General features: G+C 34.5%; 53 protein-coding genes and 1 other RNA gene (1 of these 54 running past the window's edge). 28 read left to right on the forward strand and 26 right to left on the reverse strand.

Translation table 11 applies throughout. From position 1 onward, the window contains the following. A partial coding sequence (locus Q8S25_RS09575) for a hypothetical protein (protein ID WP_305537148.1) occupies positions 1–1,505 on the forward strand: 1,505 nt, incomplete at its 5' end. Here the strand turns inward: Q8S25_RS09575 and Q8S25_RS09580 are convergent. Together Q8S25_RS09580 and Q8S25_RS09585 are read right to left on the reverse strand one after the other, a co-directional pair. Beyond that, positions 1,502–2,179: a DNA alkylation repair protein gene (locus Q8S25_RS09580; protein ID WP_305537150.1), complete on the reverse strand. Its 678-nt coding sequence runs from the start codon at positions 2,177–2,179 to the stop codon at positions 1,502–1,504. The genes Q8S25_RS09575 and Q8S25_RS09580 overlap by 4 nt on opposite strands. 16 nt (positions 2,180–2,195) lie before the next feature. Continuing rightward, entirely contained in the window at positions 2,196–4,967 is a 2,772-nt protein-coding gene (locus tag Q8S25_RS09585; protein ID WP_305537152.1) for a S9 family peptidase, read from the reverse strand. 88 nt (positions 4,968–5,055) lie between these two features. On the opposite strand from Q8S25_RS09585, the gene Q8S25_RS09590 reads away from it, so the two are divergent. From Q8S25_RS09590 to Q8S25_RS09600, 3 genes are read left to right on the forward strand one after another with little or no spacing between them, the layout of a single operon-like run. Continuing rightward, positions 5,056–6,219, forward strand: a complete 1,164-nt coding sequence (locus Q8S25_RS09590; protein WP_305537154.1) for a nitrate/nitrite transporter — start codon at positions 5,056–5,058, stop codon at positions 6,217–6,219. 19 nt (positions 6,220–6,238) lie between these two features. Continuing rightward, a complete protein-coding gene (locus Q8S25_RS09595) occupies positions 6,239–6,865 on the forward strand; it encodes an NAD(P)H-dependent oxidoreductase (RefSeq protein WP_305537156.1) in 627 nt (208 codons plus the stop codon). Next, positions 6,835–8,700, forward strand: coding sequence for a monovalent cation:proton antiporter-2 (CPA2) family protein (locus Q8S25_RS09600; protein ID WP_305537158.1), 1,866 nt, complete (start codon positions 6,835–6,837; stop codon positions 8,698–8,700). The genes Q8S25_RS09595 and Q8S25_RS09600 overlap by 31 nt, the downstream gene beginning before the upstream one ends. Here Q8S25_RS09600 and Q8S25_RS09605 read toward each other — a convergent pair. Then, a complete protein-coding gene (locus Q8S25_RS09605) occupies positions 8,697–9,767 on the reverse strand; it encodes a Gfo/Idh/MocA family oxidoreductase (RefSeq protein WP_305537160.1) in 1,071 nt (356 codons plus the stop codon). The genes Q8S25_RS09600 and Q8S25_RS09605 overlap by 4 nt on opposite strands. Then, complete coding sequence (locus tag Q8S25_RS09610; protein ID WP_305537162.1) at positions 9,754–10,473, reverse strand: hypothetical protein; 720 nt, start codon at positions 10,471–10,473, stop codon at positions 9,754–9,756. The genes Q8S25_RS09605 and Q8S25_RS09610 overlap by 14 nt, the downstream gene beginning before the upstream one ends. Before the next feature lie 194 nt (positions 10,474–10,667). Here Q8S25_RS09610 and Q8S25_RS09615 point away from each other — a divergent pair, with 194 nt between their 5' ends. The 3 genes from Q8S25_RS09615 to Q8S25_RS09625 are packed head-to-tail and all read left to right on the forward strand — an operon-like array spanning position 10,668 to position 16,156. After that, a complete protein-coding gene (locus Q8S25_RS09615) occupies positions 10,668–11,630 on the forward strand; it encodes a DUF3667 domain-containing protein (RefSeq protein ID WP_305537164.1) in 963 nt (320 codons plus the stop codon). A 4-nt stretch (positions 11,631–11,634) separates the two neighbouring features. Then, positions 11,635–12,408: a nucleoside triphosphate pyrophosphohydrolase gene (gene mazG, locus Q8S25_RS09620; RefSeq protein ID WP_305537166.1), complete on the forward strand. Its 774-nt coding sequence runs from the start codon at positions 11,635–11,637 to the stop codon at positions 12,406–12,408. A gap of 4 nt (positions 12,409–12,412) precedes the next feature. Beyond that, positions 12,413–16,156: a HAMP domain-containing sensor histidine kinase gene (locus tag Q8S25_RS09625; RefSeq protein WP_305537168.1), complete on the forward strand. Its 3,744-nt coding sequence runs from the start codon at positions 12,413–12,415 to the stop codon at positions 16,154–16,156. Here the strand turns inward: Q8S25_RS09625 and Q8S25_RS09630 are convergent. From Q8S25_RS09630 to rplU, 4 genes are all read right to left on the reverse strand, one after another. Next, positions 16,153–17,829, reverse strand: coding sequence for a DNA polymerase/3'-5' exonuclease PolX (locus tag Q8S25_RS09630; protein ID WP_305537170.1), 1,677 nt, complete (start codon positions 17,827–17,829; stop codon positions 16,153–16,155). The genes Q8S25_RS09625 and Q8S25_RS09630 overlap by 4 nt on opposite strands. Positions 17,830–17,931: 102 nt before the next feature. After that, positions 17,932–18,084, reverse strand: coding sequence for a hypothetical protein (locus Q8S25_RS09635; protein ID WP_305537172.1), 153 nt, complete (start codon positions 18,082–18,084; stop codon positions 17,932–17,934). 74 nt (positions 18,085–18,158) lie between these two features. Then, a complete protein-coding gene (gene rpmA, locus Q8S25_RS09640) occupies positions 18,159–18,425 on the reverse strand; it encodes a 50S ribosomal protein L27 (RefSeq protein ID WP_295189468.1) in 267 nt (88 codons plus the stop codon). A 48-nt stretch (positions 18,426–18,473) separates the two neighbouring features. Further along, a complete protein-coding gene (rplU, locus tag Q8S25_RS09645; RefSeq protein WP_295189465.1) occupies positions 18,474–18,779 on the reverse strand; it encodes a 50S ribosomal protein L21 in 306 nt (101 codons plus the stop codon). A 149-nt stretch (positions 18,780–18,928) separates the two neighbouring features. Between rplU and Q8S25_RS09650 the strand changes: the two genes are divergently transcribed. From Q8S25_RS09650 to Q8S25_RS09670, 5 genes are all read left to right on the forward strand, one after another. Further along, positions 18,929–20,434 (forward strand): GH3 auxin-responsive promoter family protein, encoded by a 1,506-nt coding sequence (locus tag Q8S25_RS09650; RefSeq protein ID WP_305537175.1) that lies wholly within the window; start codon positions 18,929–18,931, stop codon positions 20,432–20,434. A 56-nt stretch (positions 20,435–20,490) separates the two neighbouring features. Further along, on the forward strand, positions 20,491–21,648 hold the full coding sequence (locus tag Q8S25_RS09655; protein WP_305537177.1) for a 1-deoxy-D-xylulose-5-phosphate reductoisomerase: 1,158 nt from the start codon (positions 20,491–20,493) through the stop codon (positions 21,646–21,648). A gap of 32 nt (positions 21,649–21,680) precedes the next feature. Then, a complete protein-coding gene (rseP, locus tag Q8S25_RS09660) occupies positions 21,681–23,030 on the forward strand; it encodes an RIP metalloprotease RseP (RefSeq protein ID WP_305537179.1) in 1,350 nt (449 codons plus the stop codon). Positions 23,031–23,036: 6 nt separating this feature from the next. Then, positions 23,037–23,408: a transfer-messenger RNA gene (ssrA, locus tag Q8S25_RS09665) on the forward strand. A gap of 184 nt (positions 23,409–23,592) precedes the next feature. After that, positions 23,593–24,075, forward strand: a complete 483-nt coding sequence (locus Q8S25_RS09670) for a DUF2147 domain-containing protein (RefSeq protein WP_305537181.1) — start codon at positions 23,593–23,595, stop codon at positions 24,073–24,075. Positions 24,076–24,077: 2 nt separating this feature from the next. Here the strand turns inward: Q8S25_RS09670 and Q8S25_RS09675 are convergent, their stop codons facing one another. Beyond that, positions 24,078–25,097: a DUF6268 family outer membrane beta-barrel protein gene (locus Q8S25_RS09675; protein ID WP_305537182.1), complete on the reverse strand. Its 1,020-nt coding sequence runs from the start codon at positions 25,095–25,097 to the stop codon at positions 24,078–24,080. Between the two features lie 126 nt (positions 25,098–25,223). Next, positions 25,224–26,591: an ammonium transporter gene (locus Q8S25_RS09680; protein WP_305537183.1), complete on the reverse strand. Its 1,368-nt coding sequence runs from the start codon at positions 26,589–26,591 to the stop codon at positions 25,224–25,226. 135 nt (positions 26,592–26,726) lie between these two features. Here Q8S25_RS09680 and Q8S25_RS09685 point away from each other — a divergent pair, with 135 nt between their 5' ends. Then, entirely contained in the window at positions 26,727–27,227 is a 501-nt protein-coding gene (locus tag Q8S25_RS09685) for a cupin domain-containing protein (RefSeq protein ID WP_305537184.1), read from the forward strand. Positions 27,228–27,244: 17 nt separating this feature from the next. Here Q8S25_RS09685 and Q8S25_RS09690 read toward each other — a convergent pair whose 3' ends face one another. Next, a complete protein-coding gene (locus Q8S25_RS09690; RefSeq protein ID WP_305537186.1) occupies positions 27,245–27,595 on the reverse strand; it encodes a hypothetical protein in 351 nt (116 codons plus the stop codon). Further along, on the reverse strand, positions 27,595–28,158 hold the full coding sequence (locus Q8S25_RS09695) for an RNA polymerase sigma factor (RefSeq protein WP_305537188.1): 564 nt from the start codon (positions 28,156–28,158) through the stop codon (positions 27,595–27,597). Before Q8S25_RS09695 ends, Q8S25_RS09690 begins: the two co-directional genes overlap by 1 nt. Positions 28,159–28,229: 71 nt before the next feature. Here Q8S25_RS09695 and Q8S25_RS09700 point away from each other — a divergent pair, with 71 nt between their 5' ends. Next, positions 28,230–29,012, forward strand: a complete 783-nt coding sequence (locus Q8S25_RS09700) for a C40 family peptidase (RefSeq protein WP_305537190.1) — start codon at positions 28,230–28,232, stop codon at positions 29,010–29,012. Positions 29,013–29,019: 7 nt separating this feature from the next. Here Q8S25_RS09700 and Q8S25_RS09705 read toward each other — a convergent pair whose 3' ends face one another. From Q8S25_RS09705 to Q8S25_RS09730, 6 genes are read right to left on the reverse strand one after another with little or no spacing between them, the layout of a single operon-like run. Further along, positions 29,020–29,172: a hypothetical protein gene (locus tag Q8S25_RS09705; RefSeq protein WP_295189427.1), complete on the reverse strand. Its 153-nt coding sequence runs from the start codon at positions 29,170–29,172 to the stop codon at positions 29,020–29,022. A 47-nt stretch (positions 29,173–29,219) separates the two neighbouring features. Continuing rightward, a complete protein-coding gene (locus Q8S25_RS09710) occupies positions 29,220–29,645 on the reverse strand; it encodes a sulfite exporter TauE/SafE family protein (protein WP_305537192.1) in 426 nt (141 codons plus the stop codon). Position 29,646: 1 nt separating this feature from the next. After that, positions 29,647–30,198: an inorganic diphosphatase gene (locus tag Q8S25_RS09715; protein ID WP_305537194.1), complete on the reverse strand. Its 552-nt coding sequence runs from the start codon at positions 30,196–30,198 to the stop codon at positions 29,647–29,649. A gap of 15 nt (positions 30,199–30,213) precedes the next feature. Beyond that, on the reverse strand, positions 30,214–30,606 hold the full coding sequence (locus Q8S25_RS09720) for a hypothetical protein (RefSeq protein ID WP_305537196.1): 393 nt from the start codon (positions 30,604–30,606) through the stop codon (positions 30,214–30,216). 47 nt (positions 30,607–30,653) lie between these two features. Then, a complete protein-coding gene (locus Q8S25_RS09725; protein ID WP_305537198.1) occupies positions 30,654–31,373 on the reverse strand; it encodes a tRNA1(Val) (adenine(37)-N6)-methyltransferase in 720 nt (239 codons plus the stop codon). 18 nt (positions 31,374–31,391) lie between these two features. Beyond that, positions 31,392–33,542: a S9 family peptidase gene (locus Q8S25_RS09730; RefSeq protein ID WP_305537200.1), complete on the reverse strand. Its 2,151-nt coding sequence runs from the start codon at positions 33,540–33,542 to the stop codon at positions 31,392–31,394. Between the two features lie 94 nt (positions 33,543–33,636). Here Q8S25_RS09730 and Q8S25_RS09735 point away from each other — a divergent pair, with 94 nt between their 5' ends. After that, entirely contained in the window at positions 33,637–34,446 is an 810-nt protein-coding gene (locus Q8S25_RS09735; protein WP_305537202.1) for a hypothetical protein, read from the forward strand. A 95-nt stretch (positions 34,447–34,541) separates the two neighbouring features. On the opposite strand, the gene Q8S25_RS09740 is transcribed toward Q8S25_RS09735, so the two are convergent. From Q8S25_RS09740 to Q8S25_RS09750, 3 genes are read right to left on the reverse strand one after another with little or no spacing between them, the layout of a single operon-like run. Continuing rightward, complete coding sequence (locus tag Q8S25_RS09740) at positions 34,542–35,306, reverse strand: succinate dehydrogenase/fumarate reductase iron-sulfur subunit (protein ID WP_305537204.1); 765 nt, start codon at positions 35,304–35,306, stop codon at positions 34,542–34,544. Positions 35,307–35,349: 43 nt separating this feature from the next. Further along, a complete protein-coding gene (locus tag Q8S25_RS09745; RefSeq protein ID WP_305537206.1) occupies positions 35,350–37,323 on the reverse strand; it encodes a fumarate reductase/succinate dehydrogenase flavoprotein subunit in 1,974 nt (657 codons plus the stop codon). 53 nt (positions 37,324–37,376) lie between these two features. Then, positions 37,377–38,078: a succinate dehydrogenase cytochrome b subunit gene (locus tag Q8S25_RS09750; protein WP_305537208.1), complete on the reverse strand. Its 702-nt coding sequence runs from the start codon at positions 38,076–38,078 to the stop codon at positions 37,377–37,379. Between the two features lie 203 nt (positions 38,079–38,281). Here Q8S25_RS09750 and Q8S25_RS09755 point away from each other — a divergent pair, with 203 nt between their 5' ends. The 6 genes from Q8S25_RS09755 (at position 38,282) to Q8S25_RS09780 (ending at position 47,549) form a co-directional block, all read left to right on the forward strand. Beyond that, positions 38,282–39,529: an ABC transporter permease gene (locus Q8S25_RS09755; RefSeq protein ID WP_305537210.1), complete on the forward strand. Its 1,248-nt coding sequence runs from the start codon at positions 38,282–38,284 to the stop codon at positions 39,527–39,529. Between the two features lie 12 nt (positions 39,530–39,541). Then, positions 39,542–40,537, forward strand: a complete 996-nt coding sequence (gene tsaD / locus Q8S25_RS09760) for a tRNA (adenosine(37)-N6)-threonylcarbamoyltransferase complex transferase subunit TsaD (protein WP_305537212.1) — start codon at positions 39,542–39,544, stop codon at positions 40,535–40,537. A 101-nt stretch (positions 40,538–40,638) separates the two neighbouring features. Next, entirely contained in the window at positions 40,639–42,264 is a 1,626-nt protein-coding gene (locus Q8S25_RS09765; protein WP_305537214.1) for an ABC-F family ATP-binding cassette domain-containing protein, read from the forward strand. A gap of 43 nt (positions 42,265–42,307) precedes the next feature. Continuing rightward, positions 42,308–44,860 carry a M14 family metallopeptidase gene (locus Q8S25_RS09770; RefSeq protein ID WP_305537216.1) on the forward strand — a complete coding sequence of 851 codons (2,553 nt, stop codon included), beginning with the start codon at positions 42,308–42,310 and terminating at the stop codon, positions 44,858–44,860. Positions 44,861–44,866: 6 nt separating this feature from the next. Further along, positions 44,867–45,619 carry a murein L,D-transpeptidase family protein gene (locus Q8S25_RS09775; RefSeq protein ID WP_305537218.1) on the forward strand — a complete coding sequence of 251 codons (753 nt, stop codon included), beginning with the start codon at positions 44,867–44,869 and terminating at the stop codon, positions 45,617–45,619. A 91-nt stretch (positions 45,620–45,710) separates the two neighbouring features. After that, positions 45,711–47,549 (forward strand): ATP-binding protein, encoded by a 1,839-nt coding sequence (locus Q8S25_RS09780; protein ID WP_305537220.1) that lies wholly within the window; start codon positions 45,711–45,713, stop codon positions 47,547–47,549. Positions 47,550–47,555: 6 nt separating this feature from the next. Here the strand turns inward: Q8S25_RS09780 and Q8S25_RS09785 are convergent, their stop codons facing one another. Then, a complete protein-coding gene (locus Q8S25_RS09785) occupies positions 47,556–48,818 on the reverse strand; it encodes an aspartate kinase (protein ID WP_305537222.1) in 1,263 nt (420 codons plus the stop codon). A gap of 91 nt (positions 48,819–48,909) precedes the next feature. Here Q8S25_RS09785 and fbp point away from each other — a divergent pair, with 91 nt between their 5' ends. The 6 genes from fbp to Q8S25_RS09815 are packed head-to-tail and all read left to right on the forward strand — an operon-like array spanning position 48,910 to position 52,835. Further along, positions 48,910–49,923, forward strand: a complete 1,014-nt coding sequence (gene fbp / locus Q8S25_RS09790) for a class 1 fructose-bisphosphatase (protein WP_305537224.1) — start codon at positions 48,910–48,912, stop codon at positions 49,921–49,923. Positions 49,924–49,928: 5 nt separating this feature from the next. Next, positions 49,929–50,414 carry a hypothetical protein gene (locus Q8S25_RS09795; protein WP_305537226.1) on the forward strand — a complete coding sequence of 162 codons (486 nt, stop codon included), beginning with the start codon at positions 49,929–49,931 and terminating at the stop codon, positions 50,412–50,414. 2 nt (positions 50,415–50,416) lie between these two features. Then, positions 50,417–51,181 (forward strand): ABC transporter ATP-binding protein, encoded by a 765-nt coding sequence (locus tag Q8S25_RS09800; RefSeq protein WP_305537228.1) that lies wholly within the window; start codon positions 50,417–50,419, stop codon positions 51,179–51,181. A 4-nt stretch (positions 51,182–51,185) separates the two neighbouring features. After that, positions 51,186–51,710 (forward strand): YfiT family bacillithiol transferase, encoded by a 525-nt coding sequence (locus Q8S25_RS09805; protein ID WP_305537230.1) that lies wholly within the window; start codon positions 51,186–51,188, stop codon positions 51,708–51,710. Continuing rightward, on the forward strand, positions 51,710–52,273 hold the full coding sequence (locus Q8S25_RS09810) for an NUDIX hydrolase (protein WP_305537232.1): 564 nt from the start codon (positions 51,710–51,712) through the stop codon (positions 52,271–52,273). Before Q8S25_RS09805 ends, Q8S25_RS09810 begins: the two co-directional genes overlap by 1 nt. Position 52,274: 1 nt before the next feature. Then, positions 52,275–52,835, forward strand: coding sequence for an NUDIX hydrolase (locus Q8S25_RS09815; protein ID WP_305537234.1), 561 nt, complete (start codon positions 52,275–52,277; stop codon positions 52,833–52,835). A 1-nt stretch (position 52,836) separates the two neighbouring features. On the opposite strand, the gene Q8S25_RS09820 is transcribed toward Q8S25_RS09815, so the two are convergent. Together Q8S25_RS09820 and Q8S25_RS09825 are read right to left on the reverse strand one after the other, a co-directional pair. Then, a complete protein-coding gene (locus tag Q8S25_RS09820) occupies positions 52,837–54,129 on the reverse strand; it encodes a folylpolyglutamate synthase/dihydrofolate synthase family protein (RefSeq protein ID WP_305537236.1) in 1,293 nt (430 codons plus the stop codon). A gap of 23 nt (positions 54,130–54,152) precedes the next feature. Beyond that, positions 54,153–54,989 carry a hypothetical protein gene (locus tag Q8S25_RS09825; RefSeq protein WP_305537238.1) on the reverse strand — a complete coding sequence of 279 codons (837 nt, stop codon included), beginning with the start codon at positions 54,987–54,989 and terminating at the stop codon, positions 54,153–54,155. 84 nt (positions 54,990–55,073) lie between these two features. Here Q8S25_RS09825 and Q8S25_RS09830 point away from each other — a divergent pair, with 84 nt between their 5' ends. Further along, complete coding sequence (locus tag Q8S25_RS09830) at positions 55,074–56,294, forward strand: SUMF1/EgtB/PvdO family nonheme iron enzyme (RefSeq protein WP_305537240.1); 1,221 nt, start codon at positions 55,074–55,076, stop codon at positions 56,292–56,294. Here Q8S25_RS09830 and Q8S25_RS09835 read toward each other — a convergent pair. Both Q8S25_RS09835 and Q8S25_RS09840 read right to left on the reverse strand, forming a co-directional pair. Then, positions 56,291–57,061, reverse strand: a complete 771-nt coding sequence (locus Q8S25_RS09835; protein WP_305537242.1) for a TSUP family transporter — start codon at positions 57,059–57,061, stop codon at positions 56,291–56,293. The two genes, Q8S25_RS09830 and Q8S25_RS09835, sit on opposite strands and share 4 nt — an antisense overlap. Positions 57,062–57,068: 7 nt before the next feature. Then, positions 57,069–57,671 carry the 3' portion of a DMT family transporter gene (locus tag Q8S25_RS09840; RefSeq protein ID WP_305537244.1) on the reverse strand. It continues 312 nt past the right edge of the window, so 603 of the gene's 915 nt are visible here — the last part of the coding sequence; the start codon falls outside the window, past its right edge; it ends in the stop codon at positions 57,069–57,071.

Genomic DNA, 57,671 nt, shown 5'->3' on the forward strand with positions numbered 1-57,671 from the left:
GTTTAACAGGAACGGGCTTTAATGGTTCAACGGATATAGCAGATTGGAAAGTGGATACTTCAGCTATTAGCACCAAGGCGAATGTTGCTGGATTATTGACAGGATATGCAACTACAGGATCTGCAGCAGGTAAATTAAACATTAGTGACACTGCTAATTTGGTATTGAACTATCGCAGAACGACAACGAAGATTGAGAACAGTGATTTAGCGAAGAGTACGATAAGTGGGGTATTACTGGGCGATAACTTAAAGAGTTTGAGTACTTCATATGGTTTAATAGGAACGGGCTTTAATGGTTCAACGGATATAGCAGATTGGAAAGTGGATACTTCAGCTATTAGCACCAAGGCGAATGTTGCGGGATTATTGGTAGGTTATGCTACAATAGGTTCTGTTGGAAGTTTAGATAAATTAACAGATGTAAAGTCTGGGGGTGAAAATTTTTCTAATAGCATTATTGTTGGCCATAAACAGACAGGTACTCTAAATAATGCTTCACAAAATACTGTACTTGGTTTAGAAGCATTTAAATCGGTAACAAGTGCTAATAATAATACTGTTGTAGGTTTTAATTCTATGAGAAGTAATCTGAGCGGCAATAACAATGTGGCATTGGGTTCCCATGCTTTATTGTCAAATACTACTGGGTCAGATAATATTTCTGTTGGTTATAATGCTATGCTGAGTAATGTTTCTGCTATAGGAAATGTTGCGATTGGAAGTTATTCTTTGAATTCAGGAACTACTGGAAATTATAATGTTGCAATTGGTCATCAATCAATGGTAAGTAATACAACCGGTGATGTGAATACAGCTTTAGGTTATACTTCATTGTACGGTAATACAACTGGAAGATACAATGTTGCGCTAGGTGTACAAGCTTTGGAAAGTAATACAACAGGGAATAATAATACTGCAATAGGAGTGGGAACATTAGATCGTAATACTACAGGGGGTGAAAACACTATTCTGGGGGCTTTCGCTGGCAGGTATATTGCTGATGGAGCAACCTTTAATACTTCAACATCAAATTCAGTACTAATTGGAGCTAATATTCGTGTAAATGGAGTAGAGCAGAATAATCAAATAGTTATTGGACACAATGCAATAGGGAATGGAACTAATACTGTACAATTAGGGAATACTAGTATCACAAATGTTAAAACAAGTGGAACCATTACTGCGGGAGCAGTTACTTATCCCAAAGTTGATGGAAATAATGGTGATTTATTAACAACAAATGGTTCAGGAACTATTTCATTTGTAGCACCTACATTAATTAGAGAAGTTGCTGATGAATTTGCTGCAACTGCAAATCAAACAAGTTTTACTTTAACTCAAACCAAATCTTCTAATAGTAAGGTCAAAATGTTCATTAATGGAATAAGAATTAGTAACACTGCATATAGTGTTGTGGGAACAACACTTACATATATTCCTTCAAATAATGGTAATACCAATTTGGTTTTAAATGATAGAATTCAATTTGATTATTATTATTAATTGTTGAGGTGTTTAATAGCTTCTCTTTTACTAAGAGGAGCTATTTTGTTTTCTGCAATAAAATTTAAGACCCATTCCGGATTTGTTTTTCCATACTCTCTTAATGCCCAACCAATTGCTTTTTGGATAAAAAATTGCTTGGATGATTGGTGTTGCAGAATGTATTCAGCAAGCAATTGGGTATGGGTATTTTTTTTATAAGATCGTTGAAACAATATGCTGCTTCTTTGAAGCCAAATATTATTCGACTGATTCCATCTTTGTGTGATTGGAATTTGTTTATTTGGAAATAACGAAAAGTATTTAGGTAGCCAATCACTCCCAATGCCATCTACCGTATCCCACCAACTTTTATGGGTTAAACAAAATTGAATCAATTGTGATGCACTTGTTTTCCATAAAAGCTGGTGTGAATTAAAAACATCTATAGCGGCATATTGCCATTCTCTTTCTTTTTGCTGCCACATCCATTGCACTACCTTATTTAAAGCTGAATAATCATGAAGCCGATTTGTTTTTAAAAACAATTTGACTATGGCGTCTCGCTCGGGCGTTTTTATTCCATAAAACTCAAATTGGTTCAGCATATAAGCTTTCATGCCAATAGCATTCTGCTTGTTTGCAGCGTTTTTAAAAGCCTTTTTTAAAGGAGTCAAATAAAGTGTAGTTTCCAAAGAATGTATATATCAGTTAATTTTTTGGTGCTTCCTTTTCTTTTTCCTTTTCCTTCATTCGTTCTACATAACTCACCCCATCTGTAATCCACTTTTCTGCAGGCTTGCCCAATAGATAATGATCAAACCACTCTCTCTGTCTTTTTTGATAATCAATTTGATTTTCTTTTTTAGTGAAATTGTGGTTCTCATCGGCGTATACCAACATTACAAATGGTTTCTCCATTCTACGCATTGTGCCATACATCTCTATTCCTTGATGCCAATCAACAGCACCATCTTTATCTCCAAATGTGACCAACAATGGTGCTTTTATTTTACTGGCGTTAAACATTGGAGAGTTGCGAATATGGGCTTCAGTTCTTTCATACCAAGGTCCATCGAATCGGCCTTGACTGGTTTCAAAAATTTTCTGATCTGGTGTGCCACTATTCCAGTATATAGAGAGTGACATACTTATTAAATCGGTTAATGGGGCACCAGCAATGGCTGCTTTAAAAATATCTGTTTGAGTAATTAAGAAAGAAGTTTGGTAAGCTCCCCAGCTATGGCCCATAATCCCTACTTTGCTCGCATCAATCATGCCTGATTTCATGACTTCTTTAACTCCAGGTACAATACAATTTACTGCACTCATTCCAGGGTCATTGGTTTCATAAACGATATCTGGCTGAAAAACAAAATAGCCATTGGTGGTATAGTTGGTTGTGTTATATGCTCTTCTAATACTTGGGGCTACATAATTGTGCACATTATTAGATAGAATTTCATACATGTATACAATCATTGGATATTGCTTGCCAGGTTCGTAGTTTGCAGGATAATACAAAGCCCCTTGCATTTTTTTACCCAATTTATTGGTGAAAGAAACCAATTTACTCTTGCCCCAATAATAGTTTTGTTGTTGTGGATTAGTAGTAGCTGCTTTTTGCTCTTTGGTAAAATTTTCAGAAATGTACAACTCTGGAGAGAGGTCATAATCTTGTTTTATATAACTAAACACATTGGCATCTATTGCTTTTACTAAGCGATTTACTTGTAAGTCTTCAAATATGAGTTTAGTGGTTTTACCGTTTTCATATTGGTAATATCCAAACTTTTTTGTTTTATCACCATAAGCAGAAAAATAAATTGGCTTTGAATCATCCAAATAAGTCTCCTCAAACTCTACTCTTGAAACACGGAATGCAATTTCTTCTTTGTCACCTTCTGCAATTTTACGTGCAGATGATCCTTCAGGACTTACTGCCCAAATATTGTATTCATCATACAAAAGCACTTCTTTATCGCCCTTTATCCAGCCTCCCATACCAAATGGAGGTTTTGTTGCAGGATGATCGTCTCTGGTATTCCAAAAATTACTTTTAATTGTTCCTGTGATATTGATGTTTTGATCAGTAGCAATATTATAGATAAACCAATTTTTATCTTTAAAATACATTAGGTACTTCCCATCTGGAGATGATTGCGGTGCTGAATAATATCCTGCTTGTAATCGAGTATACAATAATTTACTTATCCCTGTTTGGGTATTTACTATACTGTAATCGGCATAGTCTTCTTTAAAAGCTGGTTTATACTTTTTGTCTGTTGAAATTACTGCCATTTTTTGATTGCCATTTAGTGTGGCATTAGGAAAGGCTTCATTTGCTAATTGATAAAAACTACTATTTTCAATGTTCCATACCGACAAATAACTGGCATTTTTATCTTGTATATAAGTTACTTTTTGACGAGGTTGAATTTCTGCATCTTTCCAATGCCATACATCAGCTAATTTATTATCTGATTTTAACGACATTTTGGAAGTAACTAATTTTAAGCTATCAACTTTTGTTTTTGAACTATCTGCTAATTTCTTGACTTCTTTTTTAGGTTTGGCTGTCCATGCTTTAATACCAAAGAATACTGCTGAAAGATCATCACTCATACGGAGCGTTGATCCATTGTGAATGCGCATTCCAGCTGGGAATCCACTCATTGTAGTTGGATTGAATACGATTGTAGTAGGGTTACTCAAATTGGTACAGCTATAAACTTGTGCATTTTCTTCTTCAAAATCTTCTTTTTTAAATGTTTTGAAAAAAGAGAAGCCATCGCCTTCCTTAGACCAACTTAATTTAGAAAATTTTAAAGTGTCACTGGCAATTACTTTTAATGTATAAGTATTTAAATTGAATAGTTCTACTGAGTTGCCTGCAGTATTGGCCGATTCTACTATATAGGTTAAGTAATCACTTTTTTTATTAAATGCGTATTCAGTTACATTCCCAATTGTTCTTGTACTACCATCCGTCAAATTTTTCAATAAAAGAACGCTTCCTTTGTCTTTATTTTCTTTTGGTGGCGTTAAATATGCTGCCAACATTTTTCCGTTTTTAGAAAAGCCGAATCTACTGATATTCGAAATGGTTTCGATTTTGCCTGAGGAAAGGTTTAATAATCCCATTTTATATTCCAAAGGTTTACTCTGGTCTCTTAATTTTTCTGCTTCTTTAAATGGCAATCCAATTCTATATGCTAGCCATTGATTGTCTTTAGAAAATTCAGGGGTACTGGCAAATGCCAATTTGTAAGTTTTATTCGAAGCTCTATTAACCACATATAAACTGTCATTGTCTTCCTGCACAATTATTTGGTATGCTATCCAAGCGCCATTGGGGGATAGTTCAGTTTGTCCAAGGCTTTGCCACTTGCCATAATCTTCTGGGCTAAGCTGTTTTTTTTGTGCTTGAGCAGAAAAGCCTAGAATAAGTAGGCAAAAAAAGACCCTCAATTGTTTGTGCATAGTTGAATATTTGTAACAAGTTATAAAAAAGTTTTGCTCTATACTAGTGTTTTTGCACACCAACTGAATTATTTGAATATTTTGCCTTATGAATCGAATTTTATTCATCATTATACTTGCACAGTTCTTTTGCACTTCGGTTTGGTTTGCAGGCAATGCGGTGATGACTGATATGGCTTTTGCTAAAAACCTTGATGGATTATTTTTGGTTTATTTAACGAGTGCTGTTCAGTTTGGGTTCATCATAGGAACACTCGTTTTTGCGGTACTAGCTTTTGCTGATAGGTTTTCGCCTTCATTGGTATTTCTTTTTTCAGCACTATTATCGGCCTTGTTTAATGGTTGTATTACGTTTAATTGGGTAAATGGTAATAGTATATTGATTTGTAGATTTTTAACTGGATTTTTTTTAGCAGGAATTTATCCAGTTGGAATGAAGATAGCCGCTGATTATTTTGAAGAGGGCTTGGGTAAATCGCTGGGTTTTTTAGTTGGGGCATTGGTATTGGGAACAGCGTTTCCTCACTTAATTAAATTCCTTTCTTTCAGTTATGCTTGGGAATATATTTTTTATGCTACTTCTTTATTAAGTGTATTTGGCGGGTTGTTGATATTTGGTTTTGTAAAAGACGGCCCATATAGAAGGCAATTAGGGAAAATTAATTTGAAAGTATTAAAAGAAGTTGTTCAATTGCCTTTATTACGAAGAGCTGCATTTGGTTACTTTGGTCATATGTGGGAATTGTATGCCTTTTGGACTTTTGTACCATTGATGCTTACCTTAAAATTAAAGGATGATATTTTTAATATTCCCCTTTTATCATTCATAATAATTGGTATTGGTTCATTGGCTTGTGCAATCAGTGGATTGCTCTCTGTTCGTTTTGGAGCAAATAAAATGGCAAAAGTGTCGGTAGCTGTTTCTGCCATTTGCTGTTTAGCTTTTCCACTGTTTTTTTCCTTTGCATCCAATGATGTTTTTATTGTCTATTTAATGAATTGGGGCTTTTTTGTTGTGGCTGATTCTCCTATGTTTTCGAGTATGGTTGCATCAAATGCGCCAGCTCATTTGCGTGGTAGTATTTTAACAATAGTCAATAGTTTTGGTTTCTTTATTACTATTTTAAGTATTCAGTTAATTGGGCAATTAATTCAGTTCATCCATATTGAGTTCGTATGGTTGGTTTTAGCAATAGGACCAATTTTTGCTTTTTTGCAACTCAATAATCCCACAAATAGACCTAAATTGTAGTTATACCTTATTTGTAATTATGTCGAATAAAAAAATATTGATCTTGTTTTTTCATCCTCGTTTTGAAGACAGTAAGGTGAATGTGAAATTAGTGGAGGGGGTGAAGCAGCTTTCAGGGGTCACTTTTAGAGATATGTATGAATTATATCCAGATTTTAATATCAATATTATTGAAGAGCAAGAACTATTACTAGCTCATGATATTATCATTTGGCATCATCCTTTTTATTGGTACAATTGTCCTCCTTTAATGAAACAATGGTTAGATCTGGTGTTAGAATATGGTTGGGCTTATGGATCAAACGGAAAAATGTTAACGGGTAAATGGGCTATGAATGTGATTTCTTCAGGAGGCAATTTTAACGTATACCATAATGAGGGAAGGAACCGATTTACGCATCGGGAGTTTTTAAATTCATTTGATCAAACGGCTCATTTATGTTTAATGGAGTATTTACCTCCTTTTATTGTTCCAGGAGCAAATAAATTGAGTTCTGCTGAAATCGAAAATTATATGATTCGGTATGAGCAAATTGCCCATTTTTTAATGAAGGATAATATTGATGTAAGCAAATTAAGGTTAGTAGAAAATTTTAATCAATTAAACGAAGATCAATGGGAGCATCAGTTTTACAAAATGCAATGATATTTTTAGGTGCTGCTTTGCTTTTTGTACCCATTGCAAAAAAACTGGGTATTGGAAGTGTATTGGGATATATCATTGCTGGGATTGTTATTGGTCCATTTGCATTTGGCTTTATTGGTACAGAAGGTGAGGATATCATGCACGCAGCTGAATTTGGTGTTGTGATGATGCTTTTTTTAATTGGACTTGAATTGAACCCTCAGTCATTTTGGAAGCTGCGAAGAAGAATCATTGGGATGGGTGGATTGCAGATGCTTTTGACAGGTATTTTATTTTTTGGGTTGTTTTATTTTATTCAAGACGTTGAATTAAATACGGCAATTGCATTATCATTAACATTTGCCATGTCTTCTACTGCTATTGTTTTACAAACATTAAAAGAAAAAAATCTAGACAAAACCCATGCAGGAAAATCTTCCTTTGCTGTATTGTTGTTTCAGGATATTGCAGTGATTCCTATTTTAGCGATTATTCCTTTATTAGCTGCCACTTCTAATAAAGAAGTAAAAAATATTCGGGTGGGGTTTTTAGGAGTGATTGATCAGTATCCAACCTTCACCATTATTGCTGCAGTTGCCACTATTATTTTTCTAGGGAAATTTGTTTTTAGTCCTTTATTACATTGGATTGCCAAAGCACATATGCGCGAATTGTTCACAGCATCTGCGCTCTTTTTAGTAATTGCTGTTTCTTGGCTGATGGATTTGGCTGGTATTAGTGCTGCCTTAGGTGCTTTTCTAGCAGGCGTATTAATGGCTAATAGTGCATTCAGGCACGAATTAGAAAGCAATTTAGAGCCCTTTAAAGGGATTTTATTAGGGTTGTTTTTTACCGCCGTTGGATCTACCATTAATTTCGGTTTAATTGTTCAACAACCCATTAAGATATTGCTTGGGGTGTTGCTATTTATGTTGATTAAATCAATTGTATTATATATTGTTGCGGTTATATTCAAATTAGTTTTACAGCAAAAAATTTTATTTACCCTCTTGCTTTCACAAGTGGGAGAGTTTGCGTTTATCCTTTTAGGATCCATTGGCGCATTAGGAATGATTAATGATTCTTTATTTGATTATTACATGGCAGTAATTACAGTGAGTATGATCATGTCGCCTGTATTTCTTTTTTTAGATGAAAAATTTTTATCAGGTAAAATTTTTATTCAAAAGAAATCTGATCATCAATATAAAGTTGATCCTAAAGAGCACAATGAAATTATTATAGCAGGATTTGGACATTTTGGAAGTACGTTGGGTAGATTTTTGAGGGCAAATGGCGTAGAAGCGACCATTTTAGATAACAATAGCGATCAAGTGTTGTTGTTGCGAAAAATGGGGTTTAAAGTGTTTTATGGAGACGTTACCAGAATGGATATTTTAGAGGCTGCGGGTATATCTAAGGCCAAAATTTTAGTTTCTGCGTTAGACATACCTGAGAAAAATATACAGTTGTCTGAACTTATAGCAAAGCATTATCCTCAGCTTAAACTTTTCTTTAGAGCCAAAAATAGGATAGATGCTTATGAACTAATTGATAATGGGGTTGAAAAAATTTATAGAGAATCCATTCATGCTTCTGTTTATATGGGTGTAGACATTCTAAGTGAATTAGGATTTAGAAAATATACCTCCCTTAGAAAAGCGAATGATTTTATCATGTACGATCATGCTGCACTTTATAAATTATCTAAGCATCGTCACGATTCGGATAGTTATGTAAAGAGCGTAAAAGAAGAGATAGAACAACAAGAAAGAATTATTGCAGAAGATCGAAGGTTCATGGAGCACAAACCAGATAATGCCTGGGATAAGTCAAAAATAATAGAGAATGATTAAGGGTTAATTTGGATGATTTTTCCTGTTACATGACTTTCTTTTGCAGCTTCAATCAATTTCATAACATTCAATCCATCTTGACCGCCTACTAAGCAGGGCGCATTATTGATAATCGTGTTATATAATCCATCGTAAAATGCCCCATAGTTACCTTTCAATGTTGGTATATTCTCTTTAATTATTTCTCCATTCAATTGGGTGTGCAAATAACCCATTTCGGAATCTGGTTCTTGCCCCCAATTTTCGGTGTAGGGAATTGCATTACGAATAAGGGCAGCTTCTTGAATATCTGCTCTTGTTTTTATAAATGAGCCTTTGTTTCCATGTATTATGTAAGCAGGCAGCGGTTCTCTTACCAGTAAACTGCTCTTCAGCGTAACACGCAATTGAGTGTAATATAAGATGAGGGTGAAGTCATCGTCTACCAATGAATTGGGCCTAACAGTTCTTATATCGGCCATTACAGCTTGTGGCATTCCAAAAAGATAAACCGCTTGATCAATTAAGTGTGGGCCTAAATCTAGTAATAGGCCAGCTCCTGCATTAGGGCTCTCTTTATGTGTTTTTGGGCTAATGGCCTCTTTAAATCGATCAAAATGAAATTCTGCTGATATAACAGTTCCAATTTGTTGATTGTCTACAATTTGTTTTACAGTACTAAAGTCACTGTCCCATCTTCTGTTTTGATAAACAGAAAGTACCAATTCTTTTTCATTAGCTAAATCAGTCAATATTTTTGCCTCTTCGGCTGTTGTTGTAAACGCTTTTTCTACAATAATATGCTTCCCTTTCTCCAATGCTTTCTTTGCAAACTCAAAATGGGTATATGTAGGAGTATTTACAACTATTAGTTCTATTGACTCATCGGCTAATACAGAATCAATACTCCTATAAATTTTAGTGTTAGGATAAATAACAGTTGCTTCATTTTTACTTCGCTCAACTATTCCTGTTAATTCAAATTTTTCGTTATGATGAATGAAAGGAGCATGAAAAACTTTACCAGACATTCCAAATGAAAGAATGGCTGTTTTTATTGGCGTGGTAGTGTAATTATTGTTTTTCAAAACTATATATGATTTTTGCAATGATATTTTTTTCTTTGTCTCTTGCAGTTTCCGTTTCTCTAAGTCCATTTAAGTTATAGGTATAAGTCCAATGGATTACTGCACTCCCATTAAAACTTACCTGTAACATATTGATTAATTGATTCTGTTGATTATAGTCATATACAAAGTCGGGAATTAAGCGATTGGCTTTAATATTAAACCTTACTACATCTGTTAACTGGTTGTTGGTGTAATAATAATAATAGGTTTCAATTTTCTTACCTTTTTTAAACCAGTACTCTTCAATAATATGTCCTGAGCTATCGGCTACAAATTCTACATTAACTGTATCCATTCCATCTCCTAGTTTAATCATTCGGATGGGGATGCCATTTGGTTGATAGTACCAAAAATGAGTTTCTGAAATAGGTATTTTTTGTACAGAGTCAATTGTTGTTGAAATAATTTTATTTAAAAACCCATTTTCATCGTATCCATAATCTGTTTTTGTTTCTATACTTGATCTGTTTACTATGGTTCTTTTTAGTTTACTCAATTCATAAATATTAATAATTTTTTCAGGTGGGCTTGAAAAATTAGCAATCTCGGTAACCATTTTTTTGCCATCGGTTTGTAATTCTTGGTTTAATATAAACCCTTTTGAACTTGACCCATCGGCTTCTGTGCTATTCGCAGTTATTTTTTTTATCTTGTTCTTCCGCATTAATAGGTACTTTTCTTGCGAAACCTTTAATCCCATAATATCATTTAAATAGAATTGCCCCAAAAGGGAATTTCCCATGATTAGGGTACAAAAAAGTAAGGGCCACTTCATTTATTTTCTTTATTCAAAAATACAATCTAAAATGGGTAATACATACAAGCAGCTAATTGTGTATTTTAGTTAAAAAATAAGCTTTGTCTAACCTTTCGGAACGTAACGAGAATATCTGTTTGAATTGTAATGCGGTGGTGAACGGCAGATTTTGTCATATCTGTGGCCAAGAGAATATTGAGCCTAGAGAACCATTTAGGCATATGCTGGCTCATTTTGTATTCGATTTATTTCATTTTGATGGCAAGTTCTTTAGCACAATGAAGTCGCTGTTGCTTAAGCCAGGATTTTTGTCGCAAGAGCATTTGAAGGGTAGAAGGGCCGATTATCTTCACCCAATCCGGTTATATATTTTTACTTCAGCCTTCTTTTTTCTTTTTTACTTTTCATTCAATAGCAATAAAGTTGCGGTTAAAACTGATTCTTCTAAACAAGATACTACTTATAATGAACTGGTCAATTTTGATAAAAGCTATTCAGGTATTCGTGAATATGATTCTATTCAAACTTTACTTCCAAAAAAAGAGAAAGATGGATTTATTATTGCCAAGTTAACAAGGCAGAATTTGATCTTGAAAGAAAAATACCCAGATGGAAAGGAACTATGGTCAAAGTTAATTGATGTGTTTACGCACCAGTTTCCTAAAATGCTATTTGTATCCTTACCCATCTTTGCTTTCATATTGTTTTTGTTGTATGCTCGAAAGGGCCAGTATTATTATTCTGATCATATTGTTTACACACTCCATTTGTATTCCACATTTTTTATTATTATATTTTTAGTCATGTGTTTGAATATTGCTTTTGCTGCAATTGGTTTATATGACTATGGAAAAGGGAATGGGAATAATTATCTTACAGGATTTATTTCTTCTGGATTTTCTGCTTGTTTACTATTATTTTATTGGTATAAATCTTTGAGGAAATTCTATCATCAATCTAGAGCAAAAACAATCTTGAAGTTTTCTTTGTTGCTTATGATTAATGTAATTATTTTTTCTTTACTCTTTTTGTTCTTTATTCTTTTCTCATTTATGATAATTTAATATGATGAATAATAATGCTACGGCTTTTTTGCGTTTGGTGAAGATTATGGATGAATTAAGGGAACAATGTCCTTGGGATCAAAAGCAAACCATACATACGCTCAGGTCTATGACCATAGAAGAATTGTATGAATTAGTTGATGAAATAGATGCTCAAAATTGGCAAGGTATTAAAGAAGAATTAGGAGATTTAATACTGCATATAATATTTTATTCCAAAATTGGTTCTGAACAAATGCAGTTTTCACTTGAAGATGTACTCAATGGTATTTCAGAAAAATTGATTAGAAGACATCCTCATATTTACGGAGATGTTAAAGTAAAAGATGAAGCTGAAGTAAAACGTAATTGGCAGGCCATAAAGGTTGCTGAAGGTAAAATGAATAAATCAATTTTCGAGGGGGTTCCTAAATCTCTTCCTGCTATTGTAAAAGCTACTAGAATACAAGAAAAAGCAAAACAAGTAGGATTTGAGTGGGAAAATAAAACTGACGTTTGGAAAAAGGTTGATGAAGAAATTGGTGAGCTTAAAGAAGCTGAAAAAAATGAAAATCAAACTGAAATTGAAGCCGAATTTGGAGATATTTTATTTAGTTTGATTAATTACGCACGGTTTTTGCAGATAGATCCTGAAGCAGCCTTAGAAAAGACCAATCAGAAATTTATTAAACGCTTTAAATCAATGGAAGCTATTGCCTTAAGTAAAGGATTAAAATTGACCGATTTAAGTCTTGTACAAATGGATGAAATATGGAATTTGGTAAAAAGAAAAAATTAATCAGTTGTTAACTAGTATTAAAAATGCAATTTTCAAGCATGGTTATTTAATTATAACTGCAGCATGGTTGTATACTATCTCGTTTATTTTTTCAAATTATTTCAGTTATAACTCTGGTCCAGATAAGGTTAAACAAAATCTAGAGCGTAGAATTCATGATGAAGAGCAAAAGTTTATACAGTTCGCTAATGATACTACTAAATTATCAAGATTAATTTTTGACTCATCTAGTAATGTGGTGGAGTTAGCACTAGAAAGTGGCAAATCTGGTATTTTTGTTTATAAAGTTCTTTCTAATGCTAGGTTGTCTGAATTGTATTGGAGTACCAATAAAATGACTGTTCCGCCCTCATTTCTTTACACAAAATCAACTTTGCAATTCTTCAATAGATCGAATGGTCAATTTTTACTTTCAAAGAAAACAATATATTTGAGAAACAATGATTTTCTTATTGTTAATGTATTACCCATTAAGTGGTCCTATTTTATTGAAAACAAATATTTTAGTGCAGACTTTGTTGATTTTCCTGGCTTAGATGAACAATACGCTATTACCAATAACTTGGCTCATAGGCCTATTTATAGTAAAGATGGGATATTTCTTTTTAGTATTGAACTAAAAGAAGGGAAGCAGTTTGTGTCGTATGATATTATCACCATTTTGTTTCGGATAGCTGCGATACTTTTGTTTTTGCTTTTTATTCATGCTATTTCAAGCGACTTGATTGAGCAACATGGTTTTAAAAAAGGGTTTCTTTTTCTTCTTCTCTCAATTTTTATACTAAGAGTGATTTCTTATTTGTTTCCATTCCCATTTGACTATTCTAAACTTTCGCTTTTTGATCCTTCTATTTATGCTTCAAATTTTTTGCATCCTTCTTTAGGGGATTTGTTTTTAAATGCAGTCCTATTTTATTGGGTAATGCGTTTTGTAAAAAACAATTATTCAACTAATATAAATCTTACAAATAGTAATTCTTCAAGTATAGTAAAAGCAGTTGGAATCTTTATATATACGACCTCTGCATTTTTTATAGTAGGTATTATTCAAAGCTTAATAAGAGACGCCAAAATATCATTTGATGTAACCAACTTCTTTAGTTTAACAATATACAGTACCATCAGTATCGTAATTTTATGTTTTTTAGTATTAGGATTTTTTTACTTATCTCAATTGATTATTGTACCTAATCTTGGCTCAAGAAAATCTTTGGGGTTACCAATTGTAATGGTAATATTGAGTGGGTTTATCAATATACTAATTCAATACAATGCTTCGCAAATTGGGTTTCATTTTATTGTTATAGGCTGGTTGCTTTTATTTATGCTATTACTTAGAATTAGAGGTTCCGATTTGAGAATTCAAATTATTAAGTCCTCTTTTTTTATTTTTTGGGTAATGCTTTTTGCAATGTCAATTGCTGCTCTTGTTATTCACCAACATAGATTGGTTGAATTTGAACAACGAAAAAGAATTGCTGAGAAGCTGGCTATTCAGTCTGATCCGTCTGGCGAAAACTTATTGAAAATTGCTGCAACTAATTTTAATAATAATTTTTTAAGTGAAAATTTCGATCGCTTTCATGAAAGTGAATATGCTAATAAGTTTGTAAAAGATAGTTTAATTAACCAAAACTTTTCGGGATATCTCAATAAATACGATACTAGAATTTACACATTTGATAGCTTGTTTCATCCATTATTTAATGAGGATTCGCTGAATTATTCATCTATAAAAACCATTGTGCTTAATCAGTCTGCTAGTACTGATGTACCTAATTTATATACTTACGAGAATAATTTTGAAGGGTTTAATTATATTTATCAAGTTGCTGTTGAAAGAAATAATACGCCTATTGGGTACTTGTTTATTATACTGAATGCTAAAAGATATAAAAGCGAAGCTTTGTATCCAGAATTGTTTAATCAATCGCAAGATGTAATTGCAGATTTAAACAGTAATTATGCTTATGCCATATACAATAAAGGAAAAATAATCAACCATTTTAACAACTATAACTTTCCAACACAGCTAAGTTCTTCAGCTTTACCACAATTTGAGTTTGTCTATAAAATGGAAGGAAATTTTTCGGAATTGTGGTTTAATGCTGGGAACGATAGGCAAGTTGTAGTTGTCAAAAGAAGTACTTGGGTTATAGAGGCAATTACATTGTTTGCTTATTTGTTTTGTTCTTTTTTGTTAATCATATTCATTTTTCATATTGGAGAATTAATTATAAAAGCGAAGTTTAAATTAGATGAATTAAAGAAATTGTTGAGGTTTAATATTCGTACGCAAATTCAAGCCACTATTATTTTTGTGAGTGTTTTCTCTTTTTTAGTGATTGGGATTGCAACTATATCTTTTTTTATTTATAGATATAACCGTTCGAATGAAGAAAGATTATCTAAGTCAATTCAGGTAATGGCAAATGAGTTGAATGCAAAGGTTGTTAGTATTTTAGCTTTAGACGATGAGCCGAATAATTCAGGAGTCAAAAATGAGTTGGAACAAGTGATTGCCGAAATTTCTGATTTACATAATGTTGATATTAACTATTACAATGCACAAGGAGACCTAATTATTTCTACTCAGCCATATATTTATAATAAGAACCTCCTAAGTAAAAAGATGGATCCTGTTGCGTACATTGAGATGCATCGTGAAAATCGATTAAGATTTATTCAATCTGAAACCATTGGCAGTTTTGGTTATTTGAGCATTTATATTCCTTTAATGACTGATACAGGTGAAACCTATGGGTATTTAAATATTCCTTACCTCAATTCGCAAATTGATCTAAACCAAGAAATTTCTGGATTTCTTGCTACTTTAATCAATTTAAATGCCTTTATATTCTTATTGGCTGGAGCTATTGCGTTTTTTATTACCAATCAAATTACCGCATCATTAAGTCTTATTGGGGCTACAATGAAGAAAATGAATCTCGGTGTTAAGAATCAGCAAATTGATTGGAATAGAGATGATGAAATTGGCGTCTTGGTAAATGAATACAATAATATGGTTCGTAAACTTGAATTAAGCGCAGCATCTCTAGCTAAAACCGAAAGGGAAGGTGCTTGGAGAGAAATGGCTAGACAGGTTGCTCACGAGATAAAAAACCCACTCACCCCAATGAAATTAAGCATTCAATATTTACAACACGCCATTCAACAGGGTGCGCCTAACGTAAATATATTAAGTGCTAATCTTGCTAAAACATTAATTGAACAAATTGATCAGTTGGCAAAAATTGCTGGAGACTTTTCTCAATTTGCCAATATTGGGATTGTAAAATTGGAAACATTTTCAGTTACCAATACCATTCAATCCTTACAAAATTTGTATGCAGGTGATTCACTAGTAAGTATTAATGTAAAAGACGAATCTACTAATCCATTCATTGAGTCTGATAAGGTTCAAATAAATCGATTATTCATGAATCTTATTCAAAATGGGGTTGAAGCTGGTAAGGATTGGAATGGTAGGGCACAAATTGATATTCAATTGAGTAACTTAAATGAGTATATAGTCATTCATATTACCGATTATTCGGGGGGAATTCCTGCTGCAATGAAAGAGAATATGTTTAGGCCTAATTTTACAACTAAATCTGCTGGAACCGGTTTAGGTTTGGCAATCTGTAAGGGAATAGTGGAGCAAGCCAATGGATCTATTCAATACCAATCAACAGATGGGGTTGGAACAAAGTTCACCATTCAACTTCCTACTACTATTGTAGTCTAGCAACGTTTAGTTTGTTGTTGTTTAACAAACGCTTCAAATTGTGTTAAACTAAAGCTACTAAGATTCTGTTTTTTACTTAGTCCTGCTTTTTGGGCCACCAAAACGCCGTATTTGCAGTCCTCAAATCCATCAATAGTATGTGCATCTGGATTTATAGAAATAAGTACATTTTTTTCTAGGGCTTTTTCAATCCACCTCCAGTCTATATCTAATCTTCTTGGATGCGCGTTTAGCTCTATAACAACGTCGTTAGCGGCACATGCATCAATGATTAAAGCATGGTTAATAGGGTACCCAGCCCTGCTTAGTATAAGTCTTCCAGTCATATGACCTAAGATGCTAGTATACTTGTTTTCAATGGCTTTTAACAATCTTGCATTGGCTTTTTCTTCATTCATCTTTAAATTAGAATGAATAGAAGCTATAATAAGGTCGAAGCTGGCTAGTATTTCATCAGGATAATCTAGGCTACCATCGTTTAAAATATCGCTTTCAATACTTTTAAAAATCTTAAAAGGGGCAAATTGCTGGTTAATCTTGGCAATTTCTTGGTGCTGAGCAGCTACTCTTTCTATACTAAGACCATTTGCATAAAAAGCAGATTTTGAGTGGTCACTAATCACTAAATACTGCATTCCTTTTTCAATGGCAGCTTTGGCCATTTCTGCTAAACTATTACCACCATCACTCCATATACTATGCGAGTGTATTATACCAGTAATATCTTCTACATTAATTAAGCTAGGTAGTTCATTTTGCTTTGCTTTATGAATTATGGTTGCCGATTCTCTTTGACATGGCGGTATTGGACAACAATCATAAGTTGAAAAAATGGAATCCTCTAGTGGATATACCTTTGATCTATCCCAATGAGTAGTTTTGATCCACTCTTTTAAAAATTGCTCGCTGCAACTTGTTTCAAATAGTATTGATTGAAAATTATCTTGATTAGCTAGCCAAAATTGAACGGTAATATTGTGCTCATTTTTAAAGCTAATTTTTGATGCCTCATTCTCTTTTAATTGGAATGAAATGGAATTCATAAACGCTTTTAAGCTCTCCGAATTGGCTGTTGTTACCCAATCTATGGAGTCAATTATTTCCATTTGTCTTCTCATTTCTCCAGTTAATTGAAAAGTAAATGGTAAAGAAACAGTTAATATTTTTTCTAATTCTTTTGAAAAAGATTCAACTTGTTGGTATAAATATCTACCCATGGTGCCCATGTAAAATTCAATGGACTCCTTAATATTTTGTTGCGTTTTTTCTCCAAAGCCCTTGTATAATGTTAATCTATTTTCATTGCAAGCGTATAACAATTCCCCTAAAGTTTCTATTTCTAATTCCTTCCAAATAGTTGCAATTTTTTTTGGACCAATTCCTTTTATTTTGAGCATTTCTAAAATACCAGGAGGGGTATTTTGAATGATGTCTTCTAAAATTTGAAGCTTACCTGTTTGCAGCATTTCAATAATTCTATTACCTGCACTTTCTCCAATTCCTTTTATACTAAAAATAGTATTATGAGGCATTTCTGAGAGCTGTGTGGTAATTTTATCTACGCTAAAAGCCGCAGCAGCATAGGATTTAGCCTTAAATGGGTTTTCTCCATGAATATCCATTAGTTTGGCTAACAAAGAAAAATTACTGGATATTTCATCATTGGTTATCATGCTGGAAAATTATGAACTTGGATGCGTATAGTCAAATAAAAAACCCGTTCCAAAATTGGAACGGGCCTTAAATCTATTTCTGCTTGAGAAATAAGAAGAGAATTACTTCTTCTTAGCAGCTTTCTTAGGAGCGGCTTTCTTAGCAGCTTTTTTAGGAGCAGCTTTTTTTGCAGCAGCTTTTTTAGGAGCAGCGGCTTTCTTTGGTGCAGCTTTTTTTGCAGCTTTTTTAGGAGCGGCTTTTTTTGCAGTTGCCATGTTTTTTAGATTTAATGGTTAGTAAATAATACATTAAAAATAAAAATCTTATTTGGAACTACAAAAAATATTTTTTATGCAGTAGCTTCTGCAGGTAAAACAGATACTGTTGTTCTATCTGATTTTCCTTTTTTGAATTCAACTACACCATCAGTTAATGCAAATAATGTAAAGTCGGTACCAACTCCAACGTTCTTGCCAGGGTGGTATTGGGTTCCTCTTTGACGAATGATAATGTTGCCAGATAATGCAGGCTGACCACCATAGATTTTTACACCTAAGCGTTTGCTCTGAGAATCACGACCGTTCTTAACACTACCTTCCCCTTTTTTGTGTGCCATAATTGTATGATTTTAAATTATCGGAATACACCGATAAAGTGTTAATTACTAAGCGATGCTTTCGATTTTAATTCTGGTATAATGAGTTCTGTGTCCGTGCTTCTTACGAAAGCCCTTTCTTCTTTTCATTTTAAAGGCGATCACTTTTTCGCCTTGTACCAGGTCGCTAACGATTTCCGCTTTCACAGTTGCTTTAACAGCAGCTCCTGTTGAAATGTTACCGCCGTTGTCTACGAACAGTACATCGTTAAACTCTACTTTGTCTCCGGTTTTACCCTGCAGGTGGGGAACGTACAAATTTTGACCTTCTTGTACTTTAAATTGTTGACCTGCGATTTTTACTATTGCTAACATAGCTGTCCAAAATTAGGACGGCAAAGGTAGGGTTTTCAAGGGATATATCACAAAGAATTTAGAAATAAATTATTGCAAATTTAGGGTCAAAGCAGCCTAAACCGACACTGATAAGCCTATTTTTGTTATTCTGGTATCAATTTTAGCCTATGAACTTTAAATCTTTGCTGGCAAAACCCTTTGCCAATGTAATATATAATAAGACTCGGAAATCGATGATGCAGGCTGTTCAACACCAGGAAATCATCTTTAAGTCTTTAATTAAGCATGGTGCGGGTACTCAATTTGGGAAAGACCATTCTTTGGAACAGGTTGCAGACCATGCAGGCTTTACACAAGCGGTGCCAATTAGAGATTATGAATTAATTAAACCATACATAGAGCAAATTAAGCAAGGGAAAGCCAATGTACTTTGGAAGGGGAAGCCCATTTATTTTGCCAAAACCAGTGGAACTACTAGTGGGGTAAAATATATACCAATAACCAAAGAATCAATTCCTAATCATATTCAAACCGCCCGAAATGCGCTTTTTTGCTATATGGCTGAAACCGGAAATACGGCTTTTGCCAATGGAAAAATGATTTTTTTAAGTGGTTCCCCTGTGTTAGAAAGAACCGGTAATATTCCCACTGGTAGATTAAGTGGAATAGTTAACCACCATATTCCTGCCTATTTAAGATCTAATCAATTACCCAGTTTTGAAACAAATTGCATAGAAGATTGGGAAACTAAGCTTGATAAAATTGTTGCTGAGACCATTAATAAAGACATGACTTTAATAAGTGGTATTCCTCCTTGGATGCAAATGTATTTTGATAGGTTAATTGAAAAAACGGGTAAAAATATTTCAACTTTATTTCCTCATTTTAGTATCATGGTTCAGGGAGGTGTCAACTTTGAACCCTATAAAGCCAGACTTTTTGAAAGCATTGGAAAAAAGATTGATTCAATTGAATTGTTCCCAGCTAGTGAAGGTTTTTTTGCTTTTCAAGATAGCCAAGACCAAGAAGGAATGTTGTTGAATACCAATAGTGGCATTTATTTTGAGTTTATACCTGCCGGAGAAATCTTTAATGAATTCCCAACCAGACTTAGTTTAAAAGATGTTCAACTTGGCGAAAACTATGCACTTATCATTAATAGTAATGCTGGATTATGGGGCTATAATATAGGAGACACTATCAAATTCGTCAGTTTAAATCCATACCGAATTATTGTTACTGGTAGGACCAAGCATTTTATTTCTGCTTTTGGAGAACATGTAATTGGCGAAGAGGTAGAAGCAGCTTTAAAAGCGACCTTAGACGCTTATCCTGCAAAAGTTACTGAGTTTACTGTAGCTCCAATGATTCAACAAGGTGAGGGCAAGAGTTACCACGAATGGTTTATTGAATTTGAGTCGTTGCCCAATAACATGAATATTTTTGCTCAATACCTGAATGAATCATTAAGTAATAAAAACGTTTACTATCAAGACTTAATGAAGGGTAATATTTTGTTGCCACTTAAAATTCGGTTGATTCAAAAGAATGGATTTATTGATTATATGAAATCAATAGGGAAGCTCGGGGGGCAAAATAAAGTTCCTCGATTAAGTAATGATAGAAATATTGCCAACCAACTAGTGCAATTTGTTCATCCGGGGAATGAGTAAGGAAAATTTTGGCATATATTGTGTACCTATGCCCAACTATAAAGGATAATATACCTATGAGTCAAAAACGCATTGCCATATTCGGTTCCACAGGATCTATTGGAACACAAGCACTGGATGTTATAAAAGCCAATCCTGAATTGTTTAGTGCAGAAATTCTTACTGCTCAAAGTAATGATGAACTGCTGATAAAACAAGCAATGCTTTTTAATCCAAATATTGTAGTAATTGGGGATGAAAAAAAATACCAAACGGTTAAAGCCGCACTAGCTCAAACCAACATCAAGGTTTTTGCCGGTGAAGATGCTTTAGCTGAAGCTGCATCCATTGACTGTTACGATATGATGTTGGCTGCTATTGTAGGTTATGCAGGATTGAAGCCTACCTTAAATGCAATTGAATTGGGTAAACCCATTGCATTGGCTAATAAAGAGACTTTGGTAGTTGCAGGTGATTTAGTAATGCAAAAAGCTGCAGAAAAACGAGTTGCTGTAATTCCTGTAGACAGTGAGCATTCTGCTATTTTTCAATGTTTGGTAGGTGAGGGTAGAAACAAAATAGAGAAAATTATTTTGACTGCAAGTGGTGGGCCTTTCTTAGGAAAAAAACCCAACTTTTTAGTTAATGTAAAAAGAGACCATGCTTTACAACATCCCAATTGGAGCATGGGAGCAAAAATTACAATAGACTCTGCAACCCTTATGAATAAGGGACTTGAAATGATTGAAGCAAAGTGGTTGTTTAATTTAGATGCTCATCAAATTCAAGTGGTCATTCATCCTCAAAGTATTATACATAGTATGGTTCAGTTTGAAGATGGAAGTATTAAAGCACAGATGGGCTTACCCGATATGAAATTACCAATTCAATATGCGTTGGCATTTCCGCAGAGAATTCCCAATGATTTTCCTCGTTACGATTTTAAGAAACCTAATACTTTAACATTTGAAGAGCCTGATGTAAAAACTTTTAGAAATCTTGCACTAGCAATAAAAGCCTTATATGATGGCGGAAATACGGCTTGTGTAATGAATGCTGCCAATGAAATGGCTGTTTTTGCATTTCTGAAAAATAGAATTGGTTTCTTAGATATTAATGAAGTAGTTGAACAAACCATGAATAAAATTGCTTTTATAGAAAAGCCAACTTTACAGGACTATTTTGATAGCGACGCAGAGGCCCGTAACTTTGCAGCTTCACTTTTACATATGTAATCATTAATTGAGCAAAAAAGAAGGGGTTTTATATGATGTTATTAGCTATTGATTGGGCAAGTGTTGGAGTAAAAGCTGGCCAGTTTATTTTATCATTCTCCATATTGGTTGTATTACACGAACTAGGACATTTTTTACCTGCAAAATGGTTTGGTTGCAGGGTAGATAAATTTTATCTATTCTTTGATCCTTGGTTTAGCTTATTTAAAAAGAAAAAAGGGGATACAGAATATGGATTGGGTTGGATACCATTTGGAGGCTATGTAAAAATAGCTGGGATGATAGATGAGAGCATGGATAAAGAGCAAATGAAAAAGCCTGCCGAACCTTGGGAATTCAGGTCTAAGCCAGCTTGGCAAAGACTGATTATTATGGTGGGTGGAGTAGTAGTTAATATACTTTTAGCCATTGTAATATTTATTGGAATTACTTGGTACTGGGGCGATGAGCAGTTGCCAGTAAAAAATCTAAAATATGGCGTTCATGTAGATTCATTAGGTAAGACTATTGGATTAAAAGATGGAGATAATGTTGTTGCAATGGACGGCAAAGCCATTGAAAATTTTGGATCAATTGAATCTGAATTGGTTTTAACTGAAGCCAAAGTATTAACAGTTATTAGAGAAGGGCAAACAGTTGAAATATCTATTCCTGCTAGTTTTATGCAGAATATTATTCAACAAAAAAAGTTTAGTGGGATGTTGGTTCCGCAATACCCAGTAATTGTTGATTCAATTAGCAATACTGCTGTATTTAATGCTGGTAAATTAGAAAAAGGAGATACTTTAATTGCTTTAAATGGCAAGTCGTTCACTTATTATCATGACTTTGATCAGTTAAAAAAAGAGGCAGCTAATACAGTGGCTCAATTAACTGCTATTCGCGGGAAAGACACTGTTCAAATTAAAGCCTTGGTGAATGACAAAGGAGCTATTGGATTTTTTCAAGTTAGTCCATTAACTATTTTAGGAACTGAACATATACAATATGACTTAATTGCTTCTATACCAATTGGATTTACTCGTTGTTGGGAAACATTAAGCAGGTATGTAACAGGGCTTAAGCAATTGTTTACCGGTAAAGTAAATGCAAGTGATTCTTTGGGAAGTGTAATCAGCATTGGGAATACATTTCCTGGTGTTTGGGATTGGGAACGTTTCTGGACTTTAACAGGTATTTTCTCTATTGTTTTGGCATTTATGAACATTCTGCCAATTCCTGCTCTAGATGGAGGTCATGCTTTATTTACATTATATGAAATGGTTTCTGGAAGAAAACCTGGCGATAAATTCATGGAATATGCCCAAATGGCAGGAATGATCCTATTGATGGGATTAATGGCATACGCTTTGGGGTTAGACTTCTGGAGATTATTTAAATAGACTTACGGGGCCGTTTTGGTTTTGACAGCATAGGTTACGGTTGGTGTAAGCATGCAGTGCGTTGGATAATTAGCACTTTAATCTGAATATTCAACCATTAATTGGCAATACTCAGTATGCCATGGCTGCTTAATCAGTGATTAAGTAACCATTTGGGCCGCCGCACAGGTTCGCTTCTTTCCATGTGCCGCCGCCGACTCAAAACAAAAGAAGATGCTGCAATAGTAGGCTGTGCTTATTGCTTAAGATTATCCAGCTAAGTGGCGAATTGGTTTGTTCTTTTCCTGTTCATCACCTACAATTAATAAAGAAATAAGCATGTAGAAAGCTAATGGTCACGATGTTTGGACACCGGTTCGAGTCCGGTCGGCTCCACCAAAGTTGGCTTAATAAGCCAAACAATAAAGCGACAACCCAATCACAATTGGGCTCGCTTTTTTGCTTTAGGATACTTTTTATTCCATTTAGTTGTAAAGGGTGTTAAAATAGTTTTAATAAGATATTTATAGATGCTGATTTTTTATTTTTGTTTAAATAATTGAACTACAATTTGATATTTACTATGGATACTCCAAAGTTTCTTTTTAAACAGAATATTTTTTTAACAATAGCCAGTTTTATTATTGTTTTTGTAACAAGTTCTTTTGTCTTTATGCAAGAAGAGTCTAGTGCAATTGTGGGTGTGTGGAAAACAGGTGATGGCAACGCTATGGTTAGAATTTATAAAAATGGAGAAAAATTTCAAGGCAAAATAGTTTGGTTAAAAGAACCAAATGATCCTGAAACAGGAAAACCAAAAGTTGATAAAAATCATTCTGATGAAGCTTTGCGAACTCGACCTATTTTAGGTTTAGTTAATATTTGGGGTTTTAATTACAAGGATAAAAATATTTGGGAAGATGGCAATATTTATGACCCCAAAAATGGTAATACCTATTCTTGTACTATTAAAATGCTAAACCCAAATACGCTTGAAGTAAGAGGTTATATTGGTGTTTCATTAATTGGAAGAACGGATACTTGGACCAAACAAGTTGCCAAGTAGTTTTAAGGTGAAACAAAATTTAGACTGATATTAAAAAATAACGGGTTCCCTAAATTACTCGAGAAATACAATTGGTTATTATTCTTTCCATTGTATTCATTCATAACATCAAATCGCCAGTTGTATCTCAATCCTGCTTGGGCACTTAACCAAATGAAGCCGCTTATTTTTTTATCCCAAATAATCCTTGGTTTTAATTCTCCACGCTGAATAAATACTGAGCCATTGGAACTATTGGGTAAATTCATTAAGAATTGGTTGCCTTCTAACTCAAAGCCGAATTGTAATATATTCGAGGTAGAAAAATTATATCTTAAATGTCCACGTGCAGGAAGCAATAATTCCATACCCCAACGATCATTAAATGTTTTATTCCAAAGGAACACCGGTATATGTAGAAGTTGTCCGGCACGATAAGTTCTTGAAATACCAGTTCCAATCATATTTTTTTCTGATGTTTTCCATCCGTAAATAGCGGTACCGCTAATGGTTAGGGCTTTCCCTTTAACGTCGCTAAATTGTTGAAACACCCCATTGTAATCTGCACTGGCTTGGAATATTAAAAAGTTTTTCTCATTCAAAGGCTTAAAAATAGTTGTGTTAATGCCAAGAGAAGTCATAGCGTTACTGTTTAATTTACTTGCAAATGCATTGCTTCCAGCATTTTCAATTGAGTACCTGCTAGCCCAATAATTTGTGCCCAATTGCCAAATGATTTTATTGGTAGAAATAACAGGAATATTTGCTTGAACTCTTAATGCGGAAACTTGATTTACTTGAAAGTCTTGAAAAGCAGGTAAAAGTGGTCCTAGTTTAACACCTGGTAAGGTAAAGCCTCCATGGTATTCGTAGCCTACGCTTATAATTTTTTGAGGTGTTTGATTTAAAACCTTTTGGGTACAATAGCGTTTTACGCCCTCCGCATCTCCAAATTTGCTATAGTCAAAAACTTCTGTAGTGTCTTCTTGTGCAATAGCACAAATTGAGAATAGCAAAGAAAAAATCAATAATATTTTTTGCATAATTATATTCTGTATTTTCAAACGCAAATATAATTAGCATTGGGAACTGATTTTTTGAGGCATATAACTGCTAACTATAATTAGCACTAATATGCTAAAGAACCCTTAGTAGTTAGATAAATTCAATTAATCGTTTTCAGCAACCAAGAGTGTTCCTTGGAGATATTTTTCATTGTGTTGGGTGGCGTCTAGTCCTAATTCTTCTTCTTCGGAACTTACCCTTAATGGAAGCATGATACTAATTAGTTTGAAAATTCCTAATGAGACTGTAAAACTGTATGCAACAGCAATAAATAGTGCTTTCACCTGAGTGAAAAAGAAAGCAGTGTTGCCGTAGAGTAATCCATCATCGCCAATTCCATTTACCGATTTACTTGCAAATATTCCAGTCATTAGTATGCCAACCATTCCACCAACACCATGACATGGAAACACATCTAAGGTATCATCTAAAGATGATTTTGATTTTAAAAAAACAGCATAATTAGAAATGATGGCAGCTATGAATCCTATAAAAATACTTTGTGGTACTGCAACAAAACCTGCTGATGGTGTTATGGCAACTAGACCTACAACTGCGCCAATACAAAAACCTAAAACTGATGGCTTTTTTCCTCTCATAACATCAAAAAACATCCAAGATAAACCAGCAGAAGCCGCAGCAGTATTGGTTGTTGCAAATGCTGAAACAGCTAATGAATTTGCACCTAATGCCGATCCTGCGTTAAAGCCAAACCATCCGAACCAAAGTAATCCAGTTCCAATAAGAACGTAAGGAATATTTGCGGGAGGTATTTCAATTTGATCTAAATGCGCTTTTCGTCTTTTTAACACCAACGCTCCTGCAAGAGCTGCGCATCCAGCAGAGATATGTACAACTGTTCCACCGGCAAAATCTAAAGCCCCCATTTTAAATAAAAACCCTTCTGGATGCCAAGTCCAATGAGCTAAAGGAGCATAAACGAGTAAGCTAAAAAGTACTATAAATAAAATGTATGAAGTGAATTTTACTCTTTCGGCAACTGCCCCAACAACTAGCCCAGGTGTAATGATGGCAAACATCAGTTGAAACATAGCAAAAAGACCTAAAGGAATGGTAGGCGCAAGGCTCCATGGCGCTCCACCATTAATTCCTCTCATAAATAAATGAGTAGTAGGATTTCCGATTAATCCACCTATTGATTCACCAAAACAAAGACTGTATCCCACGGTAATCCAAATGATTGAAACTACTCCAGTAGCTACCACGCTTTTAATCATTGTTGAAATCACATTTTTTCTATGTACCATTCCACCATAAAAAAATGCCAATCCAGGCGTCATCAAAAACACCAATGCTGTTGCAACAATTATCCAAGCAATGTCAGCGCCATTATAAACAGCTTGAGAATCTATATAGCTTTGTTCAGCTGGAACAAATATGGCCAGAACTGCAATAATTAATAGAATGACAAAAGGGGCAACGTTATAAAAGTTAAGTTTTTTTTGATACATAATTAATTATAATTAATTTCAATATGAATTAATTAATAGTGAAATTAACTAAAACTATCAAAATTTTAAAAAATAATATATATTTTATATTTTAAAATATATATTAAAGTTTAGCTTTTTAGCGATATTTGGTATATGGATATAAGTATTCAGCAACTTATTCAATTTTACCAATTATTACCACATCCAGAAGGAGGATATTATAAAGAAACATACCGATCATCTGAAAGGATTCCCGCAGATAGTTTGTCCGAAAAATTTAATGGGGAACGAAATTATTCAACAGCCATTTATTTTTTATTAGAAAAAAATTCTTTTTCAGCTTTTCATCGAATTCAGTCAGATGAATGTTGGCATTTTTATACAGGTGATGCAGTAGACATTCATGTGTTACATACCAATGGAAATTATGAATTAATAAAATTGGGAAGCAATATTGAAATGGGTGAGCAATATCAAGCAATAGTACCTGCGGGTGCTTGGTTTGCCTCTAAAACAAATGGACAATACTCATTGGTGGGCTGTACGGTTTCTCCGGGTTTTGATTTTGCAGATTTTGAATTAGCAAAAGCTTCAGCGTTGATTTTGCAGTACCCAAATCAAGAGAAATTAATTAAACATTTCTGCAGGTCTTAGTATATACATTGCTCAGTCTAATGGTTATAATGGATCAAAAAGTAACCAGCCACACTTAAAAGTAAAACAGCAAGTATTACCACAATGAGCCATTGTTGGTCTTGTATTTTTCTTTTCTTCTTTCTTTTAGTACTTCTTGAAATTTGTTTTTTAAGTTGTTGATTTAAGCTATTTGTTATTGTTGTAATATTTTCTTTCGTTTTAAATTGAGCTAACCCTTCTAATGCATCGTTTTCAAAATCTGATGCTGCCATTTTCTGTTCAATGGCATTCATTTCTTCTTCTGATATATCATTATCAAGGTATTTTAATAATTCCTCGTTTGATAAATCCTTTTCTTTTTTAAATATGTCTTTCCAATTGGTCATTAAAAAGATTGTTTTTTCTCTATTAAAATTTTCAAATTTCTTTTCCCGTTCTGAATATTGCTTTTCACTTGCAATAAACTAAAACCGGTTATTGCACTTATTTGCTGATAACTTTTCTTTTGCAAATAGAATAAAGTTATGCAAGTTTTTTGCTCTTTATTAAGTTCCTCTATTGCAACTTCTAATAAGTCTAAGTTTAATTCTCTTTCAATGTTTAAAGTGGATTCTACATCTTGTATTTCTGATATTGCTGGTGCTTTGTCAATAGATATGTAATTTTTTTGATCTCTGAGTTTCATTAAACAATAATTACAAGCAATTTTGTATAACCAGCTTTTTGGGTATTCTACGTGGTATTTTTCTAACTCATTTAGGGCTTTTAAAAATATTTGCTGAACAGCATCTTTAGCTGCTTCTTCATCTTTAAGGTACTTCATGCATACACCAAGTAGCAGCATGGTATAACGTTGAAGCAAAATACCTAACCATTCCTTATTTTGGTCGGTTTTATACTTCTTTAAAAGTTCAATATCTGTGATATGTTTAAAGGCCTCTTGAATCACTTCTTAAATTAACTCATTTTTGTTAAGATGCAAGCTTCTTAAATTTCCATATCTTTCAATAAAAATATTGAATGGCTTTTGTTGTAGCAATTGTGGCTGTTGCCCCGATAAGGGCCGAAGCAGCCCATCAAAGTGAAATGGTAAGTCAAATATTGTTTGGTGAAACGGCCGAAATAATTGATGGGGGCCCACTTTTACAAACTGGAACATTTACCAAAATTAAATGCTTGAATGATGGTTATGAAGGGTGGTGCCAAAGCGCCCAGTTGGCCCTTGTGCCAGATGAGTTAGTCATGCTAAAGTCTAATACCATTATAGCTGCTTATTCTAATGGTATGCTATTGAATGATACTGTGATTCAGCTTCCTTTTGGCTCTTCACTTGAACTTTTTAAAAACCAAGAATTGAATCTTACTGGATTGGCATTTAAATATGAGGGGGAAATGTTTACCCCTGGTGAAATCCCATTTGCCGAAGAATCAATAAGGATGGTTTCTCATCTATTCTTGAATACCCCTTATTTGTGGGGTGGTAGGTCTATTTATGGTATTGATTGCAGTGGGTTTGTACAGCAGGTTTATCAATATTTCAACATCCGTTTACCTAGGGATGCGTATCAACAAGCTGAATTAGGGACCGATATAGGATTTCTTGCAGAAACAAACTGTGGAGACCTTGCATTTTTTGATAATAAGGAAGGCAAAATAACCCATGTAGGCATTTTGTTAAATCAGAACACCATCATACACGCATCAGGAAGGGTGCGCATTGATTTTATTGATCAAGCAGGAATTTTGAATAGGGAAACTAGTGAAAGAACCCACCAATTAAGAATAGTAAAACGCATTGTTTAAGCGAAAACTACATCAAATCCATCCCTTTGGCAAAATAAGTAACAGTGCCAGGTAGTGCTAACCAAAAGAATTCACGGTATACAAAAAGGAGTACAATTAAAGCTGCAAGCCAAAAAAAGAATAACGCCCAATATTTACCAGTGGATTGTTTTGCTTCCATTTTATAGTATTTTAAGCAAAGATAAGGAGGCAGAATCAATTCACCCGCTAATGAGATGCAGTTTGTTGAATTTTTGTTGATTCGGTTGGGGCTATGATTTTTTTCTTGTCAAAAAACAACATTTTGATACTTAATAACAAGAGAACCACTGCAAAAATTTTCTTCATTTTGTCGTCGCTTAAGCTCAAAGCCAATTTGCTGCCCAAGAATCCCCCTGTAATAAAAGCTACTGCTATTAAAAAAACATAATTAAAATTAATTTGCCCTTGTTTATGGTATTGCCAAACTGCAAGGGCAACCACAGGAAGCATTAAAACCCCTAATGAAGTTCCTTGGGCTTGTTTTTGGGTAAGCCCAAGGAAAAACACCAATGCAGGTACCATTATGATACCCCCTCCAATACCTACTAAGCCACTTAAAAAACCTGCAGCAAGTCCTATAACAATTAGTAAAAGTAGGGTAGTGGCACTCATTTTATTTGTTTATAAATGTCTCTTTATAGAAAGATATTGCTTCTTCAACAATGGTTAATGCTTTTGCTTTATCTCCAAAATCTTCTACTAAAACTTCCTTTTTTTCCAACCTTTTATATTCTTGAAAGAAATGTCTTAATTCGTCAAAGAAATGTCTGGGTAGTTCTTCAATGTTGTTGTAGTGGTTTACGCCTGGGTCAGTTGCTGCAACCGCAATAATTTTGTCATCGGGTTCACCGCCATCTATCATTTGCATTACACCAATCACTTTAGCTTCCATCAATGTTAATGGTTGAACAGGCAAGGAAGTGATTACTAATATATCTAAAGGATCTTTGTCTCCACCATATGTTTGTGGAATAAAGCCATAGTTTATAGGGTAGTAAAAAGAAGAAAAAATTACCCTGTCTAATTTTAATAAGCCACTGGGTTTGTCTATTTCATATTTACATCTTGATCCTTGTGGAATTTCGATAACTGCATTTACAATGCGAGGTGCATTTTCACCAAAATGAACACCATGCCAAGGATGTAGAACTGTTTGTTGATTCATAAAATTCAATATTGTTTATTGTTTAAAATCGACTAACCAAATATTGTTTCTTTTTACAATTATGGTTTGCTTAGAGCTGGTATCTAAAGAGTTACTATGATAGAGTATAACAGTAGAATCATTGGGTTCGGATACTTCTTTAATATTTATAGATGCCAATCGTAATTCTTGTCTGCCTTCTTTATCCCTTTCTCTATAGGCCGATTCTTTCGTTAAAAGTAATTGTTTGTTTTTTTCATCATCTACCATATAGAATGCAGCTCTGCTAAAGTCTCCCTTTAAACAGGCATCAATGAATTCCCGTCCGGCATCTAAGCCATTTTCTGCTGGTGTAAAATTTTTAGTAGGACTGCTGCATGCCGCAATCAGCAAAAACATCAATCCTTTCAAAGCAGTAGATATTTTCATAATGCTAAGTTAGTTAATTAATTAAGCTGGTTAAGATTAAATATGCCTTACAATGCCAAATAATAAGGAGCCAATAATTGGCTAAATTCTTTGCTGTATTCACTTCCTTCTTTGATGGTAATAGTGTTGAAACCTGAAGTTGCTCTATTTTTTTGCATTAAAATCATTGTTCTAAAATAGGAGTGTGCTGTACTTTGTTTTACTACGGTTTCTTTAATGCAAAAAAGTCCCCTTTTTTCTGCAATTTCCTTCCATTCTTCAGATCTGTCCCAAGGCAATAGAACGGCTGCAATTCCAGAATCAGTTAACAGATTAATCATGCAGTTGGCCAATTCTGTTAATGTTAAATGGGCACTGTGCATGGCAATATTTCTTTGTTTGTTGTTGCTTTTTAATTGTTGTTCAAAGAAAGGAGGATTAGAAATAATTAAGTCATATTGCCTTTCTTGTTTTATTGCATATTCAATAATAGAAGTTGCATGTATTTGAAATTGCTCTTTCCATTTGCTTGCATTAAAATTTGCATTTGCTTGCGCTACGGCCATTGGTTCAATTTCTACAGCATCAATACTTGCTTTACTAAACTGTGCCAACATCAACGAAAGTAATCCGGTTCCTGTTCCAATATCAAGGATGTTTTTTAGACTGGGCATATTTATACTATCTACTACCCAAGCACCAAATAAGCATGCATCGGTGCATACTTTCATGGCAGTTTTATCTTGATTAACTGTGAATTCTTTGAATTTAAAAAAGCTATTACTCATTCATTAGATGGCATATATTTATTCTGAAATTCCTTCTAAAGCAAGCAAAAAAGCAAAGTTTAGTGCAGTCTCTTTTAAGTAATCAAATCTACCCGATGCTCCACCGTGCCCATAATCCATATTGGTCTTAAGTAATAAAACATTTTGATCTTTTTTCATAGTTCTTAGCCTTGCTACCCACTTTGCTGGTTCAAAATATTGAACCTGGCTATCGTGTAGTCCTGTGGTTACTAAAAGGTGTGGATAGTTCTTCTTTTCTACATTCTCATAAGGCGAATAACTTTTTTGATATGCATAATATACTTCTTCTTTTGGATTTCCCCATTCATCAAATTCGTTGGTGGTTAAGGGGATACTTTCATCTAACATAGTATTAACTACGTCTACAAAAGGAACTTCGGCAATTACCCCTTTCCATAGTTCAGGAGCCATATTGGTTACAGCACCCATTAATAAGCCTCCAGCACTACCGCCATTTGCATATAAATGGTCTTTGCTGGTATATTGATTCTTTATTAAGAATTCTCCGCAATTTATAAAGTCTGTAAATGAGTTTTTCTTTTTCAATAATTTTCCATCTTCGTACCATTGTCTGCCTAAATCTTCTCCTCCTCTTATATGCGCTATTGCATAAACAAATCCTCTATTAAGTAGACTTAGCGTTGTACTACTAAAATCTGCATCAATACTATATCCATAAGATCCATAAGCATACAATAATAGGGGAGCAGTGCCATCTTTTTTAAGCCCCTTCTTATACACTAGTGATATTGGAATTTTAGTTCCATCATTAGCAATGGCATAAATACGTTCGCTGGTATAATCTGAAGGATTATACCCTCCAACTACTTCTTGTTGCTTTTTAAGTGTTTTGATTTTGGTTGATAATTCATAATCGTATACAGAAAAAGGAGTAGTTAATGACGTGTACGTATAACGCAATGAAGCACTGTTAAATTCTGGATTAGAACCCAAGTTGGCAGAATAGGCAGGCTCATCAAATTGTATGTAATGTTCAGCAGAACTGTTGTTTTGTTTTATATTAAGTTGAATCAATCCGTTTTTTCTTTCTGTAATAACCGTATAGTCTTTAAAGGCTTCTACGTTTTGAATAAGCACATCTGACCTATGTGGAACAAGCTCCTTCCAAAAGGAATGATTTGTTTTATCCAAAGGACATTCCATCACTTTAAAGTTCAAAGCATTTTCATTGGTTCTGATGAGGAACTTATCGTTTAATGCTACCACATCATACAAAACGTTCTTTATACGGGGCTGAAATGATTGGAAAACAGATTCAGGCTCATCTGCATTAATATAGAATTGTTCAGAAGAAAGCGTTGCTTGTGAACTAATAAAAATGTAGCGCCCATTTTTAGATTTACTTACTCCAATATAATTGCTATTGTCTTTTTCATGATATACGGTAATATCTTTTTTCCCACCTAGCATTTGATGGCGCATTATTTTTTCTGAAAGTAAAGTGATTGGGTTATTTAATGTATAAAAAATAGTGTTGTTGTCGTTTGCCCAAACCCCATACCCATTGGTTCCTTGTATATTGTCTGGCAATATTTCTCCGGTAGCAATATTTTTAATTTTTAAGGTATACTGTCTTCTAGATACTTCATCTATACCAAAAACTAAGAGGTTGTTATTCGGGCTTACACTCATTCCCGTAACATTATAATAGGGTTTACCCTCTGCCATTTTATCTACATCTAAGAGTATTTCTTCCTTTGCAGTTAAGCTTCCTTTCTTTCTACAATATTTATAATATTGTTTTCCTTCTTCAACCCTTGTATAATAGAAATACCCATTTTTAAATACTGGCACAGATTCATCCTTCTCTTTAATTCTTGCTTTCATTTCGTTAAAAAGCTTGGCTTGCAGTTCTTTAGTGCCGGCCATCATTTTTTCTGTATAATCATTTTCTGATTTGAGGTAGTTGAGTACTTCAGTACTATCTGGCCCTTTTTTAAAATAGTCAATCATCCAATAATAGGGGTCAGGAACAGTATCTCCATGCAATATTCTGATATGTTCTTTCTGTGCTGCAATAGGTGCTTTTTCAACTGGCCAATTATATGCTTCTTTTTTCATATTTGTACTTTCTGAACAACTAGATATCAATAGGATAATAACGGAAATAGGGAAGATTCTTTTCATGGTTTGTTCATTTTCACTTGAAAAATAATTAAAATCCTGCATAAAAAACCGGAAGGAACCATTTATCGTATATAAGCTGTAAAACAATTTTATTATGGTTTTAATTATTTCTAAACAAAGAGCTGCATCACAAAGATTAATTTATTTTGGCGTAGTTGCTTTATCAGTGATACTTGGGACTGGTGTCATTAACCATTCTAGGGGTTTATGGTTGTCGGCATATATTCTTTATGCATTCGCTGCTGCTATTGGAGTAATTATGCTATTAGATTATCATGGGTATAAGAAATACAAAAATGCCAGTTTAGTGGTTACCATTAATTTCTTTTTGAGTTGCATTACATCTGTTGAAGGATTAGATGCTGGGGGGTACCTATTTATTATCCCTACTATTTTTGCTCTGGTATTTATGTTGGGAAATACGCGGGAATATAAAGTTGAAGTGATTGGATACTTTGTAATTAGTGTGTTGAGTTTTGCACTGTCTATTTTGTTTATTCCCGAAAAAAGTAATTGGCAAATTATTTCGAATGAAATTTATTCTAAAATGTTTACAACAAATGCAATAGCTGTAGTTGTTTTGTGTGCTGTATTTGCCTATATCGGTATTTATTTTGAAAGACAAGTATATGAGCGCTTAGTTAATGAACGCAACAAAGCAAAGCACCAAGAACAAATGATTAGAGAACAAAACGGTTATTTAAGAGAAATAGCATTTATGAGTTCGCATACAGTTCGTGCTCCATTAAGCAATATTTTAGGGCTTGCTGCTTTAATGAGAGATGTTCCCAACGATCCAGATACACACGCTTTGGTAATGGACGGAATTCAAAATTCCGCAAAAGATTTAGATAATGCCATACACCATATGGTTTCTAAAACGGGCAATTTAATTAGGCGATAATAGGGGATTGTTATAGCAAAAAGTCCCGGTTTGCATTTAGCAACCGGGACCAATTTTAATTTGCGTTATTATTGGAAGGCCAATTTAATGTCCTGTTATTTATCTGCACTTAAGCTTGCGCCTAAATATTCTGAATTTAATCGTGCAATATTCGTTAATGAAATTTCTTTAGGACAAGTTGCTTCGCAAGCACCTGTATTGGTACAAGCACCAAATCCTTCCTTATCCATTTGCGCTACCATATTCATTACACGAGATTTACGCTCTGGTTCTCCTTGTGGTAACAAAGCCAAATGGCTCACTTTAGCACTTAAGAAAAGCATTGCAGAACTGTTTTTACAAGCTGCAACACATGCGCCACATCCAATACACATTGCTGCTGCAAAGCTATTATCGGCATTGTCTTTATTAATTGGTAGTGCATTACCATCTACTGCATTACCAGTATTTACACTGATATAACCTCCTGCCTGTATAATTCTATCGAATGAACTTCTATCTACTGTTAAATCTTTAATTACAGGGAATGCATTGGCTCTCCATGGTTCTACCACAATGGTATCTCCATCTTTAAAAGCACGCATATGCAACTGACAGGTAGTATTGGCTTGCCAAGGACCATGAGGTTTACCATTAATATACATAGAACACATTCCACAGATACCCTCTCTACAATCATGGTCAAATGCAACAGGTTCTTCCCCTTCGGTAATTAACTGCTCGTTTAACACATCAAACATTTCCAAGAAACTCATTTCAGAGGAAATATTTTTTACTTGGTAAGTTTTAAAATCCCCTTTGGTATTGGTATTTTTTTGTCTCCAAACTTTTAGGTTCAGATTCATATGATAATGTTCCATTTTCTAAAATTAATTCAGTTTAATAATGCTTTGTGTACAAACCTTATTTGTAATTACGCTGGGTTGGTTTTATTACTTCATAGTTTAATGCTTCTTTGTGTAATTCCCATTGATGTTCACCTTTTAATTCCCAAGCAGAAACATACATATGACCCGCATCGTCTCTTAAAGCTTCTCCTTCTGGAGTTTGATACTCTTCCCTAAAATGTCCGCCACAACTTTCTTCTCGCGTTAAGGCATCTACACACATTAATTCACCTAATTCAATGAAATCTGCAACACGATTGGCTTTATCTAGTTCCGTATTCATTTCGTTTACTTCTCCTGGAATTCTAACATCGCTCCAAAACTCATTTTTTAAAGCCTGAATTTCTTTGATGGCTTGTTCTAATCCTTCTTTATTTCTAGCCATGCCACATTTGTCCCACATGATTTTTCCTAAACGCTTGTGGAAGCTCTCAACAGATTGCTTCCCTTTGATATTCATCAATTGATTGATTCTATCGCTTACATTGTTCTCTGCTTCTTCAAATGCAGGGTGTGTAGTTTCAATGGCTTTGCTATAAATTTCGTCGGCTAAGTTATTGCCAAGGGTATAAGGGATTACAAAATATCCATCAGCCAAACCTTGCATTAATGCAGAAGCCCCCAATCGGTTGGCACCGTGGTCACTAAAATTAGCTTCTCCTAATGCATACAATCCTGGAACGGTTGTTTGTAATTCGTAGTCTACCCATAAACCACCCATCGTGTAGTGAACGGCGGGATAAATGCGCATAGGTACTTCGTAAGGATTTTCGCCGGTAATTTTTTCATACATGTCGAAAAGGTTACCATACTTTGCTTTAACTACATCTTTACCCATTGCAATGATTTCTTCTTCAGATACATTGCTTCTGCCTTGCTTTCCTGCTTCAATTTTACCATATCTCAAAATGGCATCGGCATAGTCTAAGTAAACGGCTTGTTTACTGCTACCTACTCCGTATCCTGCATCGCAACGTTCTTTAGCAGCTCTTGATGCCACATCTCTTGGTACAAGGTTTCCGAAAGCAGGGTATCTTCTCTCTAAATAATAATCTCTTTCTTCTTCAGGTATATCAGTTGCTTTTCTAGTATCGTTTTGTTTTTTTGGAACCCAAATTCTTCCATCATTTCTCAATGATTCAGACATCAAGGTTAATTTACTCTGGTGGTCTCCACTAACTGGAATACAAGTTGGGTGAATTTGTGTGAAACAAGGATTGGCAAAAGCAGCTCCTTTTTTGTGCGCTTTCCATGCAGCTGTTACATTACTTCCCATTGCGTTGGTAGATAAATAGAATACGTTGCCATATCCACCAGAACACAATAATACAGCGTGTCCAAAATGTCTTTCTAATTTGCCGCTTACTAAATCACGCGCAATAATTCCTTTTGCTTTCCCCTCAATTGTAACTACTTCTAGCATTTCATGTCTGCTGTACATGGTTACGTTACCCAAAGCTACCTGACGCTCTAAGGCTTGGTAAGCTCCAATCAGCAATTGCTGACCAGTTTGACCTGCAGCATAAAATGTTCTTTGAACCTGCGTTCCACCAAATGAGCGGTTACTTAATAATCCACCATATTCTCTAGCAAATGGAACCCCTTGTGCTACACATTGGTCAATGATATTGGTGCTGACTTCTGCTAGTCTATGCACATTGGCTTCTCTAGCACGGTAGTCTCCTCCTTTAATGGTATCGTAAAAAAGACGGAATACACTGTCTCCGTCGTTTTGATAATTCTTTGCCGCATTAATTCCTCCTTGTGCTGCAATTGAATGCGCACGACGGGGAGAATCTTGAAAACAAAATGCTTTTACTTTATATCCCAACTCACCCAAAGAAGCTGCTGCTGAAGCACCGGCTAATCCTGTACCTACAACAATCACTTCCAGTTTCCGCTTATTGGCCGGGTTTACCAGTTTGCAATGTCCCTTGTAATCAGCCCACTTATTCTCTAATGGTCCAGAGGGAATTTTAGCATTTAACATAGATCCGAAGGTTTATGATGATTTGAATATACTTTAATGATCATGTATTTGTATTATCCTATCCAGCCCATTTTAAAACTTATTGGCATTAATATAAATACTAATGCAATAATGATGGAATAGGCGTATCCAATGCTTGTAAGCATAAGAGTGTATCTATTATTGTAAACCCCTAAGGTTCTGAAGGCACTCTGAAAGCCGTGTGCTAGGTGATAAGCCAATGAAATACAGCCTGCACTGTAAACGGCTATAATCCACCATTCACTAAATGTAACTTTCATTAAAGCAAACATATTGTGCATTTCAATTCCGTTATAAGTTACAGGGTCTAATCCTTGGTGAGTAAAACGTGCTGAAACCCAGAAATGATAAAGGTGCAAGATTAAAAAGAGTAGAATTAATGTACCCAAAAGCCCCATACTCCTGCTGTACCACTTGCTGCCATCTTTATATGTTACAGCATAACCAATAGCTCTTTTTTGTTTATTTTCTAAGGTCAATAAATAACCTTGGTAAATATGTAAAATAATACCCGCAAATAACCCAATCTCCATTATACGGATTAAAACAGTTGATCCCATAAAGTGGGCTGCTTTGTTAAACATTGCACCATTTTCTTCAGGGTCAACTAAATCTGCAAAAATGCAGGCATTAATTCCAGCGTGTACAATTAAAAACAAAACCAATGAAATACCGGTTAGTCCCATAACCAGTTTTTTTCCAACAGACGATGTAAAGACTTGTTTCCAGGTCATATAGCAAGATTATATTTGGTTAAATCTCCGCAAATTTAACTCATTTATATATACAATGCCTTAAGACTTTGGTTGCAATAAAATCGTCTTTTATTCACCTGTTGAATTTGATATGGTCATTTTTGCAGACTGCTTGAACATTGCTTTCAACCGTTTACATAAAAACAGCTATAATAGAGGATTGATAAACCGTACATTTGGGTATGGTTAAATTACTGAGTATTTTATGGAACAGCTTCCGTATGGCTTTACAGGAACTGAGAGTAAATAAGCTAAGAACTTTCTTGTCTTTATTTGGCATAACCATTGGCATATTTTGCATAATTGGTGTTTTGGCTACAGTAGACAGTTTAGAAAGAAAAGTTCAAAATGATATTAAGACTTTAGGCAGTAATACTATTTATATAGATAAATGGAATTATGGTGGTGGCCCCGATTATCCATGGTGGAAATATATGAAGAGACCCAATGTGAAAATTGAGGAGCTCGACGTAATAAAACAAAAAAGTGAGCTGGCTTCTTTTGCTGCATTTTTTGTAAGCAGAAATGTAAACTTTAGCTATGCAGACAATATTTTAAGTAATACCAGCTTATATGGCGTTACTCCTGAATTCAATAGTATTCAAACCATTGATATTGAACAGGGTCGTTATTTAATAGAATCAGATTTTATGCGAGGGGCTGCTGTTGGTATTGTAGGATTCAAAGTGGCAGAAGAATTGTACGGAAAAGCGGAGAAAGCAGTTGGTAAAGAAATAGCTTATGGAGGCAGAAAAATTTATATAGTTGGAGTTATAAAAAAACAAGGGCAAAGCTTAATTGGGGGCTTTAATTATGATGAATGCGCCATTGTTCCATATCGATATTTTGCAAGTGTTTATAGCCCTGAAACCAGCAACCCCAATATCATTGTTCAAGGTAAACCAAAGATTGCATCGTCTGCATTACAAGATGAATTGAATGGGGTAATGCGTCAATTGAGAAAATTGAGTCCTACACAAGAAGATAATTTTACTTGTAATGATGTTGCCATGTTTAGTGAGCAAGTAAATGGATTCTTTGGGCAAGTAACTGCTGGTGGTTGGGCTATTGCTGGATTAAGTTTAATAGTAGGTGCTTTTGGTGTTGCCAATATCATGTTTGTTACCGTAAGAGAAAGAACAAGCCAGATTGGGCTTAAAAAAGCAATTGGTGCTAAAAAAAGCACCATACTAACAGAGTTTCTTCTTGAAAGTGCATTCTTATGTATTATTGGGGGATTAGTGGGGCTAACACTGGTTTGGCTCTTGTCGCTAGTGCTAAGCTCAGTACTTCCATTCCCTATATATATTGCTCCAAATATTGTTATTCTAGGACTAAGTATTTGTATTGTTTTAGGGGTATTGGCAGGAATTATTCCGGCATCTATTGCAGCAAAAATGGATCCAGTGGTTGCCATCAGAACTAAATAGTATTTTTGTTGAATGAGCGTAACTATTTTGGCAATAGAGTCGTCCTGTGATGAAACAGCCGCAGCAGTATGTAAGGATGGATTGATATTGAGTAATATTATTGCTTCTCAGTCTGTTCACGAAAAATATGGGGGAGTAGTTCCAGAATTGGCTAGTAGGGCGCATATGCAAAATATTGTTCCAGTGGTAGACCAAGCTATTAAAGATGCGGATATTCATTTATCTGAAATTAACGCCATTGCTTTTACACAAGCCCCAGGATTAATAGGAAGTTTATTGGTAGGTACACAGTTCGCAAAATCTTTGTCTCTTTCATTACAAGTTCCTTTAATTGGCGTTCACCATATGCAGGCGCATGTGTTAGCCAATTTAATTCCAACTGTAAAACCTAGTTTTCCCTTTTTATGTTTAACAGTTAGTGGTGGTCATACCCAAATTGTTTTGGCTAAATCTGCTTTGGAGTTGGAAGTAATTGGGGAAACTATTGATGATGCTGCCGGTGAAGCATTCGATAAAACTGCTAAATTGCTGGGTCTACCTTATCCAGGGGGGCCATTGATTGATCAATATGCCCAATTAGGAGATCCGCTAAAATTTAAATTTGCAGAGCCTCAAATTCCTGAATTAAATTTTTCTTTTAGTGGATTAAAAACTTCGGTCTTGTATTTTTTGCAAAAGCAAACACCCGAATTTATACTTGAAAATAGAAATGACCTTTGTGCTTCTATTCAATATACCATTGTGCAAATTTTATTAAAGAAATTGATTAAGGCGGTTAATCAAACCAATGTAAAGCAAATATGTATTGCTGGAGGAGTTAGCGCAAATAGTGGGTTAAGATCAGGTCTTATTTCGTTGGGTCATAAAAAAGGGTGGCAAGTATATATTCCTGATTTTAGTTATTGCACAGATAATGCTGCAATGATTGCTATTACTGGATATCATAAGTACTTAAATAATCAATTTGTGCCTTTATCAGTAAATCCATCTGCTAGGGCAGAGTGGTAGGCAGGTTCACTATTTCCTCCCATTTAATATTAACCAAATAAAGTTCATCAGCTGTTAAGCCTTTAATTTTGTAATTTTGCAGCCGAAAAACAGCAAATTCAATGATTAGTGCACGGAATATCACCCTAGCGTATGGCAAAAGGGTACTTTTTGATGAAGTAAATATCAATTTTACTAAGGGCAACTGCTATGGCGTAATTGGTGCCAATGGAGCTGGGAAGTCTACTTTTTTAAAAATATTAAGTGGAGAAATTGAGCCAAATAAAGGTACTGTAGAAATTACTCCAGGCGAAAGAATGGCTGTTTTAAAGCAAAACCAATTTGAATTTGATAATTGCACGGTATTAAATACAGTATTAATGGGCCATAAAAGGCTCTGGGATGTAATGCACGAAAAAGATGCATTGTATGCCAAAGAAGACTTTTCAGAGGAAGATGGAATGAAAGCGGGAGAATTAGAAGCGGAGTTTGGTGAAATGGGCGGTTATGAAGCAGAGAGCAATGCTGCGAGCTTCTTAAATAGTTTGGGCGTACACGATGATATGCACCAAAGTTTAATGAGCGAAATTCCTAGTAATTTTAAAGTAAGGGTGCTATTAGCTCAGGCATTATTTGGAAATCCAGATATACTTTTATTAGACGAGCCTACCAACGGATTGGATATTGAAACAATCGGGTGGTTAGAAAACTTTTTAGCTGATTACGAAAATATCGTATTAGTGGTGAGTCACGATCGTCACTTCTTAGATACAGTATGTACCCATGTTGCAGACGTTGATCGTTCAAAAATTAAAGTATTTACAGGTAACTATACTTTCTGGTACGAAAGTAGTCAATTGATGAGTCGTCAAATTAACGACAAGAACAAAAAGAACGAAGAAAAACGTCAGGCACTATTAGATTTCATTGCACGATTCTCGGCAAATGCTTCAAAAAGTAAGCAAGCAACTTCTAGAAAGAAAGCCTTAGAAAAATTAACCATTGAAGAAATTGAGCCCTCTAACCGAAAATATCCAGGAATTATTTTCCAACCATTAAGAGAAGTGGGGAATCAAATTTTGAATGTAGAAAATTTGAGTAAAACCGTAGATGGGCGTAAGCTATTTGACAAGGTTTCGTTTAGTATTAATAAAGGAGAGAAAATTGCTTTCTTAAGCAAAGACCCACTTGCAATTACCTCTTTCTTTGATATTATTACCGAAAATGCTGCAATTGAAGGTGGAAAATATGAGTGGGGTACAACTATCACCAAAGCATATTTGCCTCAAGAAAATAATGAATTTTTTAAAGAAGGGTTAAGTTTAATGGATTGGTTACGCCAATTTGTTCCTGCGCATGTTACTGATGCGGATGAACCCTTTATTCGCGGATTCTTAGGAAAAATGTTGTTTAGTGGAGACGATATTCAAAAGAAAACCAATGTATTGAGCGGAGGAGAAAAAGTACGTTGTATGGTTAGCAGAATGATGTTGCAAAACCCTAATGTGGTTATTCTAGATCAGCCCACTAACCACTTAGACTTAGAGAGCATTCAGAGTTTTAACGAGGGTTGCCAAACGTTTCCAGGTATTGTCTTTATTACTTCTCACGACCATACTTTTATGCAAACTGTTGCCAATAGAATTATTGAGCTAACTCCAAAAGGAATCATCGATAGATTGATGACTTTTGATGAATATATGGAAGACGCAAGAGTAAAAGAATTAAGGACCGAAATGTATGCTTAGATAATATTTTTCTTCAGTAACTTACCGGCACAAAACCTAAGTAATGAAGAAATTTTGTTTATTGTTTGCGCTTTTTTTGGTTGGTTATTTTGTTCAGGCCCAAGACCTGTCTTATTATTTGCCTAAAAATGTAGTGTATAATACTGCAATACCTACTCCAGCCAATATTATTGGGCATGAAGTAGGAGAATGGCATGTTACACATGACCGACTGGTACAGTATGCAAAAACAGTAGATCAAGCTTCGGATAGAGTAGTCTTAAGGCCATTGGGTTTAACCAATGAAGGTCGTCAACAATTGGCTTTGATTATAACATCCGCCGAAAATCATCAAAAATTAGAACAGATAAGGCAACAACACCTTGCATTGTCTAATCCAGATAAGTCTGGGTCATTAAATACAGATGATATGCCTGTTGTGGTTTGGATGGGCTATAGTATTCATGGCAATGAAAGCAGTGGTGCAAATGCTTCTTTATTAGCTATGTACTATTTAGCCGCAGCACAAGGAAATGCCGTAGATGAGTTGCTGAAAAATACGGTAATTATTTTAGATCCTTCTTTTAATCCGGATGGTTTAAATCGATTTGCTAGTTGGGTAAATATGCACAAGAGTTTTACCCCTGTTGCAGATCCGAACGCAAGAGAGTTTAATGAAGTTTGGCCAGGTGGTAGATTCAATCATTATTGGTTCGATTTAAACCGCGATTGGTTGCCAGCCCAACACAAGGAAAGTAGAAATAGATTGTCATTATACCATCAATGGAAACCCAATATTTTAACCGATCACCACGAAATGGGAAGCAACTCTTCTTTCTTTTTTCAGCCTGGTGTTCCATCAAGAGTAAACCCTAATACACCTGCTAAAAATCAAGAATTAACAGCAGCAATTGGTAACTACCATGCTAAATTTTTAGACAGCATTGGTTCTATGTATTTTACTAAAGAGGGGTACGATGATTTTTATTACGGGAAAGGCTCTACTTATCCTGATATTAATGGTGCTGTAGGTATTTTATTTGAGCAAGCAAGTAGTCGTGGACATTTACAAGAAACAGAGAATGGCTTGCTAAGTTTTCCTTTTACTATTCGCAACCAGTTTACTACTACTTTGTCTACATTGGCAGCTGCTAATGGACTCAGAAAACAAATGTTGAATTATCAGCGTTCTTTCTTTAAAGAGACCATTAAAGAGGCTGAAGGTTTTCCAGTGAAAGCCTTTGTTATTGGGGATGCGCAGGATAAGGCTAAGACCAATATTTTCATTGAAATGCTTTTAAGGCATGAAGTGGATATTTATCCGCTACAATCAGAAATGGCAATTGATGGTAAAACCTTCAAACCTGGTTCGGCATTTGTGATCCCAACCGCCCAAAAGCAATTCAAGATAATTAAAACAGTTTTTGAAAAGACCTTCAATTACAAAGACAGTTTATTCTACGACGTTACAGCCTGGACAATGCCATTGGCTTTCGGACTGCCCTATGCTGAAATTAAAACGCCTATTTCAATTAATAATGTAAAGCTCGCATCAATTGAGTCATTAAAATCAACTTTGCATGGCTCAAAAAATGCTTATGCTTATGCTATTAAATGGAATGAATATTACAGCCCTAAAGTATTGTATAGGCTTCAAGCAAAAGGGATTAAAACAAAAGTAGCTACAAAGGTATTTAAGATGCTTATTAATAATAAATTAGAGGCATTTGATTATGGCACTATTGTAATACCATCAAGTTTACAATCAAAAGGCGGTGATGCACTTGAATTAATTATTAAAGATGCCATTGCCGAAACAGGCGTAGATGCTTACGCATTACCTTCCGGATTTTCTGCAGATGGAATTGACATTGGTAGCAATAGTTTTGTTCATTTAAAAATGCCTTCAGTAATGATGTTTGGAGGTGTTGGAACCAGCGCAACCGATGTAGGAGAAATTTGGCATATGATGGATACTAGATTTAATGTACCTGTAAGCATAGTAGATGTGGATCGATTTGCTTCAATTAATGCCGATAAATACAATGTTATCATCATGGCTTCGGGTGCTTATAATAATTTGAACAAGAGCGCTCAAGAGAAGCTAAAAGATTGGATAGGAGCTGGGGGAACTTTAATTGCTACAGAAGATGCTACCAAATGGCTTTCTACAAATGGGTTCACCAAAACAATTTTTAAATCGGGTGATGACAAAAGAGATACGACTTTGCAATTGCCTTATTTTTTACGTTCAGATGAAACCAGAGCAAAAGATATGGCGGGCTCTTTGTTTGAGGCAAAAGTAGATTTAACTCATCCATTAGGATACGGGTATAGCAATTCTTCTGTAACCATATTTAAGTCGAATACTTTATTTATGGACAAAAACAATGGCGCATATGATTCTCCCGTTATGTATACAGATCAACCATTGCAGAGTGGTTATTTATATAGAGGATATAAAAATGTAGTAAAAAATACGGCAGCAATTAATGTAGATAATGTAGGAAGAGGTAGGGTAATCTCAATGGTAGACAACTTGAATTTCAGGGCATTTTGGTTAGGAACTTCTAAAATGTTTATGAATGCGATTTATTTTGGGAATTTAATCAGATAGCATACTATGCAACATTTTTTCAAACTGTTTCTATTCTTTTTACTCTTTTCGGGCAAAAAGCAGAACGCATTTGCTCAATCTGGGTTAACAAAAAAAGAGCAATTGGCTTTTGATAAACGAGAAAAGCAATTAAAAAAACAATTTGCACAAGCATCGCTTAATTGGCCGGCAAAGCAATTGTATATAAGAAGCTTTAAGCAAGATGGACAGTTAGAAATATGGGTAAGAAATGCAATGACCGAGCCATTTACTTTATTTAAAACTTATAATGTGTGCGCCCTATCGGGTAAACTAGGGCCCAAAAGAAAAGAAGGCGATTTGCAAGTACCAGAAGGGTTTTATTATATCAATGAATTTAATCCAAATAGCGATTATCATTTTTCATTAGGAATTAATTACCCTAATCAAAGTGATTTATATTTTACGGATAGTAAAGCCCCTGGGGGAGATATTTATATACATGGTAAATGTGCAACAGTTGGTTGTATTCCTATTTTAAATAATCCAATTGAGGAATTGTATGTATTAGCTAATATTGTTCGTAAACAAGGTCAAGACTTTATTCCTGTGCACATTTTTCCTGTTAGATTCACCAATGAAAACTCATTTAAGGTATTGCAAACTCATACTTCTCAAAACAATTTATACCAGGCTTTTGCCAATCAACTAAAAGAAGTTTTTGATTATTTTGAACAATACAAACAATTACCCATTGTTGGAATTAATGAAAAAGGGGTATATAAAGTAATTGCCAGATAAGTTTATATCCGATTATTTTGTATTTTGTGACTCATTTATTATCCTTTTAGCCGCTGGAAACCAATTGGTTTAATGTTCAATTATTGCATTCATGAAGCGGGCAAAACTTTCTTTTTCAAATATCATCTTAATTATAGCGTGCTTAGTAGTAGTGGTTTCCATTCTCTTTTTGAATGTAATTAACACTCGAAATATTATCACTTTAAAAAATTCAATAGACACGCTCAGTATTGAAAATAAGAATATCAGTATTCTTAGAACAACTAGTGATGAGTTATTAGAAGCCGAGTTGGTGTTTTCACGCTTTACTCAAACAGGAGCAGTTTCATTAAGTAAACTTTCTGCAATGTCTATTGATAAAGCAATAGAACATTTAAAAATGTTGAAAATGGAAAGTGATAGTGGTAGAGCAGCCCAAATAACCATACTGCTAAATAAGGAGCAATCTTTACCAAAAATGATAGTTGAATTTGAACAGATTTCCAATCGTTTAAGAGAGAATAAGGTAGATTTAAAGAATAAGAGTGAAGTTGATTCTTTAGGTAAATCATTAACAAAATATAATCAACAATTAAAAACTGTTTTAATAAAAGAAGATGCTTTTAGAGAGAACTTAAATGCAACTATTTTTAAAAATGCAGTGACAGGTACAGATGTTATTCAAAAATTCTTTTGGGTTTCACTCTTAATCATTTTATTTATTGTAGGAGTTTTAGTTTACAATATTTATAAAATGATAAACTATGAGAACGAAATATTGGAGGCAAGAGAAAGGGCGCTAAAGTTGGCCCAGGTTAAGAGCAGATTTTTGAGTAATATGAGTCATGAGATTCGTTCACCGCTCACCGCTATCATGGGATTCACTGAAATAATTGATAAAATTGAAAAGGATGATGAAAAGAAAAACTATTTACACGCAATCAAAACATCATCGGAACATTTGCTATCTACAGTAAATGATGTACTCGACTTTTCAAAATTAGACGCTGGAAAACTAAAATTAGAGAAGCAGCCTTTTCATATTGCTTTAGCTATTGAAGAAGTAGCATTTGCTCTTTCTTCAACTAGTGCTGCAAAAAAAAGCATTAATGTAGATACCATTATTGAATTAGATAAAAACCTTGCGGTAAAAGGAGATTTATTTAGGCTTAAGCAGATTCTATATAATTTATTGAGTAATGCCATCAAGTTTACAGAAAAAGGAAGTGTAACAATCATTGCAAATATTTCTGGGAAAACAGACAAGCAAGTAATGATAAAAATTGCTGTAGCTGATACTGGTATTGGGATACCCAATGATCAAATTAAAACTGTATTTGAAGAATTTACCCAAGTAACTAATAATAGTACTAGTAAAGATACTCGAAGAGCAATAAAAGGAACTGGTCTTGGTTTATCTATTTGTAAAATGCTGGTAGAGCTACAAGGAGGTACCATTGGTGTAGAAAGTAAATTAAATCAAGGATCTGTGTTTACCTTTGCAATTCCTTATGAAGTTGCAAGCGACAAAGTAGAGAACGAAAAAGAGTTAACAGCAATGAATCCGATTTCTTCTTCCCTGAAAGATAAGCGAGTTTTAGTTATAGAAGATAATGACGTAAATATCATGTTGTTGACCATGTTATTAAAGAAAGTGGGTATTGTTTATGATATTGCAAAAGATGGAGAAATTGGGCTGCAGTTATTTAAAGACAATCAATACGATATTATTTTAACGGATATTAATGTGCCCAAATTAACTGGAGATGAAATTGCCATCCTTGTTAGACAATTTACCGATGAGTCAAAACGAAACATACCAATAATTGGCTTAACTGCAACAATTGTTCAAGATGATTTGGATGAATACATCAGTTCTGGTATAAACGAAGTGTTGGTTAAACCTTTTAAACAAGATGAGCTTTACGCCACAATTGAAAAATATCTTTAATTGGTATTAAGCAGTTCTATAAATACATTGTAAGGTTTCCTTTGTTTTTTGTTCTAATAGTAAATCTTTTTTATTCAGTAATTCATTCACTATTTCTACATTATAATGTCTGATAGTTAATAGATTCAGTTGCTTTTCTAACTGTACATCAAATAAGGTACTGCACTCGTTTGCTAGCTGATTTATTTTCTCTTCGTGATCATCTAAGCATAATTGTAAGCTTATTGCCCCGGTTTGAATAAGGTTTGGTTTCACTTTTAATGAGCCAAAAATTTCATACAATCTACTCATAGGAGCTTCCCCTATAAAAGAAAAATCTTTGGTTTTTAAATGCATCATCACTTGATTCATTTTTACTACAATAATAGGGGGAAGGTTTTTTACCAACTTATTATGTATGATGGTCCCTTTTAATTGGGGGTTTAAAAAACATTTTACCAATAAAGGGATTCCCTTGTTTTGAAGCGGCTTTATTGTTTTAGGGTGAATGACCTGTGCTCCATAATAAGCCATTTCAATTACTTCATTAAAGTTTATTTCGTCAATTAGTTGAGCTTCACTAAATGCTTTTGGGTCTGCATTCATGACGCCTTCTACGTCTTTCCAAATAGTAAGATTTTCGGCATCTAAGATATTTGCGAAAATGGCAGCGGTATAGTCACTACCTTCTCTGCCAAGGGTAGTACTTTCATTATCGTCTGTGGCCCCAATAAATCCTTGGGTTATAGTGATATTGCCCTCGTATTTTTGTAATGCTTGTTTTATTCTTTCTGCGGAAAAATCAAATTGAACACCAGCTTCTCTAAAGTTGTTGTCGGTTCTTAGTAAGTCTCTAACGTCTAGCCATTGATTCAGTAAATTTTCTTCATTTAGGTAATGACTAATAAGGCAGGTACTAAATAATTCGCCTATGCAAACAATTTGGTCGTAATAATAGTCGTATGACCTTACTGGTTTGTCGTGCAACAACCATTCAACTTCTGTAAAAAAGTCGTTTAATTGCGCAATACAGTCATTGTATTTAAATACTAGCAAGTATTTTGCAGTTGTTAAATGCTGATTTTTAACAATATTGAATAATTCTAAAGCTTCGGCTTTATTACCCTTATAAAATGCATTGACCACTTTTTCTAAACCATTGGTTGTTTTGCCCATTGCAGATACAATAATTACCAAAGGTTCATTGCTAAATTCCTGTACAATATTTTTTAAGTTTTTTATTCTTTCAACACTATTTACGCTTGCGCCGCCAAATTTGAAGATTTTCATAATCTAAAGCTTATTATACTAATCAATATACCTACAAATATACGCTGCGTACACGCCCAATTACTATCTTTATGTAAACGAATTGCACCATATGAGTATTAATAGAAACGTATTAACACTAGACGAATTTACTTTACAACAATTACGTCAATTCCCAACAGCTACGGGAGAATTAAGCAGATTACTAAGGGATATGGCTTTAGCAGCAAAACGAGTAAATGTGGAAGTGAATAAAGCAGGATTAGTAGATATACTTGGCGATGCTGGAAGTATTAATGTGCAGGGGGAAGATGTAAAAAAGCTAGACATTTTTGCCAATAATCAGTTCATGGGGGTACTGCAACATGGTATCAGTTGTGCGGGCATAGGAAGTGAAGAAATGGATGACTTTGTAGTATTTGACGATGAAATAAGTAACAATAGCAAATACGTAGTATTGTTTGACCCATTAGATGGAAGCGGGAATATAGATGTGAATGTGTCTATTGGTACCATTTTTGGGGTTTATAAAAGGGTAAGCCCGTTGGGGAAGCCTTGTACCAAAGAAGATTTTTTGCAGCCTGGTAAAAACCAAGTTGCTGCAGGGTATGTAGTATACGGATCAAGTACCATGTTTGTTTATGCAACTAGAAGGGGTGTAAATGGCTTTACTTTAGATCCATCTATTGGGGAATTTACAATGAGCCACCCAAATATCACTTGCCCACCTACAGGTAAATTTTATTCTGTAAACCACGGAAATTTCTTTCAATACAATGAAGGTGTGAGAAAATATATAGACGGATGTCAAAGAAAAACAAAAGAAAATGGCGGTCCTTATACGCAAAGGTATATTGGTAGTATGGTTGCCGATGTTCACCGGAATCTAATTAAGGGAGGGATATTTATGTATCCTGGAACCATTGAAAAGCCGGGGGGCAAATTGCGACTTTTATATGAAGCCAATCCTTTCGCGTTTATTTTGGAAGTTGCTGGTGGGGTTGCAACCGATGGAATTGGAAGAATTTTAGATATTGTGCCTACTTCATTGCACCAGCGAACACCTCTTTTTATTGGTAGTAAATTAATGATGGAAGAGCTGGCTGAAATTGCTGGCATAAAATAACAAGCATGACTAAGCAATTTTTTTTTGTTTTGATAAGCATTTTAATGGTTCAGTTTGTTGTTGCACAACAAGCTTTGCCCAAGGGTGAAATGAGTTTTACAGCAATGACAAAGCCCAATAATATTGTTTTTAATGATAGTATTTACAAAGGAAGTAATCAATTTAAACAGCTGTTTTATAGAACTGGAAATCCTGAAATTATCCAATCATTTCAAAAACATCAGTCAAATAAAATTACAGGTCAAGTGTTAAGTTTTTCTGGTGCTATTGCATTATTAATAGGAATAAACAATTTGTCGGGTTCAAATAAAGGAATGGGATGGACTTTAATTGGTTCTGGCTTTGTTGCTTCTTTAGCTGGAGGATATTTCACCCTAGTAGGTCAAAACCACTTGCTTTCGGCAGTAGACTTGTTTAATAATCAATACAAAAAATCAACTGTTTCATTGGGTTTAGGGAAACAATCGGCTGGCTTAGTTTATAAATTTTAAATATGAGTAGTATTATCATAAGTGTTAAAGACCTGCATAAGAAGTACGGCAGTTTTCATGCGGTTAAAGGAATCAATTTTGAGGTATTGGAAGGAGAGATTTTTGGCTTATTAGGTCCTAATGGAGCAGGGAAGTCAACTACATTAGAGATTATTGAAACTTTAAGAGATAAAACCAGTGGTACTATTCATGTTGCAGGGTTTGATTTAGACAAAGACCCCAATGAGATCAAAAAAATAATAGGTGTGCAATTACAAACATCTGGTTATTATCCCAATCTTAATTTAACTGAATTAATCCGATTATTTGCTGGATTATATAATCAACCAACAGACCCAATTGCTTTATTGGATATGGTGAATTTAACAGATAAAGCAAAAGCTAAATACAAGGAATTAAGTGGTGGACAAAAACAACGATTTTCTATTGCTACCACTTTAATTAATAAGCCTAAGATTATTTTTTTAGATGAACCTACAACTGGTTTAGACCCGCAAGCTCGTAGAAATTTGTGGGATCTAATTAAAGACATCCGATTGCAGGGGACTACTGTAATTATTACCACCCATTATATGGATGAGGCAGAAGTGCTTTGTGATAGAGTTGCCATTATAGATAGCGGTAAAGTAATAGCAATGGCTTCTCCCGATAAATTAATAGACGATTTAGTTGCAAGTGGTTTTGAAAGGCCAAAGCAGGTAAAGAATGCTAACTTAGAAGATGTATTTATTCAACTTACTGGTCATGAATTAAGAGCCGAAAACTAATAGTATGATTAATGAACGTTATCCAATAGGGCATTTTGAACCATTGCCCTTTTCTGAAGCTCAAAAAAATAAGTGGTTAGCCGATATTCAATTTTTACCCAAAGAAATTGAGCAAGCATTGTTGAATTTAGATGAAGCACAGTTGCATACACCTTATAGAGCCGGTGGTTGGACTTTGCATCAAGTCGTTCATCATTTGGCAGATAGTCATATGAATGCCTATTGCAGGTTTAAGCTAGGATTAACTGAAGACACTCCAACCATTAAGCCATACGATGAAAATGCATGGACTTTGTTGAATGATGTTCAACATCTGCCAGTTAATATATCAGTTACCTTATTGCATGCATTACATACAAGATGGCATTTTGCAGTTAAAGATCTTACACTTGCTCAATGGGAGCGAAAAGTGTATCATCCTGCCAGTCAAAAGGATATGAGTTTATGGTATCTATTGGGTATGTATGCATGGCATGGAAAACACCATACAGCTCATATTAAAATGTTAAGAGAAAAAAATAATTGGTAATGCCTTCAATAAATAAATGGAAACTGCTGCAATCTGAGCAATTAGTAAAAGATCAGTGGGCAGACGTAAGAAAGAATAGTTATCAAAAAAATGACGGCTCAGTTATTGAGCCGTTTTATGTTTATGGTTTCCCTGATTATGCAACAGCAGTGGCTATCACCAAAAGGGGAACGGTCATTGTTGAAAAGATTTATAGGCCAGGATTAGATACTGTTGCATTAGAACTGCCAGGTGGTTGTGTAGATGCTACAGATACCATGTTAGAAAGTGCAATTGAAAGAGAACTTTTAGAAGAAACTGGATATCAATTTGATGAAATAGTATACTTAGGCAAGATTTCACCCAATCCAACCACCAATACTAATGTAATGCATATGTTCTTAGCAACAGGTGGTGAGGAAGACCCTAGCGCAGTAAGAGATACCGAAGAAGAAGTTGAAGTAATTGAAATGGAATGGGACGATTTTATTGCCCATTTTAAAGACCAAAAGTTTATACAATCAATGCAAACTTGTACCATTTTATATGCACTGATGAGACTTGACAAACTAATTGTTTATTAATATGCAACAGTCAATAAAGCCTTGGATTGTTCAACAATCAACTATTGTGTATGCAAAAAAATGGATGCAGGTAAAGGAAGAAGTTTGTGAATTACCAGATGGGCAAATCATTGACCCTTATTTTGTAATTGCGGTACCAGATTTTTGCAATGTAGTAATGGTGACCAATCAGGATGAATTAGTGATGGTAGAACAATACAGGCATGCAGCTGGTATTGTTTCTCTTGAATTACCAGGTGGAATGATTGAACCAGGTGAAGATCCAATGTTTGCAGCAAAAAGAGAAATGGAGGAAGAAACAGGCTATCAATCCAATCATTTTGAATTGCTATATTCTATTTATCCCAATCCTCCATTAGAAAATAATCGAGCTCATTTCTACCTGGCTACACAACTTACACCAACTGGGAAAACTTCATTTGATCAATATGAAGACATCAATTTAGTTCTAGTTCATAAGGATGAATTCCTCCATAAACTTTTACAAAATTCCTTTACACATGGGGCACAAGTTGGCGCAATGTATGCAGCAGCAATTAAATTGGGGTGGTTAAAAACGTAAATCAATGCTCATTTCTATCTACCTCTGCAATAACAAAAACACTACCACATACCAATATTAAATCGGATAAGTCGGCGTTTTCTTTTGCAGCCTTAATTGCACTATTAACATCACTAAATGCAGCGCCAGTTAATCCAAATTCTTTTGCTTGATGAAGTAATACTTGCTCATCTAGCGCCCTAGGAATGCTTGCTTTTGTAAAATAATATGTTGCAGTGCTGGGCAACAATTCTAAAACAGCCTGGATGTCTTTGTCTTTTACCATGCCCATTATCCAATGTAATTGTTTAAAGTTGCTAAGGTCTAATTGTGTTAGGATTGCTTTAATGCCATCTACATTATGACCAACATCTAAAACAACAGTTGGGTTTGCTTGAATAATTTCCCATCTTCCTTGAAGCCCTGTCAATTTTTTGACATTGCTTGATCCTTCTTTTATATGATTCGTTTGAATATCCCAACCTAGTTGTTGTAATACAGAACAAGCTTCTAAAACTGTTAGTAGATTTTTTGTTTGATAAAATCCAGTTAGGTCAAGTGCATAATGCTGGTATTCGTTTTTATTTTTATCTACAACAGTAACATTTAATAATGGTTGTTGATAAAGCCAATCATTAATATACCGTTGGTCTTCTGCAAATGAGATAGGACTTGATTTTGAAGCTTCCATAAAAACTGGTAAGGTTTCCAGATTAGACTCTCCAATAACAACAGGCACCAAGGGTTTTATTATTCCAGCTTTCTCACCCGCAATTGCTGTTAATGTATTCCCTAATAAGTTCATATGATCCATCCCTATATTGGTAATGATACTTAATTCGGGTAAAATTATATTCGTGCTGTCTAATCTACCTCCTAATCCAGTTTCAATGATGGCAATGTCTACTTCGTTTACTGCAAAATAGTCAAAAGCCATTGCAACGGTTATTTCGAAAAAAGAAGGTTCAATGGTTTCAATTTGGTCTTGTATTCTTTGGGTAAAGTTGATAACAAAGTCTTCTGAGCAACATATTCCATTTATTTTTATTCGCTCTCTAAAATCATACAAATGAGGGGAAGTATAAAGCCCTGTTTTAAATCCAGCTGCTTGCATAATGGCGGCCAACATATGACTAGTAGATCCTTTACCATTGGTACCTGCAATATGTATTGATTTAAACTTTTTATGTGGATTACCCAACACTTTACAAAGGGCAAGTGTATTGGTGAGGTCTTTTTTGTATGCAGCTTCCCCAATTTTACTAAACATGGGAAGTTGATTAAATAAATAGGAGACAGTTTCAGCGTAATTCATACTGCTGCAAAGATGCAAAATTATTAATTCCTAAGTTTAAAATTAAACACCAAAGTACCAGTTTGTTCATTAGCATTACCTTCACTTAATTGAAGTGTTTTTGCTTTTTGAATTGCAATATTTCGAATGCGTTGATTGGTTGTAGTTGTAGCTTTTAAATTGATAACAGCTTCTAAAACAGCGCCTGATTTATTTACGGTAATATCAACCGCTACTTTTGCATTTTCATTAAAATCATCTTCAAATGAAGGCAATTTGGTAATTTTTCTTCCACCTAAGCCGCTTTTTATTGCAACGCCACCTGTACCACCTAAACCACCATTGCCACTTGATGCATTCCCTTGGTAACTATCTGAATTAATATTTCCCGTTGGTTTTCCTTGGTCTCCTTTTCCCCCAGCTATACCTTGATTTGTAACTCCATTATAGCTGTCTGCTAAATTTCCTCCGCTGCCTTTGCTATTGTTGCCAGTAAATACAGCTTTGGGTTTTGGGTTAGGTGGAACAATGCTGTTAGCATTAGTTGGTTTACTGGTAGTATTAACTGCAGGCTTGTTTAAAGGAACGTCTTCTTCTGTTGGATTGTTTTCAGGAATTGAAACGGTTTCTTCAGAAGGGCTGTTGTTTGTATTATTTTGTTCTTGAGCTGTTTCTCCAATTGAAGTGGGAGGCGTTGTGCCATATCCTGTTTCAGCATCACCTAAATTAACTTCTATGCCTTCACCTCCAGCGGGTTCTTGTAGGAATGGTTGTTGATAACGAACATAAAAAAAGATGGAAAATAAAATTACTGTTATAACGAGTGTTATAATAGTAGCTTTAAGTTGATCCTGCTTTTCTAAAACTTGCTCTTGATTCATAAAGTATAAAAGTACATTAATCCAATTAGTATTGATGGAAAGAAAGGTTAATTTTCATACCTTGTTATTCAATATTCCCTATATATGAACTTGATAACCAAAACATTAGCATTCATTTTAATTTGCTTCTTAACAACCAAGCTTCAAGCTCAGATTGATACCGAAAAAATGGCTCTTTTCTTTGCTGAAGGATATTCAATAACCGAATTAGAATTTTTGATAGATAATATGCCGCTTAAAAAACACGAAAAGTGGATGGAGAAGCGAGGTTATATATTTAGAGAAGAAATTCCTTCCAAAAGATGTTTGGTATATAAAAAAGGGGAAGTGGTAACCTTTTATATTTTTTTAGAAAAAGAATTTATTTCAGAAATTAGGGTTTCAAGTTCTCCACAAAAGTTTTATCAAGCAGTAGACACTTTTTCAAAAACATCTTTGTTTAGGCTTACAAAAACGTTGAAAAAAATTAGTTTTACCGAAGCGGCGAAAGATAAATATTGGAGAAACAAAGGGTATGTATATTATGCCAATGCAGATAATTATGTTGTAGGAATCTTTAGGGACTATCCATTTGAAATGCAAAGAAAAATCAGTAGGAATTTTTTGCCTGAAATGGTTTATGTAAAAGGGGGCAGTTTTAACATGGGCAGTAATAATGCAGAAGATCCAGCTGATACTAAACCGGCTTTCTCCGCAATGGTTGGCGATTTTAATATTGGACAATATGAAGTAACCGTTAAACAGTTTAGGTATTTTTGTACAGAAACAAAAAGAAAAATGCCAAGTGCTCCATTAGTTGGATGGCAAGAAGATTATCCAATTCGAAATATTACTTGGGATGATGCTTTAGACTATTGTTATTGGTTAAGCTACGTCACAGGGAAAAAATATCGACTACCATCTGAAGCCGAATGGGAATATGCCGCAAGGGGCGGTCAAAAAACAAAAAAATTCATTTATGCAGGATCTGATTTTTTAGAAAAAGTAGGTTGGACATTTAAAAAAAATGAAGTGGTAATGAAACGAATTGGCAGCACTTATCCAAATGAACTTGAAATTTATGATATGAGTTCGAATGTATTTGAATGGACGAATGATTGGTATAATTCTACTTGGTATGAATCAAGGAGTAAAAACCCTGTTTTAGGGGTTAACTATAGTAGCCCATCTGTAGGTACTCAAAAAGTTATTAGAGGTGGCAGTAGTAGTGAAACTTCAAAATCAAGAGTTATTTACAGAGGGAAAGTTTCCCCTAGCTCCAATTTTGTAGATTTAGGTTTTAGGGTGGTGTTAGAAGAAGATTAATCCTTTAAAAAGATATCATAACCAAATCGAAGTAAAGTAGCCATAACAACCAACAGAAAGAAAATTCGGATAAACTGATTTCCTTTATAAATAGCCAGTTTGGCACCCAATATTCCTCCAATTGCATTACATACTGCCATTGGGATGGCAACCGACCATAATATGGTTCCTTTTAACATGAATAAAGAAATAGACCCTAAATTGGTGGATAGATTGATTAGTTTGGCATAAGTGCCTGCTTTTAAAAAATCAAATCCAAGAATGCCAATAAACGCCATGATAAAGAAACTACCTGCTCCAGGTCCAATGAAGCCATCATAAAATCCAATGATTAAGCTTATTAGAAGGGAGTAGTTTAATTGTTTTTTGGTTGATATTTCTTTATGAACTGTTTGTCCAAAATTTTTCTTTGTATAAGTGTAAAGGGCAACTACGATTAAGACAACAAAAATAACGGGCTTCATATATTTATTACTTACAATAGAGAGCAATTGCGATCCCGCAAAAGCTGCACTAAAAGCAATTAAACACATTAACCCTACTTGCTCCCAGTTAACTGAAACTTTTTTAACATATTGTCTAGCAGCAAAAGCGGTACCAGTAAAAGCAGGAATTTTTAATGATCCCATTACAGTAGCAACAGGAAATTGTGGCAATAACATGATGCCCGCTGGTAACTGAATTAATCCACCGCCACCTACAATTGCATCTACAAATCCTGCCAGGAAAGCGAAAGTGCATAATAATATCATCGTGTTGATATCCATCAATTGCTTATTTATTTGTAAAAGTAAAGTTGGCAATAACTAATCCTCCAATTACCAAGATGCCGCTATAAAAATGGATAGGCGTAATGGCTTCACCTAAAATTAATACTGCTTCCAATGTGCTGAAAATAGGAATTAAGTTTCCAAACAAAACAGTTCTTCCGGCACCCAATTTTGAAATGGCTAAATTCCAACACCAAAATGCCAAAACAGATGTTCCTATACCAAGATATAGTATTGAACCAATTAAAGAATTTGACCAATCAATAGACTTTTTTACTATGGATTGTTCTATTATAAAAAATGGGAATAACATCAATGTGCCTAATACAAAAATGATGAGTAAAAAAGATAAGGCACTAATTTGTATTGGCTTTCTTCTTACCAATATATTGTAAACTGCAAAGGCAAAAGCGCCTGCTAATATCCAAGCATCTCCACTTGAAAATTTAAAGGAGAGCAATACTTCCCAGCTTCCTTTAGATATCAATAGTACAATACCCAAAATGCACAGAATCATGCCGATGATTCTATAAAAACTCAGTCTTTCTTTTAAAAAAACAACGGCCATTATAGTTGCAAAAATGGGAGAGGAGGTAGTTCCAATTAA

This window comes from Sediminibacterium sp., assembly GCF_030695065.1.
Lineage (GTDB): Bacteria > Bacteroidota > Bacteroidia > Chitinophagales > Chitinophagaceae > Sediminibacterium.

Excerpts from the sequence above, each read along its gene's own strand:
- Q8S25_RS09595 (WP_305537156.1), top strand. The coding sequence starts at position 6,239 with ATGTCGAATAAAAAAATATTGATCTTGTTTTTTCATCCTCGTTTTGAA.
- Q8S25_RS09835 (WP_305537242.1), bottom strand. The coding sequence starts at position 57,061 with ATGGATATCAACACGATGATATTATTATGCACTTTCGCTTTCCTGGCA.
- Q8S25_RS09765 (WP_305537214.1), top strand. The coding sequence starts at position 40,639 with ATGATTAGTGCACGGAATATCACCCTAGCGTATGGCAAAAGGGTACTT.
- Q8S25_RS09825 (WP_305537238.1), bottom strand. The coding sequence starts at position 54,989 with ATGAATCAAGAGCAAGTTTTAGAAAAGCAGGATCAACTTAAAGCTACT.
- rpmA (WP_295189468.1), bottom strand. The coding sequence starts at position 18,425 with ATGGCACACAAAAAAGGGGAAGGTAGTGTTAAGAACGGTCGTGATTCT.
- Q8S25_RS09755 (WP_305537210.1), top strand. The coding sequence starts at position 38,282 with ATGGTTAAATTACTGAGTATTTTATGGAACAGCTTCCGTATGGCTTTA.
- Q8S25_RS09670 (WP_305537181.1), top strand. The coding sequence starts at position 23,593 with ATGGATACTCCAAAGTTTCTTTTTAAACAGAATATTTTTTTAACAATA.
- Q8S25_RS09705 (WP_295189427.1), bottom strand. The coding sequence starts at position 29,172 with ATGGAAGCAAAACAATCCACTGGTAAATATTGGGCGTTATTCTTTTTT.
- Q8S25_RS09600 (WP_305537158.1), top strand. The coding sequence starts at position 6,835 with ATGGGAGCATCAGTTTTACAAAATGCAATGATATTTTTAGGTGCTGCT.
- Q8S25_RS09630 (WP_305537170.1), bottom strand. The coding sequence starts at position 17,829 with ATGATAACCAATGATGAAATATCCAGTAATTTTTCTTTGTTAGCCAAA.
- Q8S25_RS09710 (WP_305537192.1), bottom strand. The coding sequence starts at position 29,645 with ATGAGTGCCACTACCCTACTTTTACTAATTGTTATAGGACTTGCTGCA.
- Q8S25_RS09730 (WP_305537200.1), bottom strand. The coding sequence starts at position 33,542 with ATGAAAAGAATCTTCCCTATTTCCGTTATTATCCTATTGATATCTAGT.
- Q8S25_RS09610 (WP_305537162.1), bottom strand. The coding sequence starts at position 10,473 with ATGCGGAAGAACAAGATAAAAAAAATAACTGCGAATAGCACAGAAGCC.
- Q8S25_RS09810 (WP_305537232.1), top strand. The coding sequence starts at position 51,710 with ATGCCTTCAATAAATAAATGGAAACTGCTGCAATCTGAGCAATTAGTA.
- Q8S25_RS09685 (WP_305537184.1), top strand. The coding sequence starts at position 26,727 with ATGGATATAAGTATTCAGCAACTTATTCAATTTTACCAATTATTACCA.
- mazG (WP_305537166.1), top strand. The coding sequence starts at position 11,635 with ATGAATAATAATGCTACGGCTTTTTTGCGTTTGGTGAAGATTATGGAT.
- Q8S25_RS09740 (WP_305537204.1), bottom strand. The coding sequence starts at position 35,306 with ATGGAACATTATCATATGAATCTGAACCTAAAAGTTTGGAGACAAAAA.
- rplU (WP_295189465.1), bottom strand. The coding sequence starts at position 18,779 with ATGTTAGCAATAGTAAAAATCGCAGGTCAACAATTTAAAGTACAAGAA.
- Q8S25_RS09635 (WP_305537172.1), bottom strand. The coding sequence starts at position 18,084 with ATGGCAACTGCAAAAAAAGCCGCTCCTAAAAAAGCTGCAAAAAAAGCT.
- Q8S25_RS09735 (WP_305537202.1), top strand. The coding sequence starts at position 33,637 with ATGGTTTTAATTATTTCTAAACAAAGAGCTGCATCACAAAGATTAATT.
- Q8S25_RS09690 (WP_305537186.1), bottom strand. The coding sequence starts at position 27,595 with ATGACCAATTGGAAAGACATATTTAAAAAAGAAAAGGATTTATCAAAC.
- rseP (WP_305537179.1), top strand. The coding sequence starts at position 21,681 with ATGATGTTATTAGCTATTGATTGGGCAAGTGTTGGAGTAAAAGCTGGC.
- Q8S25_RS09775 (WP_305537218.1), top strand. The coding sequence starts at position 44,867 with ATGCAACATTTTTTCAAACTGTTTCTATTCTTTTTACTCTTTTCGGGC.
- Q8S25_RS09795 (WP_305537226.1), top strand. The coding sequence starts at position 49,929 with ATGACTAAGCAATTTTTTTTTGTTTTGATAAGCATTTTAATGGTTCAG.
- Q8S25_RS09680 (WP_305537183.1), bottom strand. The coding sequence starts at position 26,591 with ATGTATCAAAAAAAACTTAACTTTTATAACGTTGCCCCTTTTGTCATT.
- Q8S25_RS09815 (WP_305537234.1), top strand. The coding sequence starts at position 52,275 with ATGCAACAGTCAATAAAGCCTTGGATTGTTCAACAATCAACTATTGTG.
- Q8S25_RS09590 (WP_305537154.1), top strand. The coding sequence starts at position 5,056 with ATGAATCGAATTTTATTCATCATTATACTTGCACAGTTCTTTTGCACT.
- Q8S25_RS09780 (WP_305537220.1), top strand. The coding sequence starts at position 45,711 with ATGAAGCGGGCAAAACTTTCTTTTTCAAATATCATCTTAATTATAGCG.
- Q8S25_RS09830 (WP_305537240.1), top strand. The coding sequence starts at position 55,074 with ATGAACTTGATAACCAAAACATTAGCATTCATTTTAATTTGCTTCTTA.
- Q8S25_RS09720 (WP_305537196.1), bottom strand. The coding sequence starts at position 30,606 with ATGAAAATATCTACTGCTTTGAAAGGATTGATGTTTTTGCTGATTGCG.
- Q8S25_RS09770 (WP_305537216.1), top strand. The coding sequence starts at position 42,308 with ATGAAGAAATTTTGTTTATTGTTTGCGCTTTTTTTGGTTGGTTATTTT.
- Q8S25_RS09750 (WP_305537208.1), bottom strand. The coding sequence starts at position 38,078 with ATGACCTGGAAACAAGTCTTTACATCGTCTGTTGGAAAAAAACTGGTT.
- Q8S25_RS09675 (WP_305537182.1), bottom strand. The coding sequence starts at position 25,097 with ATGCAAAAAATATTATTGATTTTTTCTTTGCTATTCTCAATTTGTGCT.
- Q8S25_RS09820 (WP_305537236.1), bottom strand. The coding sequence starts at position 54,129 with ATGAATTACGCTGAAACTGTCTCCTATTTATTTAATCAACTTCCCATG.
- Q8S25_RS09650 (WP_305537175.1), top strand. The coding sequence starts at position 18,929 with ATGAACTTTAAATCTTTGCTGGCAAAACCCTTTGCCAATGTAATATAT.
- fbp (WP_305537224.1), top strand. The coding sequence starts at position 48,910 with ATGAGTATTAATAGAAACGTATTAACACTAGACGAATTTACTTTACAA.
- Q8S25_RS09805 (WP_305537230.1), top strand. The coding sequence starts at position 51,186 with ATGATTAATGAACGTTATCCAATAGGGCATTTTGAACCATTGCCCTTT.
- Q8S25_RS09800 (WP_305537228.1), top strand. The coding sequence starts at position 50,417 with ATGAGTAGTATTATCATAAGTGTTAAAGACCTGCATAAGAAGTACGGC.
- Q8S25_RS09655 (WP_305537177.1), top strand. The coding sequence starts at position 20,491 with ATGAGTCAAAAACGCATTGCCATATTCGGTTCCACAGGATCTATTGGA.
- Q8S25_RS09585 (WP_305537152.1), bottom strand. The coding sequence starts at position 4,967 with ATGCACAAACAATTGAGGGTCTTTTTTTGCCTACTTATTCTAGGCTTT.
- Q8S25_RS09745 (WP_305537206.1), bottom strand. The coding sequence starts at position 37,323 with ATGTTAAATGCTAAAATTCCCTCTGGACCATTAGAGAATAAGTGGGCT.
- Q8S25_RS09715 (WP_305537194.1), bottom strand. The coding sequence starts at position 30,198 with ATGAATCAACAAACAGTTCTACATCCTTGGCATGGTGTTCATTTTGGT.
- tsaD (WP_305537212.1), top strand. The coding sequence starts at position 39,542 with ATGAGCGTAACTATTTTGGCAATAGAGTCGTCCTGTGATGAAACAGCC.
- Q8S25_RS09700 (WP_305537190.1), top strand. The coding sequence starts at position 28,230 with ATGGCTTTTGTTGTAGCAATTGTGGCTGTTGCCCCGATAAGGGCCGAA.
- Q8S25_RS09785 (WP_305537222.1), bottom strand. The coding sequence starts at position 48,818 with ATGAAAATCTTCAAATTTGGCGGCGCAAGCGTAAATAGTGTTGAAAGA.
- Q8S25_RS09725 (WP_305537198.1), bottom strand. The coding sequence starts at position 31,373 with ATGAGTAATAGCTTTTTTAAATTCAAAGAATTCACAGTTAATCAAGAT.